Genomic DNA, 43,599 nt, shown 5'->3' with positions numbered 1-43,599 from the left:
GGCGGACACGCTCGAACGCGCGACCGATGGCGCCCGCAAACTGCAAGCGTCGATCCGCTACGAAGCCGCGACGCCGAACGCGGACTACCAGCGCGCGAAAGGCACGGCGTACCAGCCGGAAAAAATGATGGGCCGCCCGATCAACACGCAGCGCGGCGATGTTGCCGCCGGTCTCCGGCAAGGCCCGACCCGGCTCGACGTGGTCTACACCACGCCGTACGAGCATCACAATCCGATGGAGCCGCACGCGACACTTGCCCGCTGGGACGGTCCGAACCTGACCCTCTACGATGCAACCCAGGGCGTTTCCGGCGCCCGCAGCGCGGTGGCGAAAATCATGGGTCTCAGCGAGGACAACGTGCGCGTGATCTGCCCGTTCGTCGGCGGCGGGTTCGGATGCAAGGGCTCGGTGTGGTCGCATGTCGTGCTCGCCGCGATGGCCGCGAAGCAGACCGGCCGCCCCGTGCGGCTCGTGCTCGAACGTCCGCAGATGTTCGGCATGGTCGGCAACCGGCCGTTCACGGATCAGCATATCCAGATCTCGGCCCGCGACGACGGCACGCTCACCGGCATGCGTCACGACGTGATCTCGACCACATCGACATTCGAAGACTGGAACGAAACCTCGGCTATCGTCACGCGCATGCTGTATGCCGTGCCGAACCAGGCGACCACGCACAAGCTGGTGAAACTCGATGTCGGCACACCCACGTTCATGCGAGCGCCCGGTGAAACGAGCGGCTCGTTTGCGCTCGAATCCGCGATGGACGAAATGGCTTACCAGTCGAACATGGACCCGCTTGCGTTCCGGCTGAAGAACTATGCCGAGATGGAACCGCAGGAGAAGAAACCGTGGTCGGAGAACTCGCTGCGCGAGTGTTATCAAATTGGCGCCGATAAATTCGGCTGGTCGCGGCGTAATCCGAAACCGCGTTCCATGCGCGACGGCAACACGCTGATCGGTCTCGGCATGGCGACGGCAACGTATCCGGCGAACCGCAGCGAGGCATCGGCTATCGCACGCATCTTGCCGGATGGCACGGCGATGGCCGCATCTGGCACGCAGGATCTCGGTACCGGCACCTATACGGTGATGACGCAAGTGGCCGCCGATGCATTGGGTTTCCCGGTAGACAAGGTCGACTTCGCACTCGGCGATTCATCGTTGCCGCACGCGCCGGTCTCGGGCGGTTCGCAGTCGGTGGCGAGCGTGTCGCCGGCAGTGCGTGAAGCGGCGTCGCAAGCACGCGCCAAGTTGATTGCCATGGCAATAGCGGATTCGGGGTCGCCGCTAAGCGGGGGTTCCGTCGACGATGTCACCGTCAACAACGGCTGGGTCATCAGCCGCGCCGACCCATCGAAGCGCGATCCGGCTGCCGCAGTGATCGCGCGCAACGGCGGCAAACCGATCGAAGCCATGGCGACCACCAAGCCCGGCGATGAGAAACAGCAGTTTGCGTTCCACTCGTTCGGCGCGGTGTTCACGGAAGTTCACGTCGATGCAGACCTGGGTACGATCCGCGTGCCGCGCATTGTGGGCGTGTATGACGTCGGTAGTTTGCTGAATGAAAAGACCGCTCACAGTCAGTTGATGGGCGGACTTGTGTGGGGCATTGGCTCGGCGCTGACCGAGAAGAGCGAACTCGATGCTCGTTACGGCCGCTACACGAACGCCAACCTTGCCGAATATCACGTGCCGGTGAACGCTGATATCGGCTTGCTCGACATCACCTTGCTGGGCAAACCCGATCCGCATATCAACCCGCTCGGCGCGCGGGGGATCGGCGAGATCGGCATTACAGGGGTGGCGGGATCGATCGCCAATGCCGTGTATCACGCGACGGGCGTACGGGTGCGCGATTTGCCGATCACGCTCGACAAGGTGATGCCGAAAACAACGGTCTGACGTTTTTGCCGGGAATACCGTGCGGTTGCACTTCTGGTGCATGCCGTACGGCTTTTTTTCTTGCTTGCGACATACCTTGGTGCTTGTCAAAATCGACGCTTCTTACTTTCTTACTATCAGGAAGCCGGCCATGACTTATTCATCGAGTGCGACCGGCATTCTGCTTGCAGCCGGTTACGGTTCCCGCTTCGATCCGAGCGGTCTTCACAACAAACTTCTCGCTACGCTCCCCGACGGCACGCCGGTCGCGTTTCAGTCCGCGCGCCGGTTGCTGTCGGCGGTGTCGCGGGTGGTGGCCGTGGTGCGGCCGGGGTCGGAGAAACTGGCGGAGGTGTTGAACGAAGCGGGCTGCGACGTGATGTTTTCAATCGATGCCGAGCGTGGCATGGGCGCGACGCTTGCTGCTGCGGTGCGCGCGACGCAGAACGCGGAAGGCTGGCTGGTCACGCTTGGCGATATGCCGTGGATCGAGCCAGGGACGGTCGAGGCGGTGGCGCGGTCGCTGGACGCCGGGGCGTCGATTGTTGCGCCGTTTTATCGCGGACAGAGAGGCCATCCGGCGGGGTTTGGGGCTATGCATCTGGAAGCGCTAAGTGCCCTCGACGGCGATGCTGGCGCGCGGGCGCTGTTTATGTCGGAGGCGGTTGAGCGCATTGAAGTTGAGGACGCGAATATTTTGCGCGACGTGGATTTGCCGGGGGATTTGCGTCCCGATTGACATGTCCTAGCGCCGCTCTTCTGCTGCGTCGTGCACCTCGCCGCCTTCGCGCTTGCCAACGGCAATGACGACGACTATTACGATCTCGTCCTGTATCTGCTAAACAAGCCTGTATCCTCGGGTACGAAGCTTGATCTTGTAGCAATCCTTCATTCCGTGCAGCCATGAAGCTGGAACTTTCGGGTTCTCAAGCCTCTTATCCGGCTTCTTCGCAAACTGCCGTCGCGTCTCGGCGTCAAGCTTTCGCCACTCCTTCTCCGCGCTGAGTCTGAACCTCAGCTTGTACGTCATTTGTGGATGTCGACCTCAATCAGCGGTTCATTTTGCCTAGCCCGGACAATGTCGGCCAATTCATAGTCTTCCAACCGATCGAGCAACGCTTCGTACTGATCGGCTGGCAGCAAATACGCCACCGGCTTGTTGCGATTGAGGATGGCGACTGCGCCACCATCCGCGCCTTCGATGACGGCGGTCGGGTTGAGCTTCAGCTCCGAGATCCCCACTGATTGGGTGGCGTGAATAGCGTCCACGGTCTTCTCCGACGAAATGATCTTCAAGAAGACCTGGTAATAGCTCTTTTAATAGACCATTGCAAAGACACTCTCTCAACGACGGCTCATCTGCTCGAGGTCAAAACCCGGCATGCGCTCCAGCAAACCCCTCAAGCCGCCAACGCCCCGTCCTCGTCTGTCTTCGCCAAAAAACACCTTCTACTCACATCCACCAGCGTCGCACCAAACCCCTTCAGCGCGCGGAAATCCGTGCGCGCGCTCGTGACCACCCGCGGCATGGCGCTCCACGCAATCGTTGCTCCATCCGCAATCAACGCCTCCACCAGCGCCACATCCTCGCTGTGCTCGAGCGGCGCGAAGCCGCCCACGCGCACATAAGCCTCCGCCGATACCCCCATGTTCGCTCCGTGAATATGCCGATGACCGTCGGCATCGGTATAAGTGCGCGCGAAATGCTCTCGCACAGCCGCCAGATGCGGCGACCAGTCGTGGACGGCAATCACGCCGCATACCGCATCGGCGCGGCAATCGAGTTGCCGGACCAGCCAGTCATCGGCGACGACACTGTCTGCGTCGGTGAACGCCAGCCAGCGCGCACCCAGCGACAACGCGTGACGTGCTCCCTCCGCCCGCGCCACGCCCACATTTCGCGCGCTTACGCTGAGCACGTCGGCGCCTAGCGCGGCAGCGATGGCGGCAGTGTCGTCAATGCAATGATCGACGACCACGATCACTCGTACGTCTTCCCCCAGCAACTCATGATGATTCGCCGCGCGTTTTGCCGCGCTGACGCAAGCCCCGATATGTGCCGCTTCGTCGTGAGCGGGAATGATGATGCTTAGCATGTGGTTCTCTCCATTCGCATTTTCGGCGTCTGGATTACCCAGACACGGTTGCCGAAAGACACAGCAATGGCTATTCCCAGCGAATTGGAAGGTTTGCCTGCGCCCAGGTGAAATGTGGGCAAGCGAACATTTGAGATGACGATTCGAGCACGGACAATACTTGAACGGCGTCAGGAGCCTGGAGTAAACACGCACGCGGAGGGAGAAGCGGCGAGGTATAGGCTTTGTGTGTTCAGCGAGAAGGCCGCGTCACGCAAAAGACGCCCCAAGATGGCTTAATTGGCCATCAGTCGACAAAATTTGTTGGCAGCCCTTAGTTGGTGTTCCTGTCCAGCGTGGAACCTGAGCAGCGTGGAAGCATTCGAGCTTGGGCCTTTACCGGTTGGCTACTGCCGCCGGGATTCGCAGGCTTCGGGCTCAGCCGAAGTGCTTCGCGGCGTTCCCACTGAACCGGTCTTCCGGCGATCCGGAGCCATCCTTACCTTGGCGGGACTTGAGCAGACCCTGCACGGATATGTCGATGTTGTGATCTGTCAGGGTAAGAGCCGTACCAGCAAAGGACAGTGCAATCGACGAGAGCGCTTCAGCAGGGACGTTATCCAATTCCGATATCTGGCCCACCGGGATCACGACACTCTTTCCGCGCGGGAAATGAATCATGATCACCGCGTGTTCCGGAAGATATTTCACACCATCCGCAACACTAGGGAAGGTGCTGGAATGAGACCCATGCCAGACGCTCTGGATGGATTCGAAAGCAGTTTTGAGCTTGAACATTGCGCCAGCCGGGCGACGCTCCAGGACGAAAAGCGTCTCTCTTCCCTCGTCGAGGTCGACAGGTTTCTCGTCAGGCGCGTTGATGATTTCCATGACTTGATCCCTACTTGCGTGTGGTCTACCAAGTGCAACACGGTCAGGCGCTCAGCGGGATCATACGTTCCCGCCTGGATGTTCACCAGCGTCCTTCCCGCCAGATTCGGCTTCACAACATACTGTTTTGCTTCGTCCCACGCCTGATTTTCCAGGCATGTGTTTTTGGTAGCTTCCATCCAACTTTCCCTGGCCACGAACAAGCGTTCTTTGACAATGGCAATGACGTCATTTCTCACTTGAGACGACACCCAGGCTGTATCCGGAATGACATCCAACAGACTCACGCCATTGTGCCAAAACGAAAACTCAAACCGCGCGGACCAGTCGCCGCCGTCCAGATGCACATGCGGCGGACAATGCTCGTCTCTTGTGAACACAGCGATTCGCCTTCCCTTATATTGACCCACTTTCATTGGTTTTATTCTCCCTCGTTAATGCCGACGTTGCTTACAACTATCGGCGAGCACCCCTCTCGATGTGGTAAATATTACACACACGTACTCGACCTCTGATAGCTGTCCAAATGGCTGACGAGTAAAACCGCCCGAAACATTTTGAGACCCAACTGAAACAACACGTAACGTAAGTCAACTTTCCTGAAAGCTTGGCGTTAACCCGTGGACAGCGCCAATCCTGGCGACGATTTCTAAGGCAACCGACTCCATGGCCGCCCTTCCGCTTTCAGCACTTCAGCAACGTCGACAAAAACAAGGCCACGCGGCACTCGTTCCGAGATCAGCCGGGCAACTCAAGGCGGAACACGATCGGATCGTCGGCCGTGCGCAGTTTTTCCTCTACGCAACCATCGCGCTGGCTATCGCAGGCGTGATCGCCGTCGCGATGCTGCCGTTCTCATCCATTCCGGACGACTTCAGTTTGGGCGCTCAGGAAGTGATCGGCGTAGCCGTGTTCGCGGCGTGCCTGTTCTTGCTGCATGAGCGCACGGAACTCACGCTGCGCCTGTACAACTACGAGCCCGTAGAACAAACCACGCAGGGCGAGCTGCGCGCGCTACTGCATCGCGTACCGGAAGGCATTTCGTATCAAAACGCCCTCGCCGCCGACAACCGGACGTTCGTGACCGTGGAAGCGGAAGAAATTCGTCGTCGCGCCGATGCATTCAAACCGCAAGCCGAAGGTCTGGAGCCGGCAGAAAGCTGATCGTCGTGCCTTCCGTTGCATAGACCGTCGCGAAAGCCGACGTGAAAGGCATCGCACAAGGCAACGTAAAAAGTTGCCGTTCTCCGGATGAAAATCCCGGTGTGAATAAATCTGAAAGCCGCCGCCCCGTATCCACGGGCCGGCGGCTTTCATTTTTCCGCTCGTGGGTCGAGCCTGTTTTTTGCTGGATAAATTCCGCCGCGAACGCATTCTCGTCGTTCGCCTGTTCACCCGCGGAGCAAAACAGCCATGAGCAAACAACCTCGCATCGAGCAATATGACCATCCGGCTGGCGGCTGGGGCTCGGTCAAAGCCGTTTCATCGATACTCATGCAAGAGCACGTCGCCGTGAACGGCACGCGGGTGTTGTTCAAGCAGAACAAACCGGATGGTTTCGCGTGCGTCAGTTGCTCGTGGGCTAAACCAGCCGACCCGCATCTGTTCGAGTTTTGTGAAAACGGCGCAAAAGCGACCGCCTGGGAAATCACGACCAAACGCGCGACGCCCGAGTTCTTTGATCACCACACCCTGGCCGCGCTGGAAGCCTGGAGTGATTTCGAGCTCGAGTCGCAAGGCCGGCTGACGCACCCCATGCGCTACGATGCCGCGACCGATCGCTATCTGCCTATTCCATGGCAACAAGCCTTCGATGAAATCGGCGAAAAGCTCCGCAGCTTCGATCCGAAACGCGTGGTGTTCTACGCGTCGGGCCGCGCGTCGCTGGAAACCTCCTACATGTACGCGCTGCTTGCCCGTTCATACGGTTGCAACAACCTGCCGGACAGTTCGAACATGTGTCACGAGAGCACGTCGGTGGCGTTGCCCGACACCATCGGCGTGCCGGTCGGAACGGTGACGCTCGAGGACTTCGACCACACTGACTGCCTGTTTTTCTTCGGCCACAACACTGGCACGAACGCGCCTCGCATGCTGCATCCTCTGCAAGAAGCGAGAAAACGCAACGCGCAGATCATCACGTTCAATCCATTGCGCGAGCGCGGGCTAGTGAGTTTCGCGAATCCACAGTCGCCCAAGGAAATGCTCTCGACCGAGCAAACCTGCATCAGCACGCAATACCATCAGGTGAAGATCGGCGGAGACATTGCGGCGATCACGGGCATTTGCAAGTCGTTAATAGAAGCCGACGATCAAGCCCGGGCAAACAATGCACCACGTGTGCTGGATGCAGATTTCATCGCGGAACATACACACGGTTTCGAGGCCTTCGCCAACGCCATGCGCGCCGCCGACTGGAAAGAAATCGAGTCGATGTCGGCTCTCACACGCTCCGCGCTCGAGGCGGCCGCCACCGAATATGCCCGCGCGAAGGCGGTGATCATCCTGTACGGCATGGGGATCACGCAGCATCGGGAAGGCGTGCTTGCCATACAAATGCTGACGAACCTGATGCTGCTTGGCGGCAACATCGGCAAGAAGGGAGCCGGGATTTGCCCGATTCGTGGCCATTCGAACGTGCAGGGGCAGCGGACTGTGGGCATCACTGAAAAACCCGCGCTGGTTCCCATGGACAAGCTCAAGGAGCTGTATCAATTTGAGCCGCCACAGGAAACCGGCCTGTCCACCGTGGATACGTGCGAAGCCGTCAGGGACGGCAATCTCGATGCGTTTATTGGACTCGGCGGCAATTTCGCACGCGCGATTCCCGATCAGGGCGTGATGGACCCGGCGTGGAAGCAACTGCCGCTTACCGTGCAGATCGCGACCAAACTTAACCGCAGCCATATCGTGCACGGGCGCGCGGCGTATTTGCTGCCGTGTGTTGGCCGGATCGAGGTGGACCGGCAGGCGAGCGGCGAGCAGACGGTGACCGTGGAGGACAGCACGGCGTGCATTCACGCATCGAAGGGAATGACTGAGCCGGCGAGCGAACACTTGCTGTCGGAGCCGGCTATTGTTGCGGGGCTGGCGAAGGCGATGCTGCCGCCGAATCCGACTATCGACTGGGATGCGTGGGTAGGCGATTACGGGCTGGTTCGTGATGCCATCGAGCGCACCTACCCCGGGCAGTTCAAGGATTTCAACCAGCGCATGACGCTGCCTGGCGGTTTTCATCGGCCGCTGCCGGCCGCGAAACGCGAGTGGAAAACAAAAACCGGCAAGGCGAACTTCATCGTGCCGGATGGTTTCGGTGAAGATCCCGATATGGACTTCGACGGCGAACGCACGCTGCGCCTGATGACCACACGCGGCGACAGCCAGTTCAATACGACTGTGTACTCACTCGACGACCGTTTTCGCGGCGTGTATGACACACGTGACGTGCTGCTGATGAATCAGGACGATATGACCCGGCTGGGCTTCGCTGAAAACGATACGGTCACGGCAATCACGGTCGCGAAGGACCAGGTACTGCGTGAACTCGGCGGTCTGCGCGTGCATGCGTTCGATATCCCCGCCGGCTGCGTGATGGGCTATTACCCGGAGTGCAATCGTCTGATTCCCGTGTCGCATCACGCGAAACGCAGCAAGGTGCCGGCGGCCAAGGCGATTCCTGTACGGCTACGGAAAATGGCGGCTTGAGGGTCGTCTGGAGGGTGCCTGAAGGACGTGCGGACGTGCCGGGCATGAAAGCGGCACTCCTTTAATTGTCATCGGACGGAGGGACGCAAGCCAGCAGGCGTGAACCATTGCCCGCATGGTGCCCGGGGGTTTATGGTGCGCGGCCGGAGTTTGCGAGCCTGCCTTTCAGTCCGCATGCGCCTATGCTGGAGAAGACGACATTGACTGTCGGAGACAAAACAAACCGAGGCCACTCATGAACCCTATGAACATCCTGCAGCCCACGACATACAACATGCAGAGCAACCCGATTCCCGACCCGCTCGCCGATCCAAACCGCGACCCCGAGGCCGATCCGCTCTCGCCGCCCTCGCCCGGGCATCGGCCGGAGGAGCCGCAGCATCCCGATGCGCCGCCGGACGGGCACCCGGTCTAAATCGTCTCGTCAACAATACGTTATGACGCGGTTTCCGATCGCTCGCCAACGGCGACGACCGTGGTAACCGCGTTGCTCTCATCAACGGGTTCCAGCGTGGGATCGAAGAAAATCTTCGCACCTCGTTGATAGTTGAATATGAACAATACAACGGACGCAGTAGACGCCAGCAACACGCAAAACACGAACACCGCACGATACCCCCACGTCGCCGCCACGAATCCCGATGCCACGCCTGCCAGCACGGAGCCGGTGCGCATGGTGTTGAAAAACAGGGTGGTCGCCCGGGCCAGTGCGCCGGGCATCAACTCTTGAAAGTACGACATGCCAAGACACGACGTCACTGCGACCACGACGGCGTTCAGGATCTGCAGCGGCACGAGCACCCAGAGGTTTGGCGCGAGCGCGATGCCCGCGAAATATACGATATGCGACAGCGAGGCGAACGCGATCATGTTCGCCTTGTTGATGCGCCGGGAAGCGCCGCCGAGCAGGAGCATCATCGGAATCTCGGCGAACGCGCCGAGGCCGACCATCTGCGCGACGTGCGCGGTCGTGCCGTGCAACTGGTCGACAATCAGCACCGGCAGCATGATGGTCGCGATCGCCGAGCCCATGCCGATCAGCGTAAAGCTCACCAGCGCCGCATATACATGAGCGTTTTTGCCTTGGGGTGGAATTTCGCTGGTGGTTTTATCGGCGGCTTCGAAGGTGTCGTAGGCCTTGGGTTCGCGCATGCACAGCACGATGAAACCAGCCACCGCAAACGCGCCGGCCGCCGACAAAAACAGTCCGTTAAACCCCGATACACCCAGCACGATTGCGCCCACCGCCGGGCCAAACACCCATGCGCAGGAAAGCGTGGTGCGCAAAGTCGCCATCGGCAGTTCAGTATGTTCGATGCCTTCCGCGTGCAGCCTCGCCTTGCCGAACGTGAAAAGTTGCGGAAACACTGCCGCGCCGATGCTCAGGAAGACACAGCCGAAGATTGTCAGCAACACGTAGTTGCGCGTGACGCACAGCAATGCGTAACCCAGCGCCGACCCCGCGATGGACAGTAGCACGATGCGTTTTTTATCGGTCCGGCGATCGGCGATACGACCGAGATAGGTACTCACGATCACACTGCTCACCGCGGTCAGTGTCATGAAAATGCCTAGCGAACCGGCGTCATGTGCGCCTCGGTCGCGCCGAACAACGAGGTATAGGGCACCGCGAATGAGGATGCAATACCTGACAGGAACATCGCGAGGGAAATGCCGGGATAACCGGGAAGACGGATCAGCGCGAGAAAAGTCTTGAATACGGCGTTCATTGATATTCACGTTGGCGGCCAAGGTCCGTCGCGTGACGCTCGTGGCGAGCGAGAAATACGACGTTCAGCGGGCACTTAAACACGCGCTCACGTTTTTTTCAATGACGTTTTCTTTTAATTGCAGACTAACGAAACCTGCCTCGGGAAAAACGAAACGATCTGTCGAGGTGCAACGGAAGCAGATCATTCGCGGATCTGGATTGGGGATCAGGTGTCGTCGCGTTCTTGATAAAACCATTTGATGTCAAAAACGCAATCGTGCTGGTGACAGCACTGTCGTCGAATGCTGATATCCCTATAAAGGCCCTCATAAGGAACATAATCTTACTTTATAGCTCATACAAGGGCTTTTAAATCAATTAACCTGTCATATTGCCTTCACATTGCTATAATGGTCCGTATGGAGTCTACTAAATCCTTTAAGAGCCCTGCTGAAGGCCGTAAAGCCGGGAAACCGCTTCCCATCCCGGTGCAACGGACGCTCACGAAGCTTGGTGAAGACCTGAATCGCGCGCGCCGCCGCAGAGGGTTGACGCAGCAGGCGCTCGCCTCGCGCATTGGTGCTGGACTTAATACAGTCAAGCGCATGGAGAACGGCGATCCGCACGTGCAATTGCATTTCCTCGTGCGCGCACTTCATTTTTTCGGTGAACTGCAGCGGCTCAATGATCTTCTCGACAGCGGCCAGGACGATATCGGCCTCGCATTGATGGATGAAAAGCTGCCGCAGCGGGTGAGAGCCGCGAAGAAAACCACCAAAGCGTTCTAACGGCATAAGTGAATGAAAAGCAAACCTGCCAGGTCGGGAAAGCCCGGTATCAGTACCGCCCTGGAGGTTCACATCGGGGCCGCCGGTACGCTTGTCGGCCATCTGAACTACGTAAGCCAAGGGCGGCGCGAAGTGTCACAGTTCGCTTATGACGAGAACTGGCTGGCCAATCCGGAACGGTTCGAAATCTCTCCCGACCTGCCCCTAGAACCTGGCTATCAGCCGCGTCGGGCACCGAACCCCGTGGATTCAGTGTTTCACTTCGCATTGGCCGACACGGCCCCTGACGCATGGGGGCGTCGTGTCATCAACCGTATCCACGCCAAGGCACGCAAGGACAATCCCCGCCTGCTACCGCTGAACGAACTCGACTATCTGTGTGCAGTGGACGATTTCAGCCGCATCGGCGCGCTTCGCCTTTGCAACGAAGAAATCTATCTGAGGACGGTTGATGAAGGCCGGCGCACAACGCCGCCAATAATCGAACTTGAACGCATGTACAAGGCCACGCGCGCGGTCGAGACGACCCGGGAAACCGCCGAGGACCTGCGCTACTTGCAAGGCAAAGGCACCTCGCTCGGCGGGATGCGGCCCAAATGCACCGTACTCGATGAAAACGGCAAGCTCGCCATCGGCAAGTTTCCGAGCGTCAATGACACGATCAATGTCACCCGGGCCGAAGTGCTGGCGCTCAAGCTCGCGCGCCAAGCGGGCATAACGACCGCCAACGCCCGGTGCGTCACGCTCAACGACACGCCGGTCGCCATCATCGAACGGTTTGACCGGGAGGACGGCGACCTGCGCATCCCTTATCTTTCGGCTGCATCCATGCTTCAGGCCTCGCGGCAGAATGTCCACGCCTACACCGAGATCGTCGATGTCATGCAGCAAAAGTGCTCGCATCCGGACGACGACGCGCGAGAGTTATGGCGCCGCCTGGTTTTCAACCTGCTCATCACCAACACCGACGACCATCTGCAGAACCTCGGTTTTCTATATGACGGCAACGGCCTGTGGCGCATTTCGCCGGCGTTCGACGTGAACCCGATGCCCGGCAAAGTACGAGAGTCCAAGACCTGGCTCACTGAAGATGCGGGTCCTATCGAATCGGTCCAGATGCTTCTGGATACGTGCGCCTATTTTTCACTATCCGACGCACAGGCCCGGATGATCCTTGGGGAAGTCCTGAACGCGGTGATGGACTGGCGGCGAATGGCCGTTATGCCGGATGTCGGACTTGGCGCTCACGAGCTGGATGACTTCGAGGATGCTTTTGAGCATGTCCAGACGGATCAGGCCCGCAAGCTATTGGGCCGCGTCATGCTGCGACCTGAGCTCGCCGAAGATGCCGGGTAACCAGTTTGTCCATTCCCGAGCAGTGCATTCGTCCGGCTCGCCGGATATTTACTCGTGTTTCGTTATGTATTTCCGTCTACTCTTGTCATAGCGGCCGTACACAGGCGTCATCATGGACGATGGGATCGTTCAATGTTTTGCATGGCTATTTCTCCTGTTTATACCGCTTGGCGTGCAAGGGTGGCCGCGTCGTTATCTTCTTCGACTCGCGCAACGCTTTGCATCAAACGCGTGGTCCGGGAGTCCATCATGAAACAGCTTATGTCCGTGGTCATCGCCACTTCGGTCCTGATCCTGCCCGCCGTTTCGTTTGCCGCTCAAGCCGATGGTCCAAGGGCGCTGGACCGCGTGGTTCAACAGAACGAGAAATACGAACGGGACCACCCGCGGCAATCGCCGGACGCCAATAGCGAGTGCAAGGCGTCGAACTCGGCCCAGTAAACTGAACGTCGCAGCGAATACGTTTCTTCCCGGTGGTTGGAAACGGCTTTTGCAAGCATCGCTGCGACGGTTTAATACTCTTTTATTACCCAGTAAACGACTCTCCCGCAGGCAACCTTCACGCGAACAAGCGCCTGATTCTTTGCCAGAACGCGAGCCGGCGCGGGGGCGCAACTTCCGTCGACACCTCTTCGTCCGGATGATAGTGGACTTCCCGAACCTGCCGAACCTGTGAGACAAGCAGCCCGATGTACATGGTGACTCTCCCAACGTTGGACTTTTAAGTTCACGGAAAGTCGGCAGCTTGGGGGTCAAACGCGCACTCGCGCGGCGACATGGGCTTATCCGCTTCCGCTAAATAAGGGGGTTGGCGTATAAAGATGTTGTTGTTTCTGGCATAACCCTCCTTTTTTCCACTTATCAGCTTGTCGCGTTATGAACCGCCGCCGTCCGGTGGTCACTGATTTAACACAAACAGGTCAACGAAATAAGCATCCCGAACTATTGGCGCGTCCATCAAAACGTATAAAACGCCGGTCAATGTTCGGTGAAACGTCCCATCATCATATTAGGTCGATCCACCGCCGGGGGAAATACGCACCAGCAGCCGTCGTCATGTCGGAAGAAAAGCAGCGCGCGAGATCCGAGCGGCAACGCGGTTTCTACACACACATATCGTCTTCCGCCTAAACGCGTGCGGCTGAACTCGGTGACCCGAACCTGTGTCGAGAGACCGGGAGCCAACCATTTGTCGACTTGTGTCCGTAGGGAATATTCATGCGTGGATTTCATGTGCTGCTCCGGCAAATGACGCCTGCTCGACTTCGTCTCGCGCGGGCTTGCTGCTGTCCGCGGTCCGCCCCGTTTCTTTATCCGAGCTTTGAGTTATGGTCCTGCTGACCGCCGCCGCCCTCAGTGCGCTACACCGCGCGAGATGATTTAAATCTGCCAGTTGAGCAACAAGTTGCCTAGCTGTCCTGCGCTTCATCACACACCTCCCGCACCGCAACCTGAACTTGATAAAACACTTTAACTGTATGCCTGGATCGCCCGTTTGGGAGGGTTGTCGGCAAAATCGCAACACTTTGTCGCAACGGGAATAGCGCCAGATTGATCACCACTGATTTGCAGCGGCTGCTTAAATCAGTTGCCGCCCGCCATGTTTGTTTATCGGCACAGGGAGATTCGGACTTGAGCGTCGAGGGTCAATGCCGCAGACGTTTTTTCAGATGGGTGAGATCGTCGGGCAGGCAACCGTCAGTTGCTATTGGCTAAGCCGCGTGGCTCGCGTGGAATTACGCTGTGACGGAAGCAGCGGGCGTCGTTAAAACGGTCTTCCAATACGCAAATGGCTCCCGCCGGAATACTCGGGATCCATTGCCTTCGCCTTTGCCTTCACCTTTACCTTTACGCACCCGGCACATGCCGCTCAAAGATGCGTCCTCGCGGCAGCAGGATTCACAGCGGGTGAACGCTACGGCCTCGGGCCCGTTCGTTAGCGTCCAACCGCCTGCGCCGGCACCGCGTCCAGCTCGCGGATGGTCGGACGACACCCCCCGCGTCGCCGTCGGCGTCACGTCGTACTCGACGCACGCGCAGAAATCGCGCGGTTATATGAAGGTCAATGATGAAGGCCAAAGGCGTGTCCGGCGCGGTGCTGCCAAGCGCGAATTTTTAACTGTTGCCGTGGGTCTTGTCGTTCGAAGAGACGGGCCTTGTCCTGGCTCATAACTCGTTGGCGTCGGCGCAACGTATCATCAAGCAGAACGATCCGCACATGACTGGCTTGTCGCGCTTTCTCGGCACCGATCAAACCGTGCACGCTTTCGGCGCGATGGAAAAACCGCCGGTCGCTCCGGCCATGGAAAACAAGGAACTGGTCATGCCGGTATCCATGGACTACCTGCCGGTCGCGGGTGACATCGAGGACATTGCGACCAATGCGCCGCGCGTGGCGGAGCGGGTGCAACAGCAGATCGACAACAGCTTCGCGCTGCTGGATATCACGCTGATTCGAGCTGATTCACGCGGGCCAGACCGTCGATTTTCGCAAGCAACAACAGCAGGACTTCACGCTCTCGCCAGTTATCGCGGGTCGGGTCTTTACACTGCGTTGCGCGACAAGGTTGCGTTCTTCGATCGCGACCGGCCGCTGACGCCGGATTTCCGGGCGGCAGAGACCTACTGCACAGCTACCCCGGCTGATTTTTGTTAATTTTTGGAGTACACGATGACGCCATGCGTTGAAGCATTCCCGGACCCGGCGACCTCAACCATCACCTACGTGGTGTATGAGGCAGCGGGATCACCCTGTGCGATCATCGACGCGGTGCTTGACTATGAACCTCAGTCCGGCCGCACCTCGACGCATTCGGCGGATCGCGTGATCCGCTTCGTGAACGAGCAGAACTTGCGGGTGCAGTGGCTGCTCGAGACGCACGCTCATGCCGACCACATCTCGGCTGCGGCGTATCTCCGGAAACAACTGGGCGGCGCGATTGCAATCGGCGAACACATCCGGTCGGTGCAGTCGGTGTTCGAGCGGCTCTTCAATCTTGAACCCGTGATGTCCTCACTGTCGCCCGCCCCTTTCGACCACTTGTTCGCCGACGGCGACACGTTCCAGATCGGCGCGCTCACCGGCCGTGTCATGCATGTTCCCGGTCACACGCCAGCCGATGTCGCCTATGTGTTCGACGGCATGGCATTCATGGGCGACACCTTGTTCATGCCCGACGTTGGCACGGCGCGCTGCGATTTCCCCGGCGGCGACGCCAGCACGTTATACGCATCGATCGGAAAACTGCTTGACCTGCCGCCGCAAACGCGTCTGTTTGCGTGCCACGACTATCCGCCCGATGGCCGCGAAACCCGCTGGGAAACCACGGTCACTGCACAGCGCGCAGCAAACATCCATGTCCGCGATGGCATCACGGTCAGCGAATTCGTCGCCATGCGCACGGCACGCGACGCGACGCTGGGTCCACCGGCGCTGATCATCCCCTCAATTCAACTGAACATCCGCGCGGGCAATTTTCCGCCGGCCGAATCCAACGGCGTGAGTTATCTGAAGCTGCCGTTGAACACGTTTTAAAGCACGTTTTAAGCAGTCAGGCAGGGGAAGAAAATGAACTTCGAAGCAGGGGTAGCGCGATGAGCACGAATGGAGCATCTTCAGGCAATACAGAGGCCTTCGACGTGGTCGTCATTGGCGGCGGCGCTGCGGGTATTGGCGTGGCAGCAAGCTTGCTGCGCCGGCGGCCCGATCTTCGCATCGCGATCATCGAGCCGAGTGAGCGGCATTTCTATCAGCCCGCGTGGACGCTGGTAGGCGGCGGTGCTTTCAACATAGACGACACCACGCGGCCCATGTCGTCGGTCATGCCGAAACGAGCGCATTGGCTGTGTACGAGTGCGAGCGCGATTGAGCCCGAGCAGCATCTCGTCCGGCTCGACGATGGGCATGCCGTTGGGTATCGCCACCTGATTGTCTGTCCCGGACTGCGGCTTGCATGGGAAAAAATCGAAGGTCTGGAAGATACGCTGGGTGAGAACGGCGTGACGTCGAATTATCGATTCGATCTTGCGCCGTACACGTGGAAGCTCGTCAACGAACTCAAGCGCGGCAAGGCAATCTTTACGCAACCAGCCATGCCGATCAAATGCGCCGGCGCCCCGCAAAAAGCGCTGTACCTGTCTTGCGATCACTGGCTCAGGCAAGGCGTACTCGATGGACTCGACGTCGAATTCAATCTGGCCGGCGATGTGCTTTTCGGAGTGCCCGCGTTCGTGCCGTCGTTGATGAAGTATGTCGAGCGTTATCACGCGTCGCTTGCGTTCGGATCGAACCTGGTGAGCGTGGACGGTGCTCGCCGGATCGCTTCGTTCAGCGTGAAAGACAGCGCAGGCGGCGTAGTGCGTGTAGACAAACCATTCGACATGCTGCATGCCGTCCCGCCTCAACTGCCGCCGGACGTCATCAGCAAAAGCATGCTCGCCGACAAGGCCGGCTGGTGCGAAGTCGATCACGCCACGCTCGTGCACCCGCGTTATCCGGACATCTTTGCACTCGGCGATGCGTGCTCAGCACCCAACGCAAAAACGGCCGCAGCCGTTCGCAAGCAGATTGTGGTGGTGGCGGAAAACCTGCTGGCCGCGCGTGAGAAAAAACCTCTATCCGCACGCTACGACGGCTACGGCGCCTGTCCGCTGACCGTTGAGAAAGGCAAGGTCGTACTGGCGGAATTCGGCTATGGCGGCAAGCTGCTGCCAACCTTCCCGCTCGACCCGACGGTGCCGCGCGCCCTCGCGTGGCATCTCAAGACAACAGTCCTTCCGTGGCTGTACTGGAACGGCATGCTGAAGGGCCGCGAATGGCTCGCCGGGCCGATGAAACCTCAAGCATGAGCGTCCTGCCACTTGGCGCATTCGTAACATCCGTCACGATGACCAGCACCGCACTCGGCGCCTGCGTTGGCGCGACTCTCGCGTTGACCGGTGCGGGCGCGCGTCCGCAAAGCGCTTGAGCGGGTCCGGGACCGCAACAGGGTTTTGCCGTGATCGCAGGATTGATCGCGTTTGGCCTGGTGATAAGGGTGGTGATGGAGCACGTTTGATCGTTCACAGAGGAACGTTTTACAGAAGATCGTCTAGCGGAAAATCAGACTTCTCTCAAACCTTAACGCATAGTTATCCGAAATAAATTATCGCGATCGTAACCGATCCGTCACAGATAACACTTCAATTGCCGAGCGGACGAAATTTGACATCTCAATCGCTCGCTTTTTTACCTTTGTTGTACTAAGTGTATGTCCTCAAAATCAATCCATCCCCTGATCTTCTAAAACCGAGCGTATATGTTAAAAAAACTAGCAGCGATTATCCCGATCATGGCCACCGCTTCCCTCGCGCATGCACAGAGTTCGGTCACCTTGTATGGAATCGTGGAAGACGGTGTCGACATGGTCAACAATGTGCAGGGGAACCGCTTGGTCCAGCTTGCATCCGGCGTGACCGCGGGCAGCCGCTGGGGCGTAAGCGGCACCGAGGTTCTGGGCGGCGGTCTCTCAACCATCTTCCGCCTCGAGAGTGGCTTCAATATCAACTCGGGAAACCTGGGCAGCGGGCTCGCGTTCTCACGCAACGCTTACGTGGGCCTTCAGAGTGTTCAGGCCGGTACGGTGACGCTCGGCCGTCAGTGGGACTCGGTTGTGGACTTCGTCGAGCCTTATACGCTTAATGGCAACGTTGGCGGCTATTATTTCGCCCATCCGAATGACATGGACAACACCGACAACGGCTTCCCCATTGCGAATGCGATCAAATATCGAAGCCCCACCTTTGCCGGCTTCACCTTCGGCGGACTGTATTCACTGGGCGGCATCACCGGGCAGTTCTCGAACAACGCCACGTTCAGCGCGGGCGCGACTTACGCTGCAGGGCCGATCAGCGCGGGCGTGGGGTATCTGCGCATCAACGATCCGGGTGTCTCGACGCAGGGGTACCAAAACTATCCGGGCTTCACGAACGCGATCTATGGCGACTTCCTCGCCGCCGCTCGTGCGCAAAAAGTGCTGGGCGTGGGCGCTTCGTATCAAGTGCTCGCGTCGTTGCGTGTGCTGGCGGACTTCACGAATACGATCTTCCAGCAAGGCAGCGCGGGTCATGATGCAACGTTCCAGAACTACGAGTTGTCGACGCTGTTTAATCCAACACCCGCAGTGACAATTGGCGCGGGTTACACCTACACCACCGGCCGCGACCATGCGACCAGCGCACAGCCCAAATACAACCAGTTCAACCTGACGGCCGAATATTCGCTGTCGAAGCGGACATCGGTGTATGTGCTGGGCGTATTCCAGAAAGCCGCCGGCGACGCGCAGGTCGCCCAGATAGCAGGCTTTAATCCTTCAAGCAATCAGAAGCAGGCGGTTGGACGCGTTGGTATCCGCAGCACTTTTTGATTCGATGATCTAACCACTGACTGTAAAGCGACATGTCCGGTTGCGCTATGAAGCTGTGCAACCGGACGAACAGCTATAGGCACATGCATATCATCAGATGAATAGAGCGACGTGCTTATTTCTTTGATACGGGTTATCCCACCCCTACATTCCGCCACCGCTTTGCCGTAAAGAAGCTACGCATAGCGTTCGGCAACGCCCGACGCCGCACATTCAATCATACGGTTCAACATTAGGCGACGGCGGAAACATGAAGAAGATGACATTGAATCAGAAGCTCGGATCGATGATCGCCGTGCTATGGCTCGGACTGGTCGCGATCGGATTCATAGGCGCGTGGCAAAACCGTTCATCGACGATGGACGATCGCCGTGAGCAATTGAAAGCGCTGGTTGCCGAAGGCGTGACCGCCACCGCTCATTTCCAGAGTCTCGCCGCGAACAAGACAATCTCCGAAGACGAAGCGAAAAAGCGTGCGCTGGAAGTGCTTGCTTCGATGCGCTACGGCACCGACGGCTACATCTCGGTCAACGACTCGCAGTCCAGGATGATCATGCATCCGATCAAGCCTGCCATGAACGGGCAAAGCCTCGCCAATTTCACGGACCCGGCGGGTAACAAGCTCTTCGTCAATATTGTCAACGCCGGCAGTTCGTCGCCCGAGGGTGGTTTTGTCAACTATTTGTGGTCGAAGCCCGGCAGCGACGTCCCCGTGCCGAAGATGAGTTTCGCGAAACACTTCGTGCCGTGGGATTGGTTCATCGTGACTGGCATGTACATGGACGACATCAACGCTGCGTTCTACGCGAGCGCATGGCGCTGGTTCGCGATCACCGCTGTACTCGGCATCTTTGCTTCGCTGGTCATGCTGCTGGTGTTACGCAGCATCAAGCGTGAACTCGGCGGCGATCCGTCGATTGCTGTGAGCGCGGCGCAGCGCATCGCGCGCGGCGACCTCACCACGCACGTGCCGCTTGCAGACGGTGACTCGCATAGCCTGATGTTCGCGTTGAGCGAGATGCAAAGTGGCCTGGTGGAAACCGTCACGCGTGTTCGCACCGGGACCGAGAACATTAACGTGGGGGCATCGGAGATTGCAGCGGGGAATACCGACCTGTCACAACGCACCGAACAACAAGCCGCCGCATTGGTACAGACTGCGTCGAGCATGGACGAGATGACGGCTAACGTGAAGCAGAACGCCGACAGCGCGACGCAAGCCGCGAAGCTGGCCGGCGAAGCCGCCGATGTAGCCCAGCGCGGCAGCGGCGTGGTCGAGCAGGTTATTCACACCATGACGCGCATTACGGAGAGCTCGAAGCAGATTGGCGACATCATCGGCGTGATCGATGGCATTGCGTTCCAGACCAACATCCTGGCGCTGAACGCGGCCGTGGAAGCAGCGCGGGCCGGCGAACAAGGCCGCGGGTTCGCGGTGGTGGCGGCGGAAGTGCGTAGCCTTGCACAACGCTCGGCGACGGCGGCGAAGGAGATCAAGGCACTGATCGGGACATCGACGGAGACGGTGAAAGAAGGCGCGTCGCTCGTGTCGAACGCCGGCGCGACGATGGGTGAAATCGTGAGTTCGGTGCGCCGCGTGAACGAGATCCTCGATGAAATCAGCCACGCGTCGAACGAGCAAAGCGCGGGAATTGAGCAGGTGAACCGCGCAGTGGGTGAAATGGATCAGGTGACGCAGCAGAACGCGGCGCTGGTGGAAGAAGCGGCAGCGGCGGCGCATTCGCTGAAGGATCAGGTCGATGTGCTGCGTGAAGCGATTGGGAGCTTTTCGCTGCCGGCTTGAGAGGGTGTGACAGGCGCACGATGAACAAAAGGGCCATTCGTTTGGCCCTTTTGTCTTGAATCCCCACACACTATGTACCGCGCGTTATTCACGCGTCCAAAAGCCCGCATGCACGACTGCCGCTTCGTCTTCAATTAGCGGTCCGACCACGCTCACCGTCCGTTGCCCCCGCGCAAACACATCGCGGCACGGTAAAGAGAACGTCGGGTTTTCCGGGTGATCGCCGGTAATCTCCAGCAAACGCCGCTCCGACATGGCATACACCACGCGACCGATGTTGCACCAGTAGATCGCGCCCGAGCACATGCAGCATGGCTCGGCATTGGTATAAAGCGTGCACTTCAGCAATTGCTCCGGCGTCAGGTCTTTCGCCGCCTGAGCCGCGGCGCGCAGTTCGGCGTGCTGGGTCGGGTCCCCGAGCGGCGGCATCGAATTGTTTCCGGCGCTTGCGATTACGCGGCCGTTTTCATCGGCGATAAGCGCGGCGAACGGATGCCTTCCCTCTCGTTTCGACTTCCCCGACAACGCGATAACCTCGCGCAACAGCGCCATATCGCGTTCGCTTGCGTGTTCGTGCATTGTCTTCGCTCCCTGTTCAAAGGTGTTATTGGTCAGCCCTGCAACGGATGATCAAGGAAAAAGCGCATCATGACCGTACTGGCATCAGGACCCGTTGCGTCGGTGTACGAACCATTCGTGCTACCGCCCGCCCAGGCATGCGGAGCGCCATGGATGAGCCACAACTCCGCATCAACGCCGTCCGCTGATTTCAGCCGTTCCACCGTGCTTTTACGCTTGCCCGCTTCTCCACGAGAAGTCTCATCGAAAACAACCGCCTGAGCGCCGAAACCGCGCAACAACTCAGCCGCGTTCGACGGATGCACGGTTGCGTCGGCATCGCCGTGAAACACGATCAGCGGTCGCTTCGGTGCCGCCGCGCGACGAACGCCCGGCGACTTCCCACCTCGCATGGCCGCCAGCGCCGATTGCAAATCGTGTGCCGCCCCTACTGCCAGCCCCGAATGCACGCATGCAGCGGCATATAGATCCGGATACGCCTGGACCATGATGGCGGCCATCGCCCCGCCCGCCGATAAACCGGCCACGAATACGCATGCCGGGTCAACTGCGTGCTTTGACATCACTTCTCGCGTAATGCCGGCAATCAACGCCGGCTCGCCGCTGTCGCGCTGCTGATCGGCGGGCTTGAACCAGTTCCAGCACTTCGATGCGTTCGCCCCCTGCGGCTGCACTGGATACACCACGATGCATCCGTCCCGCTCCGCCAGCGCGTTCATTTGCGTGCCTGCGGCGAAGTCATCAGCGTCCTGGGTGCAACCATGCAGCATCACCACCAGCGGCAGCGGCCGGCCGCCGTGCTGCGCCGGCACGTAGACCTTGTAGTTCCGATGTCCGGCGGCATTGGTGAACGTATGCGTCGTGAAAGTGCCTGGATACGTGACAGACGGAGCGTCTGGTTTCGCTTGATGCGTTAGCGGGGCGTGCGCTCCAAGCGCACGCTGCAGCGCCGCCGTCGCTTCCTTCGGTCCGCGTGCGCGCAGCAGCTTCATTGCATCCTGCATTGAATGCAGGAATCCTTCGTTGATTTTCATTATCTTTCCCATTGTTTGCTGCCATTGCTTGCTGATATTGCTTACCTACCGGCATCACTACGCAATCCGGCCAGCCAGCGCCGCTTTCACCGCAGGCGAGGCGTGAAAAGCGCCAAGCACTACGATCGATGCGATCGTCTCGAGCGCCAGTTCGGCGGACACGTCAGCAGCAATGCTCGCGAGTCCCAGCACCTGAATGTCAAACCGCTCACCGGCCGCTCGCGCCGCTTCAAGATCGCGCTTCGAAAAGTGCTGCATGCCCAGCACCAGTGCGCGGCGCGTCACTGTTTCGTTCACGACCTGCGAGTGCGTGGCCAGTTGATTCCTGATGGCCGTGCGAATCAGGTCGGTGCGGTTCGAATAAAAACCCTCTTCCACCAGCAGGTCGATTTGCCCCAGGTCCACGGGACCCAGGTTGATCGTGATCTTCTCCGTCTCACCACCTTTCGGCCTGAGTACTTCAACTTTTTGAATCATCCAAACCATCCCTTTACCATCCAATGAGATGGTTATAGGCTGGTTTTTGCAGTGCGTCAAGATTTTTTGCTGATTCACCGCGGTTCGCAGGCGCTGAAAATGGGGGTGCTGCGCCTCGGGAACGGCCCCTGCTGAAGTGGTCATCGCAGTCCTTTTTTCTTCGCGGCGAAGTTGCCGCTTGTACGCCAGAGCATTTCGCCGCTCTGAGACCCGGACGCCCAGGGTTGGGTGCGACACGGTTTGCCATCGCGTTGCCGTCCGGAGCAATTCGCCACCTTCGTTCTGTTTTTTCATCGCGACGATTTCGCGTGCTTCTGCACGCCTCTCAAGTGCTCTGAAGAAAGCCGAGCGGTTAATTATCCTAGGAGTACTACGTATGTTTATCCATAACAAACGCCTGCAATACACCGTCCGCGTCGCGGCTCCCAATCCTGGTCTTGCCAACCTGCTGCTCGAGCAGTTCGGCGGCCCGCAGGGCGAACTTGCCGCAGCCTGTCGCTACTTCACCCAGGCCGTAGGAGAGGACGATCCGGGCCGCAAGGACCTGCTGTTCGATATCGCCACGGAGGAGCTGAGCCATCTGGAAATCATCGGTTCAATCGTCGCGATGCTGAACAAAGGCGCGAAGGGCCAACTAGCCGAAGCCGTTGAGCAGGAAGCCGAGTTGTACCGGTCGATGACTTCCGGCGGCAACGACTCGCACACCACGGCCCTTCTCTACGGCGGCGGTCCGGCCCTTACGAATTCCGCGGGTGTGCCATGGTCGGCGGCGTATATCGACACTATTGGCGAGCCGACTGCCGATCTGCGCTCGAATATTGCGGCTGAGGCGCGTGCCAAGATCGTGTATGAGCGCCTGATCAATGTCACCGATGACCCCGGCATCCAGGAAGCACTCGGTTTCCTCATGACGCGCGAAATTGCGCATCAGAAGTCTTTCGAGAAGGCGCTGCATTCGATCCAGCCGAATTTCCCGCAAGGCAAGTTACCGGGTGTGCCGGAATTTACAAGCGTCTACTACAACATGTCGCAAGGCAGCGAGCCGGCGGTGCGCGGCCCGTGGAATGAAGGCGGCGACTGGAAGTTCGTGGAAGATCCGCAACCGGCCGTGGATGGTGGTGATGGACTCGCGACCGTGGGGGTATCGGCGGAAGAAGTGGACGTGTTGCAGGCCATGGCCGCACGCACGGCATCGGACAAGAGTTCCGATCCGATGACAGGCGCCGATCTTGGATCGGGGCAAGCGACGGCGGTTTGAGCGTTCAAAAAGCGTGGCGCTCGCAATTGGAAAAGCGCGCCACGCCGTGGACCTCGTTGGCTTCCATCTAAGCCGTTGCAAGTGGGCGAGATCAAGTCTTTCCCGCTTGCAACGCGCGCTTGAGCCCGATGCATGAAGGGGGGCGGTTTCAATCTGCGTCGGCGCCGCCCTCTACATGATCAATTCCTTTGAAGACCAAACAGCTCGTCGGAGTAACGCGTTCAGTGAGGCATAATCGACAGAAGACCAAATTTAGTCTATATTTAGTCTCGATCGAAATTATTGAGACCAATCATGAAGCTTTCGAATATCAAACCCATCAGCTACCTCAAAAGTGACGCGGCGAGGATTGTGACGGAACTCATGGAAACACATGAGCCCTTGATTATTACTCAAAATGGGGAAGCGAAACTTGTAGTCCAGGACATTCATACATTCGAGCGACAACGGCAAACAAACGCTTTGCTTCGCATCCTGGCATTGGGCCAAAAAGAGATTGCCGAGGGTAAGTTTTCATCCGCAACCGACGTTTTTGCTGAACTTGATCGCCTTGATGAAAAGGATATGGAGTGAGTCTAATCATCCTTGACTCGGCCAAACGAGACTTGGCTGATCTGCGGGATTACGTCACCAGGCACAAGCCACAGGGAACCTGGAGCGAGATCAAAACACAACTGAAACACAAAATTTTCCAGATAGAAGATTTTCCCTTATCGGGCTCGCGTCCTCCGGAATTGTTCGGCTATCCCGATCGATACAGACAAGTCTTGACCAATCAGCAACGCATCATTTATGAAATTGCAGGCGACCAAATATTTATCCATTTGATCTGCGGACAAACCCAGGACCTGGAAGAAATCCTCAACCGGAGATTACTCAGCATCTGAATCTATGCCGAGACATGGGCGACCGCGATTTTCCGAGTACTTGCAGACAGAAGACGCGGCCACACCACTAAACAACCACCTCCCGCTCCGGCACCACTCGCCGCACCATGAACCAGTAAAACAGCGCGGAACATCCTGCAATCAACCCGCCCGAAATCAATGCGATCGAATATGAGCCGGTCTTATCGACGATAAACCCCGCCACCACCGGTGAAAACGCGCCGCCGAAATACCCGCCGAAATTCTGAATTGCGCTCACGGAGGCGACCATCGACTTGGGCGCAACGTCGGATGCCAGCGCCCAAGCGGCGCCAATAATCGCCGCAAGGAACGCAAGGCCCAGCGTCATCAGCGTAATGGTGACGCCCAGTGAATCGACGAAAGGAATTGCGACCGCAGAAACCGCTGCACCGATCGCGCAGATCACGATCCACATGCGCTTGGCATCGATAGGCGTCGCCATTCCGCGATCAACCATCTTCTTCGTCAGATACCCCACGATAATCTCGCCCACCGCTCCGCCGATCCACGGAATGCTCGCGTAAATACCGAGTTGTACGAACGATATGTGAAAGCGATCAAGCAAATACAGTGGCAAGAACACGAGGAACAAGTTCCATAGCCAGATCGCGCAGAAGTACCCGAGGATCATGCCCCATACGCTGCGGTGAGTGAAGAGTCCACGCCACTCGTGGGTTGAGTTGCTGATCGACCGCTCACGGCCACCGCCGCCCGCTTCTATATAAGCAAACTCTTGCTTCGAAAGCCGCTTGCTCTGCTCGGGATTTCGATAAAGGAAGAGAAATACAATGGCGAACGCGATGCCGACAAACCCCGCCACATGGAACAGCGAGCGCCATCCAAACGCGACCATCAACGCAACGAGCACAGCGGGTGCAAGCGCGGGTCCCCATTTCGATGACGAATCCCAAATGCCCGTGGCAAACCCTCGCTCCTTCATCGGGAACCACGCGGCTGTGATCTTCGCCGAGGTTGGCCAGCACGGCGCTTCGCCCACTGCCAGTAACGCGCGCATCACGAGCAGCGCGCTGACCGACCCAACCACGCCGGTCATGTAGGTCGCAACACTCCACCAGATCATCGCCACCGCATAGGCCTTCTTCGCGCCAAAGCGGTCGATCACCCAGCCCGCCGGCAATTGCATCACCGCATAGGTCCACGCGAACACAGTGCCGAGCAAACCGATCTGCGTGCGCGACAATCCGAGTTCGCGGATCATTTCCGGCGCCGCAATGGAAAGACTGGCGCGGTCGATGTAATTGATGATGCCGCCCGCCACCAGCCATATCAGCACGGTCCAGCGAAAATTCATGCCGGCGCCGGTTCCAACTCCGGCGGGGGCTACGAGCTTGTCGGCCACATCCGTCTCCTCGTCTACGCCAATGGACGCTCTTTGCGGGGCTACAAATAGTCACACTATATTTCGCAGCGAACCGCAGAGGCAACGGAGTAAACCCGCCTTGGCCATAAAATAGTCTTACTATATTTCCACTAATTGGAGACTGAAACGACCACTAAGCGCGGCGTGCATTGCCTTCTTCAAGCACGCTGTCCGCGTCTACTCGCGCGCTTTCGAGTTGCACCAGACTCGCCTGCCGCGCGCCCAGCGGATCGCGGCTTTGAATGGCCGTGAGAATCGCCTTGTGCCGCGGCAAGGACAGCGCGTGAGTATCGGGATGACGGCTGGTCAGGCGAATGGATTCGGACAGTGCGAGCGACAACATATTGCCGATGTACGCCAGCATGTCGTTATGGGTAGCCGCCATGATCGCGCGATGGAACTCCAGGTCGGGCTCGAGCAATTCGGGCGCGGTTGCAGCCGCTTCCATGCGCGTATAAGCAGCCTCGATCCGGGCGAGGTCCTCGCTGCTGCCGCTCGTGGCCGCGAGCGCCGCAGCAGCCGGTTCAATAATGCGCCGCACGGTGAGCAGCGAACGGAAGAACTCGCCTTCGGGCACGCTGTTGAGCGTCCAGTAGAGCACGTCGGGATCGAGCATATGCCAGTCGGCGCGCGGTCTGACGACACTGCCCACCCGCGGCTTGGACACCACCAGTCCCTTGGCCACAAGCACACGCGTTGCCTCCCTCAAGACCGGGCGGCTTACGCCATAGGTCTCGCAAAGCAGCACCTCGGCGGGCAGCCGTTCGCCGGGTGCAACCTTGCCGCCGACGATATCCATGCCGAGATCCTGCACGATGCGCCCGTGCATGCTTTTGCCCTGCTGGAGATGTCGATAGTCCATGTGCAGTGAAAGAAAAGCCTCGGTTCTAATCAACTAACCGACGTAAGCACAGCATAAGTAGGGTAATCAGAAATTCCAAATAGTATGACTAAATTGAGGGTAAACGCGCTTGTGTGGTCGCTTGGCGAAACGAACCTTCAGGTTGCTGATGATCTGGCTCATCAAGTTTGCCGCTTTGCCCGACGTGCTCGCCGGCTTCGTCTGGCTCAAATGCGATAATCCCGGGCTGTCACCCTGTTTCCGGAGAACCATCCCATGAGCCGCCTCGACAACCCGTTTCATGATCAGGAGGCCGGCCGTGCCGACTCGACGCAAGATACGACCCGCATCGACGATGTCCGCATTGGCGCCGTCCGCCCGCTGATTTCCCCCGCGCTGCTGCAAGATGACCTGCCCGTGCCGCTCGCGGTGCAGACGCTGGTTGAAAAAAGCCGCGTTGAAATAGCTGACGTTCTTCAAGGCCGCGACGACCGGCTGGTCATTGTCGTCGGACCGTGCTCGATTCACGACCACGACCAGGCACTTGAATACGCTCATCTCCTGAAGGCCACCGCTGACGAACTGCGAGACGACCTGTTGATCGTGATGCGCGTGTACTTTGAAAAACCACGTACCACCGTTGGCTGGAAGGGTTACATCAACGACCCGCTTCTGGACGGCACGTTTCGTATTAATGAAGGCCTGCGCCGCGCACGCCAGTTGCTGCTCGACATCAGCAGCATCGGCTTGCCGACGGGCACCGAGTTTCTCGACCTGCTCAGCCCGCAATACATTGCGGACCTGATTGCCTGGGGCGCTATTGGCGCGCGAACGACGGAGAGCCAGAGCCATCGGCAACTGGCTTCGGGACTGAGCTGCCCGATCGGTTTCAAGAACGGCACCGACGGCGGCGTGCAGATCGCAGCGGACGCAATCGTCACGGCGCAAGCAAGCCACGCATTCATGGGCATGACCAAGATGGGCATGGCCGCCATCTTCGAAACCCGTGGCAACGCGGACGCGCATGTGATCCTGCGAGGCGGCAAGAAAGGGCCGAACTACGATAGCGAAGGCGTAGCGGCAGCCTGTGCTGCACTCAAGGAAGTGGGACTTCGCGAGCAGGTGATGATCGACTGTTCGCATGCGAATTCGGGCAAGTCGCATCTGCGCCAGATCGACGTGGGGCAGGACATCGCGCGGCAACTGAACGGCGGCGACCGGCGCATTATTGGCGTGATGATCGAAAGCCATCTGGAAGAAGGCCGGCAAGATCTGAAGCCGGGTGTACCGCTGCGCCGCGGCGTCTCCATTACCGATGCATGCCTCGCCTGGACGCAAACCGAACCGGTTTTGCAGGCACTTGCTGCTGCAGTACGTGAGCGCCGCAAGCACTGATATTGACTCAACACGAGGCTCCGCAAGCCTCGTTTGACGTTGCATTGCCGCAACCACATCGCGTGCTCACGCGATGACCGACTCTCCCCGTAGCACTGCGCATGCCATGCCTATCTTGCACCCAAAGCGATGCAAGATAGGGTTATTGCCTCGCTTCCCATTAAATTTCATTAGGCATAGACTTAAACCGTCAGCGTCATTCACTCAATGCAGTGAGTCGTCGTGAGCCGTCTTGCATCAAGCGTTTTTCGTAGTGATCCGCAAGTTGATCCGGGCATTGCGTCCCGTTCAATTCGTGTCCACCAACGTACGACCGAGGCGACACATCATGGCTGATACGAGTTACATGGCGCGCAAATCCGTTGCCGATATCGTCAAGAGTGCTGACGGCGGCGAGCGCCCGCTAGCTAAGACACTGGGCGCACTCAGCATCACGGCAATGGGCATTGGCGCCATCATTGGCGCCGGCATCTTCGTGCTGACAGGCACGGCCGCCGCGCAGTTCGCGGGACCGGCCATCATCCTGTCGTTCATATTGGGCGGTATCGCTTGCGCGTTTGTCGGGCTATGTTATTCCGAACTCGCGGCCATGCTCCCCGTCTGCGGCAGCAGTTATACCTACACGTATGCCACGCTGGGCGAGGTGTTTGCGTGGATCATCGGCTGGGACCTGATCCTCGAGTACGCCATGGGCGCGGCCACGGTTGCGGTCGGTTGGTCGGGTTATATCGTCAGCCTGCTACGTAACGTGGGGATTGCCTTTCCACCCCAAATGGCGGCTGCACCCGGCACCATGGTGAAGCTTGCCGACGGCACGTCGGTGGCAGGAATCGTTAATCTGCCAGCGGTCTTCATCGTCGCCGCCCTGACGCTCATGCTGGTGATGGGCACCAAGGAGTCGGCCCGGCTCAACAACGTCATGGTCGCGATCAAGCTGTTTGTCGTGGTGGCGTTTCTTGCGCTGGGCGTGTTCTTCGTGCATCCCGGGAACTGGCATCCGTTCATCCCGGCTAACACCGGCGAGTTCGGCAACTTCGGCATGAGCGGAATCCTGCGCGGCTCCGCGGTCGTGTTCTTTGCGTTCATCGGATTCGATGCAGTATCGACCTGTGCCCAGGAAGCCAAAAAGCCGCAACGCGACATGCCGGTCGGCATTCTCGGCTCACTGGTGATCTGCACGATCCTCTACATCGCGGTGGCGGGGGTGCTCACCGGACTCGTGCCTTATGGCGAATTGAACGTGCCCGATCCGATTGCGAAGGGCGTGGACGTGATTGGCCTCACCTGGTTCTCCATCCTCATCAAGATCGGCGCGCTGACCGGTTTGACGACCGTGATCCTGGTGCTGTTGTACGGACAGAGCCGCATCTTCTTCACGATGTCGCAGGATGGCTTGTTGCCGGGATTGTTCGCGCGGGTCCATCCGCGTCTGAAGACGCCCCACCTCAGCCAGACCATGATCGGCGTGGTCGTTGCTATCGTCGCGGCCTTTACGCCAATCAGCGTGCTGGGCGAGATGGTGAGTATCGGCACGCTATTCGCCTTTGTCCTGGTGTGCGGCGCGGTGATCTATCTGCGGCGCAGCGACTCCGGTGCGAGCCGGCCATTTCGCGTACCGGGTGTGCCGGTGGTGCCCATTCTCGGCATCCTGTTTTGCGTGCTGCTGATGACCGGCCTGCCACTCGTCACGTGGATGCGGCTCGTGGTCTGGCTGGTGATCGGACTCGTGATCTACATCTCGTTTGGACGCAATCACTCGCGGCTGCGGCATCCGGAGCGGCACGTGGAGTGACCCCGTAGCTCGCCAAGGCAGCGCGTCGTGCAGCGGCAGTTGTTGAGTCTCACAAGTCTCACAAGTCTCACGAGTCTCACGTCCCGCACGACGCTGGCCAGCCGCGCCGCCCTGCGGACTCATAGGGCACCCACTGGCGATTCAGGCAGGGTGGATATTCGACGCCTGTTTGCCCTTGGGGCCCTGGCCCACATCGAAGCTCACCTTCTGGTTCTCAAGCAAGGACTTGAATCCTTCAGTCTTGATCTCTGAGAAATGGGCGAACAGCTCTTCGCTGCCGTCGTCCGGGGTGATGAAACCAAAACCCTTTGCATCGCTGAACCACTTTACTCGTCCGAACGGCATGGCCGTCTCCTGGCTGGAAAAAGGGGAACGGTATCACGCTCGGCAGTTTTCGTTGACGCCGCTTTTTGCCCGTATCAGTTGAACCTCCGTCCTCGTCCACTGGCGTGGGCAAAAAACCTCCCTCAGCCCGTCCCAGCGCGTCTCCGCGTTTACCTTCACTTATAAAAATTCTTTTCATATGTGAAAATCTGACGCGGAACCCTATGGGGACTCATGCGGGGAACCGCATCGACGAGACCAACCACCAAAAAGGAGCATCAATGGTCAAGCGTGTCGAAGGCAAAAACATCGTGGTGACAGCCGCAGGCAAAGGCATCGGACGGGCTTCCGCGCTCATGCTCGCGGCCGAAGGCGCTCACGTCTGGGCAACCGATATCGACGAAAACGCCCTCGCCGAACTCGCCCGCGACGCAGGCGCTGGCTCTACCTTGCGCACCGCGCGCCTGAACGTGCTGGATTCCGCCGATGTCGACGCGTTCGCCGCGACAACCGGCCCGCTCGACGTACTGTTCAACTGCGCCGGCTACGTCCACGACGGCAACATCCTCAAGTGCACGGACAAGGATTGGGACTTCAGCTTCGACCTGAACGTCAAGGCCATGTACCGGACCATTCGCGCATTCCTTCCCGCCATGATCGACGCAGGCAAAGGGGCGTCGATCATCAACATGGCCTCGGCGGCATCGAGCGTGAAAGGCGTGCCGAACCGCTTCGTTTATGGCGCGTCGAAAGCGGCCGTGATCGGTTTGACGAAGTCCGTGGCTGCCGATTTCGTTGGCCAGGCTATTCGTTGCAACGCGATCTGCCCTGGCACGATCGAGTCACCGTCGCTGCGTGGGCGAATCGCGAGTCAGGCGGCAGCATCGCATCTGGACGAAGCACAGGTTCGTGCCGCGTTCGTCGCGCGTCAGCCTATTGGACGGGTCGGGCGTGCAGAAGAAGTCGCGGCACTGGTGACCTACCTCGCCTCCGATGAATCCGGGTTCACCACCGGCGCGATTCACATGATCGACGGCGGCTGGTCGAATTAAGTCTGATTGATTAAGCCTGATTGCTTCGTATAGCTGATGAATATAAAAACCGGGGGAACCCAAATGTCAGGATCGATGCCGCTAGCGGCGAGTCCGGAAGCCGCCGCTGCACTTGAAGAAACCGCTTATCGCAAGGCCGTGTGGCGGATCGTGCCGTTGCTGATCGTCTGCTTTATCTTCGCCTACTTCGATCGCGTCAACATCAGCTTCGCCAAGCTGCAGATGCAGGGCGACCTGGGCCTCTCGAACGCTGCGTATGGTTTTGGCGCCAGCATCTTCTTCGTGGGCTATTTCATCTTCGAAATTCCCAGCAACCTGATCCTGAGCCGTGTGGGCGCGCGTATCTGGATCGCGCGCATCATGATCTCGTGGGGCATTGCCTCGGCCGCGATGATGTTCGTCACATCGGAAACGTGGTTCTACGTGCTGCGTTTCGTGATTGGCGCGACAGAAGCAGGGTTTCTGCCGGGCATCATCCTGTACTTCACTTACTGGTTCCCCGCCAAGCGGCGCGCGCGCATCAATGCACTCTTCATGACGTCGATCTCAATCTCAGGCGTGATCGGCGGCCCGCTGTCGGGCTTCATCATGACGCGTTTCGCCGGTCTGGGCGGATTGGCAGGCTGGCAGTGGCTGTTCCTGCTCGAAGGGTTGCCGACCGCTCTGCTCGGCTTGCTGGTGCTGGCCATTCTCGATGACCGCATTGCCAGCGCGAAGTGGCTGAGCGCCGAAGAGAAGGCTGTGCTGCAAGCCAACCTGGATCGCGAGGACCACGGCACGTCGCACAAATTCATCGACGCCATGCGCCAGCCCGGCACGCTGCTGCTCTCGCTGATCTATCTTTTCATGCTGATGGGACTTTATGGGCTGACGTTCTGGATGCCGCAACTGATCAAGAACACCGGCATCACCAGTCCGATGACCATCGGCCTCCTCACCGCCATTCCGTATGCGGCAGCGGGGATTGGCATGGTGGCGCTCGGCAAGAGTTCGGACCGGCACGGTGAGCGCCGCTGGCACCTTGGGCTGGCGGTCGGCGTGGGCGGCATCGGTTATATGCTGAGCGCGTATTTCGCCCACGACACCACGCTTGCGATGATCTCGCTTGTGATTGCTGCGGTGGGTGCAATCGGCTGCCTGCCGGTGTTCTGGACCTTGCCGCCTGCGTTCCTGAGCGGCACGGCGGCGGCCGGCGGGATTGCGCTGATCAACTCCATCGGCAATCTGGGCGGCATCATCAGCCCGTATCTGGTCGGCAAGGTCGTGGATATGACCGGTGTGCCGTCAGGCGGCCTGTACGCTATCGCGGCAGTCCTGATCCTCGCGGCCCTGCTGATCCTGTTCGGCTTGCCCGCTCGTATTGCCAACCGCGATCAAGCGCTTTGACGATGCGCTCCCTTTCGCTCAAGACATTGCCATGAATACAGTTCTAAAACCGTCCCGGAACGCGTCCGACGAGAACGCCGAGAGCCCGCGCTACGCTGCGCCCGCTCTCGAAAAAGGTCTCGATATTCTCGACGTGCTCGTGGACACGGCCGAGGGTTACACGCTCAACGAACTGTCGGTGAAACTCGGCCGTACCGTGAGCGAAATCTTTCGCATGGTCGTGACGCTCGAGCGCCGCGGTTATGTGCAAGGCGATCATAACGACCGCTATACGTTGACGCTCAAGCTGTTCGAAATGGCGCACCGGCAACAGCCCATTCGATCGTTGACCGCCATGGCCCTGCCGCTGTTGCGCGATCTTGCCAACGTCACGCGGCAGTCGTGCCATTTGTCGATTTATCACAGCGGCCGCGTCGCGGTAATTGCGCAAGTCGATAGTCCCGAGCGATGGTCCTTCGGACTGAAAGTCGGCGCGGTGATGGGCCTGACCGATACCTCGTCAGGCCACGTGCTGCTCGCTTTCCGCGATCTCGCCGAGCGGGAGCGAATGCTTGCCGCGCACACACGCGTGGAAGGCGAGAACGACGTGGAACCGGCGGCTCTGCTGGCGTTGCTCGACGAGATTCGCGCGACCGGACATGAGATCGTGCCCAGCCGGCAAATGCGCGGCGTAACCAACGTGGCATTTCCGGTGATTGGGAGCACCGGTGACGCCGTGGCGGCGGTCAACGTACCGTATCTCGAACGTATCGATAAAAAGGTCAATCCCGAGTTCGACGAGGTCTGCAAGATGGTCGGCGAAATGACCGCGCGCTTGTCGGCGCTCATGGGGTTCAGCGGTTACAACCTGGAAGGCGAATAAGCGCTCATTGGTTCCGTGCGGGCGCTCGAATGCCATCATTCGAGCGCCCGATCACGCATTGAGAATCAATCCATCAATTAAGCGTTTGCAGAGTAAAAAATAGAAAATAAATCAGCGTTGGTTTTAGCGCCATTTAATCGCGTTGACGAAATAAATGCGCAACCGTATAAAACCAGCAACGCCTCCCGTCCTTACGCAGCTTTCAATTATCCGACGCCGCTATTCCTGGTTTAGCCCGAATGCGCCCGGTCGATCCAACCATTCAGCCCACGGTGAAGACATCATGCGACAGACCAAAATCTCTATTTGCCTGCCAACGTGCAACCGCCCCGAACTGCTGATGGAGTCGCTGACCTCGTGTCTTGCCCAAACCCATGCCGACATTGAAATAGTCATTGGTGACGATTCCAGCGATAGCCGCACGCGTAACCTGATCGACACCACGTATTTGCACGAAACGCGCATTTCCTACGTCAAGAATGAACCGCCTCTCGGGCAGGCGGACAATATCGCCAGTCTTTTCGACCGTGCCACCGGCGATAAGATTCTCCTGATTCACGACGACGATGCGCTCAAACCAGACTGCATAGAACGCCTGCTCTCCGTGTGGAATCTTTACCCGGACCTGGAAATCGCATTCGGCGACCAATATCAAATGGACGATACCGGCCGTGTCGACCTGGAAGCCAGCCAGAAGCTCAATACGGCTTACCACCGCACAGAAGCCGTGGTCGGAATGCAAGAGAATCCCGGACGCACTGGCCTGATCCAGATGATGCCGAACAATGGCTGGCTCGCCAACGCGGATCTGGTCAAGAAAATCAGCTATAGAAAGCAATACGGCATTGGCTGCGAATTCGTGTTCGGCGCGCAGATTTGCATTGCAGCCCGGAAGGTGTATTACCTCAAGGAATATGTATCGTTTTATCGGAAGACCGACGTTTCGATGTCCAAAACCACGGCGCGTTCGACCACCGCCGCGGCCGTGTTGGCCTACGACTTTCTCAAGTCGCTGAAGCTTGACCGCAGCCTTGAGCCGGCGCGTGAACTGGCGCTCAAACGGATCGTGCCCATAGTCGTGTCGGTGTACGCACGCAATCATCAACCCATGCAGGGCCTGAGCATCGCGCTCGGGCATCTGTACGCGTACAACTATGGGCTCAGCAAACGGCTCTACTTCCACCTGATGCTGATCCTCAAGGGATTCGCCAGCGCGGGTAGCTACAAAAGCAGCACGCAGAACGGCTGAAACAGCGCGGTTTCAAGCTCGGGCCCGCTGCGGGTCCGGGCTGAAATCGAGCGTACCTTGCTTCACCATCAACCTCCGCAATATCGATTGACGCACCGCTGCGTCATCGTAAAACCTTCCCCGCGCAAAACACTTTGCAGTACATTCGACAAGCGCCGTAATAGTCGAATAGAGACCGCATATTCGTCTGACAATTGCGCGCCTTAGCAACTTCTTGTCTGCCTGCGCCGTACGAACACCGAAACCGCGTCAAAGCATTAGAGCGTCCGAGCCACGAAAGTTTTTCGGGAAAAATCCGCCATGCTGAAGCTCATCGCCTGTTTGTTCGGCCTCCGCCTGCTCGCCACGCGCGGAGCACGGTTCACATCGACACCCGCCGCAGCCAGCGGCGAAGACCATTCGTCCTCCACGTTGCCCTCGGACTTCATCGGCGTTGAGATTGCGCAAGCGCGGCGCCATCGGCGAGCGGTCGGGCTCGACCCCTTCCCTGGCGACCAGCCTGACAACACGCACGATGCCGCCGGCATTCCCGGCATCGCCATCTCGGGCGGCGGTATTCGCAGCGCTGTATTCTCGCTCGGCGTCCTTCAAGCCATGGCGGATCACCAGGCACTGAAGCACTTCGGCTATGTATCGACCGTATCGGGCGGCAGCTATATTGGCGCGTTCTATGGCAGCCTCTTTGTCCCCGATACCTTGCGTACAGGCGGCGCGCAAACACCTGCGGGCGAGTTCAAAACACGCGCGCAGAGTGCTGCCACGGCACTCGGCCCAAAGACAAGCGCGGCCACGCCCTCCTCGGTCACGCCGATTTCATACCTCCGCGATAACTGCAATTACCTCGTGCCGAACGGCATGAGCGACGTGCTGCAATCCATCGCGTTCTCGCTGCGGAACTGGTTCGCGTTGCAATACGTCATTGGCGTGTCGCTGCTGACTATCTTGCTGTGGATCAGCCTCGCGAACACCACGATCTTTCATTTCGCCCGCTTCGCCGACCATTGGCATCCGTTGCTCAAGTCCGTTCCGGGCCTGCTGGCAATAGCCATTTCAATCTTGCTCATTTCGCCGTTGAGCCGTGCATACTGGCTCACGCAAAATCTCGCCCAGGGAACACGCTCGGTCTACAAAGTATTGCCTGCCGTCTCGCTCATCCTCGTGACCTCGATCGCGTTGATCAGCGTGGAAATCAATCGGCCCGGGACCATTCTTCCGCTGCATTCCGCGACCGCCACATCGTCCTTGATCAATTACTCGTTCGTGGGAATTGGCTCATGGTTCGTTATCCTGACCGAAATTCTTGCCGTCTTTGCATTCGCCATTGCGTGGAGCTTCGTGAACCGCAATGCCTCGCCGGGCAAGTCGGGCATAGCATGGCGCGCCGGTCCGAGAGCGAAACCGGCATCCCGCCTCGATAGCCGCGCGTTCGCGGACCGCTTGCGCAACGCACTGACGAACGCGTACACCACGCCGCTTCGCATCGGCCGGCATCGTTTGTTCTCCGGCCCTGTCCAGGTCATGATCTGGGCTGCCGCCATAGCCGCCATTGATGCGCTCGGTCAAATAGGCTACGCATGCGCGCCCTACCTCACCGGCCATTTGTCCGGTTCGGGCGGCGCTTCGCACATGTGCGTGTTCGCGGTATCGAGCGGGGCTGCAACGACCACCGTCTCCGCAGCAGCCGAATCCTCGTCCGTACCCGCTTCGCTCGGCGTGTTGGCGGGTTCGGGCGCGGCGATCTGGGCAGCGGCCAAGTTCCTTTTGTCCGAGGGGAGCACGGTCACGAATCAGATCATGAAGGTGCCGAAGATCGTACTCGCCTCGGTGGCCGCCCTGCTCGCCGCATTAATCACGTTGACGTTCTGGTCGATCGCCGCCCGCGCTGCCGATGTCGCGTTAAGACACTATGCGGGCAAGACCGCGCTCCTCGACGGCTTTTCGGACGCCTGGCGGGATGCCAATCACAACGGCCTGCTGTTCCTCGGCCTCACCTGCTTAGTCATCCTGATGCTCGCGATCATCGACGGTCTTTGCATCCAGTTTCTCAACCTCTCGACCTACCAGCGTTTCTATAGCACGCGCCTGACACGTGCGTTTATTGGCGCGACGAACCGCGTCCGTCTCGATCAGGCGAACCGCCGCGACGTCACATCACTCGTCCCCGGCGACAGCATTGCGATGGGTCAGTATTACCACGAACAGAGTTGTGCACCAGTGCATCTGATCAACACAACGATCAACAAGACCATCGACTGGAATTCGTCGCTGGTGCAGCGCGGTGCGCGCGGCATGATCATGAGCATCGGCCCCGCTGGCATGACCGTGGGCGCGAAGCTGGGCGTGCTGAAATGCGACTGGAGTTGCGCGAACGACATCTCCACGCCCGCTTCGCACACCTTGTCCGGCCAAACAACGCAGGACATCTGGCTCGAATCGCTGACGCTAGGCGACTGGATCGCGATCTCGGGCGCGGCGGTGAGCACCGGCCTCGGGCAACTGACGCGTCCGGGTTATTCGCTGTTGCTGGGCATTGCCAATATTCGCCTTGGTTACTGGTGGGACACGTACTCCGCGCCATTTCGCCATGGTGCGAAGAGCAACCCGCGTACACGCGTACCGCTTCCGGACGACAAAGCCCCCAAGCGCATTTTTCGTGAGAAGGTGTTCGGCACGCAGTTCTGCCTGACGAGTGAACTACTCGGGCAGTTCGACGGGCCGCGAGGCCGGCGCTGGTATCTGACGGACGGCGGACACTTCGAGAACACCGGCGCGTACGAATTGCTGCGTCGCCAGTTGGCGTTCATTGTCATCTTCGACAACGGTTGCGATCCGCTCTATACGTTCGATGACCTCGCCAACCTGATGCGGCGCGTTCGCGTGGACTTCGGCATCGAAATTTTCGAATCGCCGTGCAAGGTCACGTCGCCCGACGGCTTGCGGCTGAACACAAGCGTGATTGCCCAATCCTTCGATGCTTTTGCAAAAGGTCATGAGTATCTGGCGATCCGCCTGATGGTTGCATTTCCGGACGGCCGCATCGGCCAGATCCTCGCGATCAAACCCCGCTTGACCGCAGCGGCGCCTCACGACGTACGTCAATACAAGAACACGAGTCCCGATTTCCCGAATGAAACAACCGCCAACCAGTTCTTCGACGATGTCCAATGGGAATCGCATCGCGCGCTTGGATATTCGCAAGCGCGCGCGTTGTTCGGCTGACCTGGCGCGAGCATAACCAGCGTCAGTGCGATCTTCAGCGCCGGCTAAGCACCCTTGAGCCCTGAAAGCGTGTCGCGTTTGATCTTCTTGGCAATCGACCACTTGTGGACTTCCGTGGGGCCATCGTAGATACGAAACGCGCGAATCTCACGGAACACTTGCTCGACCACCGTGTCACGGGATACCCCCGTGCCACCCATGACCTGCACGCAGCGATCGGCCACGCGGAATAGCGCGTCGGCCACGGCAACCTTTGTCATCGAACTTTCCGATGTGCCCAGCGAGCCGCTATCGAGTACGGCCGCGCACCAGTCGATCATGAGTTCCGCTTGCTGCAAATCAATCACGTTCTCCGCAAGCATGAACCCCACGCCTTCGTGGTCGATCAGCAATTTCCCGAATGCCCGGCGAGTGCAGGCGTACTGTGTCGCGATCTCATGTGCTCGCGTGGTCGCACCGTGCCACCTCATGCAATGCGACAGCCGCGCGGGCGACAACCGGATCTGAGCGTATTTGAAGCCTTCGTGCACCTCACCCAGCACCTGGCTTTCGGGCACGCGCAATCCATTGATACGCACCACCGCGTGACCGCCGGGCATTGAACTGTCGATGGTGTCGAGAATTCGCTCAAGGTGAATGGCGGGATGCGGCAAGTCGACAAGGAACATGGTCGCCCTGACCTTGGCGTTGCTGTGGTCCTTTGGGTCTCCGTCTTCACCCGTGTTGCTGCGCGCCATCACAATGCCGACCGATGCCCCTTCAGCGCCGGTAATGAAGGCCTTTGTGCCGTCGATGACCCAGTGCTCGCCGTCGAGTCTGGCCGTGGTCTGAAGCATGGAAGGATCGGACCCAGCGCCGCCGTCGGACGCGGGTTCGGTCATGAAGAAAGCCGAGCGCGCATCGCCCGCTACGAGCGGCGCGAGAAATCGCTCCTTCTGCGCGGCGGTGCCGATCTTGCCGATCAGGTACATGTTGCCTTCGTCCGGCGCGGCGGTATTGACGGCGACCGGGCCAAGCGGCGACAAGCCTGAACGCTTCAGGACGGTCGCGGTTTCGAGCTGCGTGAGATGGCCGCCACCGGCCAGGACATGTGGAGTAAGAACGCCCGCGGCGCGCGCCTTGCCGCGCAGTTCACGCACCAGTTCCTCACTCGGGCCGTGACTACCGCAACGCGGATCGCGTTCGTATGGAACCACCACCGTGCGCACGAACTCTTCCACACGCCTGGCAATTTCGCTCGCGCGCTCTGTCTGTACAACATCCATGCTGCTCATGCAGGGTCTCCTTTTTTGCGCCACGCAACGCGCGGACGCCGTCTTCGGGCTGATCGGTCAAACGGCAGCGGTACCACGACGTTGCCTGTCACCGCCATGATAACGATGCGCCGGACTGGCGAGTAACACGCCGGGCAGGCTATAGGAGAACAATCATAGCCTTGTTCGGGTGCTCGTTCGCCAGGCACGGTAATGGCGTTGAATGCCGCCAAAATAACGCTGTGGTCCGCCAATTGTGCGGTGTGAGCGCTCCCGGACATTGCTCCCGCCCACGCGGTGATAACCTGCCGAAGCCATAAAACAGCGGGAAAACGGGGGCACATAGTGCATGCGCAGACAAGCCAGTCTGGTGGTTCTCTACCGGCGTTGACCAGCGTCCGCTTTCTTGCGGCAATCACGGTAGTTGTTTCGCATTACTCAGAACTTGGCTTACTCCGTCTCCCGAAGCAGATCTTCGATTTCGTCGATGGGGGTCGGCCCGCCGTCTCCCTGTTCTTCGTGCTGTCCGGATTCATCCTCACCTTCACCTACCGCGATCAACTACCGGTCAAAGGCCCTCGGCCCTTCTATCAGGCACGGTTTGCACGCATCTATCCAGGCATATTGCTTGGCTTGGCATTGTGCGTGCCGACCACGCTGTACCTGCTGCACGGCAACGATCCGGCATTGCTCACGCAGTGGTATGCGCTCAAAAATCACATATACCTGTCGCTGGCCGTGAGTCTGGTCTGCCAGTTGCTCTTACTTAATGCATGGTTCCCGTTTGCTGCCGTGAACCAGCCCTGGAACGGACCCTCCGACAGCGTTTCGTGCGAAGCATTTTTCTATCTGATGTTTCCGCTCATGCTGCGAAAAATGATGTCCATGCGGTTGGTGTGGCTGACATTCGCTTGCATCGGTTTCTTCCTGATGCAGGGTCTCTGGATCGTATTCCTGCAAACTTTCCTGCCGGCTTCGCGCAGCGGCTTTCTTGTCGTCGGCCTGCCGCTAACCCGTCTGTTCGAATTCGTCGCCGGCATCTATGCCGCCATCCTGTTTCATCAATTGCGCGAACGAGGCGTGAGCCGGCACGCACTGGGCATCAAGCTCGTCAGCATTGCGTTGATCGCCCTGACGGTTCTTGGGCTCTGGCGGCCGGTTGATCCTGCGTTCTATCTCGCCTCGCCGTGGTTCGCCGCGTTGATCCTGGGACTCGCACTACTCGAACGCCCGGTGATCAACGTCCTGAATCGGCGCACATTCATCAAGCTGGGTGAGGCAAGTTACTCGCTGTATCTGATCCACGTGCCGATTGCTTACCTCGCGTATATAGCGGGATTCAGGCAATCGAATGGTTGGATCGCGATGGTGTTCGCCGTCGTGGCGAGTCTCGTGATCTTCACGTTCTACGAAGAGCCTCTGCGCAAGCGCATCCGGACGCGCTTCTCGGCCACTGCAAGACGAGTCGACAACAATGACCGCCTGAGTGCTGTGTTCGCCGCGCCAACGTCCAAAGAAAACTAAGCGGAGCCCGCATTACGTGGGCAGCCCACTGACGGTGCCCCCGCCGCTGACCTCTCCACAGTTTCTTATGCGATTAATGACACGCTAGCGCGCTCGCCCGAGCGCGGCGTATAGTTTGCTGCTCGTGCAGTCAAGCAAACTGGCGCGTCTACTCCCGCAGTCCGCGCCCCGGATTCCACCTTCTCAGGAGAGTCGCGATGATGTCGGTGTTGTTTCGTAATGGCGCGCTGCTGGACCCGTTGCAACCAGAATTAATCCCCGGCCACGAGGTCCTGGTCGAAGACGGGCGAATCAAGGAAGTGTCAGACCGTCCGATCAAAGCCGCCAGTGCCCGTGTGATCAATTTGAAAGGCAAGACCCTGATGCCCGGCCTGATCGATCTTCACGTGCATGTCATCGCTGTCGAATTCAACCTGCCACGTGTCATGACCTTGCCCAACGTGCTCGTCACGCTGCGCGCCGTGCCGTTGATGCGCGCGATGCTGCGGCGAGGGTTCACCACCATCCGGGACGCAGGAGGCGCCGGTTACCCGTTCAAGCAGGCCGTGGAAGCCGGACTGGCCGAGGGGCCGCGCATGTTCGTCTCCGGCCGCGCGCTGAGCCAGACCGGCGGTCATGGCGACATGCGCACGCGCAGCGACTACATGCCGCCGGACGCACCCTGCGGATGCTGCGTACGCGTCGGTGCGCTCACACGGGTGGCGGATGGCGTGGACGAAGTGCGACGCGCGGTGCGCGAAGAACTCCAGATGGGCGCGGACCAGATCAAGATCATGGCATCCGGCGGTGTTGCCTCGCCGACCGACCCCGTCGGTGCATGGGGATACTCCGAGGACGAGATCCGCGCGATCGTTGCCGAGGCGCGCGGCCGTCAGACCTATGTGCTCGCCCACGCCTACACGCCCGACGCCATCGCCCGCGCGGTGCGCTGCGGCGTGCGTACGATCGAGCACGGCAATCTCATCGACGACGCGACTGCGCATCTGGTTGCGGAACACAATGCCTTCGTGGTTCCCACGCTGGTGACCTACGAAGCGCTCGCCAGTGAGGGCAGCAAATACGGCTTGCCCGAAGCGAGCCTCGCGAAGGTGGCAGACGTACACGAAGCCGGCCTCAAGTCCCTGGAGATCATGAAACGCGCGGGCGTGCGCATGGGCTTCGGCACGGATCTGCTGGGTGAAGCGCAGCGCCTGCAAAGTGATGAATTCCGGCTGCGCACCGAGGTTTTATCGCCGGCAGAAGCCATAGCCAGCGCAACGGTGGTGGGCGCCGACGTGCTCGGCATGACCGGCAAACTCGGCCGTCTCGTGCCGGGCGCATTCGCCGATGTGCTGGTTGTAGACGGCAATCCGCTGCGATCCATCGACTGCCTGCTCGGTCAGGGCGAGCATATTCCGTTCGTGATGAAAGGCGGCCACATCCACTTCGACGAACTCGATCACGCTTAAACCCCAAGCCGAATCCAAGGCCGAATCCGCTCATTCCTGACAGCGAGGCGCATTACCCATGTCGACGATTTCCGCCCGTATCGAACGCATGCCGTTTTCATCCTTTCATCGACGGCTACTGCTGATGGGCGGTCTCGGCTACACCTTCGACGCCATGGACGCCGCCGTGCTCGCGTTCCTGCTGCCGGTGCTGCGCACGCAGTGGGGGTTGACGAGCGTGCAGACCGGCGTGCTCGGCAGCGGCACGTTTATCGGCTATTTCGTTGGGGCGATGCTCGCAGGCATTCTCGGCGACCTGATCGGGCGCAAGCGCGTGATGATGTACGCGCTGGTGATCTACTGCGTTGCATCGCTGGCCAGCGCGACGGCCCACGACTGGGCGTTCTTTCTCGCGACACGCATTGTTGCCGGACTCGGCACGGGAGCTGAAAGCGCGATCGTTGCACCGTTCTTGTCGGAGTTCGTGGCGCGGCGGTATCGCGGCGCATTCACTGGCAGCCTCGCCGGCTTCTTCTCATTCGGCTTCGTGGCGGCTGCGCTGCTCGGCTACTTCGTGATCCCGCTTGCACCGAACGCGTGGCGCGTAGTCATGGTGATCACCGCTCTGCCGATCGTGATGTTGCTGTGGTGGCGGCGCGCATTGCCCGAATCACCGCGCTGGCTGGTCGCACGCGGACGGCACGCGGAAGCCGAGGCAATCGTCGCTCGCGCGGAGGCGGAGTTGACGGCAGCGGGCGTGAAACTTGAACCCTTGCCTGAGACCGACGCTGCGGCCGCAGCGGAGGTTCCTGTCGCGGCTGAACGTGCGTCGGCAATTGCAAACGTGAAGGCCCTCTGGTCACGCAAGCTCGCGCGCATCACCACCATGACATGGCTCATGTGGTTGTCGATCACCTTCAGCTACTACGCCTTCTTCACGTGGATTCCGAGCCTGCTGGTACAGAACGGCATGACGATCACGCGCAGCTTTTCTTACTCGCTCGTGATCTATATCGCTC

At 59.3% G+C, this 43,599-nt stretch carries 40 protein-coding genes and 1 pseudogene; 26 read left to right on the top strand and 15 right to left on the bottom strand.

The window, feature by feature from the left end; translation table 11 throughout:
* Positions 1-1,906: xanthine dehydrogenase family protein molybdopterin-binding subunit (locus JWR14_RS06275; RefSeq protein WP_299703188.1), on the top strand; the 1,906-nt coding region annotated here is incomplete at its 5' end.
* Between the two features lie 130 nt (positions 1,907-2,036).
* Complete coding sequence (locus JWR14_RS06270; protein WP_299703185.1) at positions 2,037-2,624, top strand: nucleotidyltransferase family protein; 588 nt, start codon at positions 2,037-2,039, stop codon at positions 2,622-2,624.
* Positions 2,625-2,630: 6 nt separating this feature from the next.
* Here the strand turns inward: JWR14_RS06270 and JWR14_RS06265 are convergent.
* From JWR14_RS06265 to JWR14_RS06250, 4 genes and pseudogenes are all read right to left on the bottom strand, one after another.
* Positions 2,631-2,915: pseudogene (locus JWR14_RS06265) on the bottom strand (type II toxin-antitoxin system RelE/ParE family toxin).
* Positions 2,912-3,154 (bottom strand): type II toxin-antitoxin system Phd/YefM family antitoxin, encoded by a 243-nt coding sequence (locus JWR14_RS06260; RefSeq protein ID WP_299703182.1) that lies wholly within the window; start codon positions 3,152-3,154, stop codon positions 2,912-2,914. Before JWR14_RS06260 ends, JWR14_RS06265 begins: the two are co-directional and overlap by 4 nt.
* Positions 3,155-3,285: 131 nt before the next feature.
* Positions 3,286-3,981 carry a glycosyltransferase gene (locus JWR14_RS06255; protein ID WP_299703179.1) on the bottom strand — a complete coding sequence of 232 codons (696 nt, stop codon included), beginning with the start codon at positions 3,979-3,981 and terminating at the stop codon, positions 3,286-3,288.
* Between the two features lie 417 nt (positions 3,982-4,398).
* Positions 4,399-4,851, bottom strand: a complete 453-nt coding sequence (locus JWR14_RS06250) for a DUF2442 domain-containing protein (protein ID WP_299703175.1) — start codon at positions 4,849-4,851, stop codon at positions 4,399-4,401.
* A gap of 666 nt (positions 4,852-5,517) precedes the next feature.
* Between JWR14_RS06250 and JWR14_RS06245 the strand changes: the two genes are divergently transcribed.
* The 3 genes from JWR14_RS06245 to JWR14_RS06235 all read left to right on the top strand — a co-directional run bounded on the left by JWR14_RS06245 (position 5,518) and on the right by JWR14_RS06235 (position 8,971).
* Entirely contained in the window at positions 5,518-6,015 is a 498-nt protein-coding gene (locus JWR14_RS06245) for a hypothetical protein (RefSeq protein ID WP_299703172.1), read from the top strand.
* Between the two features lie 249 nt (positions 6,016-6,264).
* Entirely contained in the window at positions 6,265-8,556 is a 2,292-nt protein-coding gene (locus JWR14_RS06240; RefSeq protein ID WP_299703169.1) for an FdhF/YdeP family oxidoreductase, read from the top strand.
* Between the two features lie 235 nt (positions 8,557-8,791).
* Positions 8,792-8,971, top strand: coding sequence for a hypothetical protein (locus JWR14_RS06235; protein ID WP_299703200.1), 180 nt, complete (start codon positions 8,792-8,794; stop codon positions 8,969-8,971).
* A 20-nt stretch (positions 8,972-8,991) separates the two neighbouring features.
* Here JWR14_RS06235 and JWR14_RS06230 read toward each other — a convergent pair whose 3' ends face one another.
* Positions 8,992-10,119: a sugar efflux transporter gene (locus tag JWR14_RS06230; RefSeq protein ID WP_299703167.1), complete on the bottom strand. Its 1,128-nt coding sequence runs from the start codon at positions 10,117-10,119 to the stop codon at positions 8,992-8,994.
* A gap of 8 nt (positions 10,120-10,127) precedes the next feature.
* Positions 10,128-10,286, bottom strand: a complete 159-nt coding sequence (locus JWR14_RS06225) for a hypothetical protein (RefSeq protein WP_299703165.1) — start codon at positions 10,284-10,286, stop codon at positions 10,128-10,130.
* 391 nt (positions 10,287-10,677) lie between these two features.
* Between JWR14_RS06225 and JWR14_RS06220 the strand changes: the two genes are divergently transcribed.
* The 3 genes from JWR14_RS06220 to JWR14_RS06210 all read left to right on the top strand — a co-directional run bounded on the left by JWR14_RS06220 (position 10,678) and on the right by JWR14_RS06210 (position 12,852).
* Entirely contained in the window at positions 10,678-11,055 is a 378-nt protein-coding gene (locus JWR14_RS06220) for a helix-turn-helix domain-containing protein (protein WP_366144507.1), read from the top strand.
* 12 nt (positions 11,056-11,067) lie between these two features.
* Positions 11,068-12,411 (top strand): type II toxin-antitoxin system HipA family toxin, encoded by a 1,344-nt coding sequence (locus tag JWR14_RS06215; RefSeq protein ID WP_299703161.1) that lies wholly within the window; start codon positions 11,068-11,070, stop codon positions 12,409-12,411.
* Positions 12,412-12,660: 249 nt separating this feature from the next.
* The gene (locus JWR14_RS06210; protein WP_299703159.1) at positions 12,661-12,852 is read left to right on the top strand and encodes a hypothetical protein; all 192 of its coding nucleotides are present in this window, start codon (positions 12,661-12,663) and stop codon (positions 12,850-12,852) included.
* Between the two features lie 118 nt (positions 12,853-12,970).
* Here the strand turns inward: JWR14_RS06210 and JWR14_RS06205 are convergent, their stop codons facing one another.
* Together JWR14_RS06205 and JWR14_RS06200 are read right to left on the bottom strand one after the other, a co-directional pair.
* The gene (locus JWR14_RS06205) at positions 12,971-13,108 is read right to left on the bottom strand and encodes a hypothetical protein (protein ID WP_299703157.1); all 138 of its coding nucleotides are present in this window, start codon (positions 13,106-13,108) and stop codon (positions 12,971-12,973) included.
* Between the two features lie 281 nt (positions 13,109-13,389).
* On the bottom strand, positions 13,390-13,644 hold the full coding sequence (locus JWR14_RS06200; protein ID WP_299703154.1) for a hypothetical protein: 255 nt from the start codon (positions 13,642-13,644) through the stop codon (positions 13,390-13,392).
* A 901-nt stretch (positions 13,645-14,545) separates the two neighbouring features.
* On the opposite strand from JWR14_RS06200, the gene JWR14_RS06195 reads away from it, so the two are divergent.
* The 5 genes from JWR14_RS06195 to JWR14_RS06175 all read left to right on the top strand — a co-directional run bounded on the left by JWR14_RS06195 (position 14,546) and on the right by JWR14_RS06175 (position 20,619).
* Complete coding sequence (locus JWR14_RS06195) at positions 14,546-15,067, top strand: aromatic amino acid lyase (RefSeq protein ID WP_299703151.1); 522 nt, start codon at positions 14,546-14,548, stop codon at positions 15,065-15,067.
* Positions 15,068-15,082: 15 nt separating this feature from the next.
* Positions 15,083-15,946 carry an MBL fold metallo-hydrolase gene (locus JWR14_RS06190; RefSeq protein ID WP_299703148.1) on the top strand — a complete coding sequence of 288 codons (864 nt, stop codon included), beginning with the start codon at positions 15,083-15,085 and terminating at the stop codon, positions 15,944-15,946.
* Positions 15,947-16,005: 59 nt separating this feature from the next.
* Positions 16,006-17,259 carry an FAD/NAD(P)-binding oxidoreductase gene (locus JWR14_RS06185; protein WP_299703145.1) on the top strand — a complete coding sequence of 418 codons (1,254 nt, stop codon included), beginning with the start codon at positions 16,006-16,008 and terminating at the stop codon, positions 17,257-17,259.
* 449 nt (positions 17,260-17,708) lie between these two features.
* A complete protein-coding gene (locus tag JWR14_RS06180) occupies positions 17,709-18,815 on the top strand; it encodes a porin (RefSeq protein WP_299703141.1) in 1,107 nt (368 codons plus the stop codon).
* A 259-nt stretch (positions 18,816-19,074) separates the two neighbouring features.
* Positions 19,075-20,619 (top strand): methyl-accepting chemotaxis protein, encoded by a 1,545-nt coding sequence (locus JWR14_RS06175; protein WP_299703197.1) that lies wholly within the window; start codon positions 19,075-19,077, stop codon positions 20,617-20,619.
* An 84-nt stretch (positions 20,620-20,703) separates the two neighbouring features.
* On the opposite strand, the gene JWR14_RS06170 is transcribed toward JWR14_RS06175, so the two are convergent.
* From JWR14_RS06170 to JWR14_RS06160, 3 genes are read right to left on the bottom strand one after another with little or no spacing between them, the layout of a single operon-like run.
* Positions 20,704-21,198 (bottom strand): nucleoside deaminase, encoded by a 495-nt coding sequence (locus JWR14_RS06170; protein WP_299703138.1) that lies wholly within the window; start codon positions 21,196-21,198, stop codon positions 20,704-20,706.
* Between the two features lie 32 nt (positions 21,199-21,230).
* Positions 21,231-22,232, bottom strand: coding sequence for a PHB depolymerase family esterase (locus JWR14_RS06165; protein WP_299703135.1), 1,002 nt, complete (start codon positions 22,230-22,232; stop codon positions 21,231-21,233).
* 57 nt (positions 22,233-22,289) lie between these two features.
* Positions 22,290-22,709, bottom strand: coding sequence for a CopG family transcriptional regulator (locus tag JWR14_RS06160; protein WP_299703194.1), 420 nt, complete (start codon positions 22,707-22,709; stop codon positions 22,290-22,292).
* A 376-nt stretch (positions 22,710-23,085) separates the two neighbouring features.
* On the opposite strand from JWR14_RS06160, the gene JWR14_RS06155 reads away from it, so the two are divergent.
* The 3 genes from JWR14_RS06155 (at position 23,086) to JWR14_RS06145 (ending at position 24,854) form a co-directional block, all read left to right on the top strand.
* Positions 23,086-23,967 carry a manganese catalase family protein gene (locus JWR14_RS06155; RefSeq protein WP_299703134.1) on the top strand — a complete coding sequence of 294 codons (882 nt, stop codon included), beginning with the start codon at positions 23,086-23,088 and terminating at the stop codon, positions 23,965-23,967.
* Between the two features lie 294 nt (positions 23,968-24,261).
* On the top strand, positions 24,262-24,540 hold the full coding sequence (locus tag JWR14_RS06150) for a type II toxin-antitoxin system Phd/YefM family antitoxin (protein ID WP_299703131.1): 279 nt from the start codon (positions 24,262-24,264) through the stop codon (positions 24,538-24,540).
* Positions 24,537-24,854 carry a type II toxin-antitoxin system RelE/ParE family toxin gene (locus JWR14_RS06145; protein ID WP_299703128.1) on the top strand — a complete coding sequence of 106 codons (318 nt, stop codon included), beginning with the start codon at positions 24,537-24,539 and terminating at the stop codon, positions 24,852-24,854. The genes JWR14_RS06150 and JWR14_RS06145 overlap by 4 nt, the downstream gene beginning before the upstream one ends.
* A 67-nt stretch (positions 24,855-24,921) precedes the next feature.
* Here the strand turns inward: JWR14_RS06145 and JWR14_RS06140 are convergent, their stop codons facing one another.
* Both JWR14_RS06140 and JWR14_RS06135 read right to left on the bottom strand, forming a co-directional pair.
* Positions 24,922-26,235, bottom strand: a complete 1,314-nt coding sequence (locus tag JWR14_RS06140; protein ID WP_299703125.1) for an MFS transporter — start codon at positions 26,233-26,235, stop codon at positions 24,922-24,924.
* Between the two features lie 154 nt (positions 26,236-26,389).
* A complete protein-coding gene (locus JWR14_RS06135; RefSeq protein WP_299703122.1) occupies positions 26,390-27,118 on the bottom strand; it encodes a FadR/GntR family transcriptional regulator in 729 nt (242 codons plus the stop codon).
* Positions 27,119-27,373: 255 nt separating this feature from the next.
* Here JWR14_RS06135 and JWR14_RS06130 point away from each other — a divergent pair, with 255 nt between their 5' ends.
* Positions 27,374-28,492: a 3-deoxy-7-phosphoheptulonate synthase gene (locus tag JWR14_RS06130; protein WP_299703120.1), complete on the top strand. Its 1,119-nt coding sequence runs from the start codon at positions 27,374-27,376 to the stop codon at positions 28,490-28,492.
* A 328-nt stretch (positions 28,493-28,820) separates the two neighbouring features.
* The gene (locus JWR14_RS06125; protein WP_299703117.1) at positions 28,821-30,284 is read left to right on the top strand and encodes an amino acid permease; all 1,464 of its coding nucleotides are present in this window, start codon (positions 28,821-28,823) and stop codon (positions 30,282-30,284) included.
* A 141-nt stretch (positions 30,285-30,425) separates the two neighbouring features.
* Here JWR14_RS06125 and JWR14_RS06120 read toward each other — a convergent pair whose 3' ends face one another.
* A complete protein-coding gene (locus JWR14_RS06120; RefSeq protein WP_299703114.1) occupies positions 30,426-30,629 on the bottom strand; it encodes a cold-shock protein in 204 nt (67 codons plus the stop codon).
* A gap of 260 nt (positions 30,630-30,889) precedes the next feature.
* On the opposite strand from JWR14_RS06120, the gene JWR14_RS06115 reads away from it, so the two are divergent.
* From JWR14_RS06115 to JWR14_RS06095, 5 genes are all read left to right on the top strand, one after another.
* Entirely contained in the window at positions 30,890-31,660 is a 771-nt protein-coding gene (locus tag JWR14_RS06115; RefSeq protein WP_299703111.1) for an SDR family oxidoreductase, read from the top strand.
* Between the two features lie 63 nt (positions 31,661-31,723).
* Entirely contained in the window at positions 31,724-33,046 is a 1,323-nt protein-coding gene (locus tag JWR14_RS06110) for an MFS transporter (protein WP_299703108.1), read from the top strand.
* 31 nt (positions 33,047-33,077) lie between these two features.
* On the top strand, positions 33,078-33,908 hold the full coding sequence (locus tag JWR14_RS06105; protein ID WP_299703105.1) for an IclR family transcriptional regulator: 831 nt from the start codon (positions 33,078-33,080) through the stop codon (positions 33,906-33,908).
* A 283-nt stretch (positions 33,909-34,191) separates the two neighbouring features.
* On the top strand, positions 34,192-35,157 hold the full coding sequence (locus tag JWR14_RS06100; RefSeq protein WP_299703102.1) for a glycosyltransferase family 2 protein: 966 nt from the start codon (positions 34,192-34,194) through the stop codon (positions 35,155-35,157).
* A 300-nt stretch (positions 35,158-35,457) separates the two neighbouring features.
* On the top strand, positions 35,458-38,376 hold the full coding sequence (locus JWR14_RS06095; RefSeq protein WP_299703099.1) for a patatin-like phospholipase family protein: 2,919 nt from the start codon (positions 35,458-35,460) through the stop codon (positions 38,374-38,376).
* Between the two features lie 44 nt (positions 38,377-38,420).
* On the opposite strand, the gene JWR14_RS06090 is transcribed toward JWR14_RS06095, so the two are convergent.
* Entirely contained in the window at positions 38,421-39,641 is a 1,221-nt protein-coding gene (locus JWR14_RS06090) for an acyl-CoA dehydrogenase (RefSeq protein WP_299703191.1), read from the bottom strand.
* A 333-nt stretch (positions 39,642-39,974) separates the two neighbouring features.
* Here JWR14_RS06090 and JWR14_RS06085 point away from each other — a divergent pair, with 333 nt between their 5' ends.
* The 3 genes from JWR14_RS06085 to JWR14_RS06075 form a co-directional block, all read left to right on the top strand.
* Positions 39,975-41,153, top strand: coding sequence for an acyltransferase (locus JWR14_RS06085; protein WP_299703096.1), 1,179 nt, complete (start codon positions 39,975-39,977; stop codon positions 41,151-41,153).
* 197 nt (positions 41,154-41,350) lie between these two features.
* Positions 41,351-42,601, top strand: coding sequence for an amidohydrolase family protein (locus tag JWR14_RS06080; RefSeq protein ID WP_299703093.1), 1,251 nt, complete (start codon positions 41,351-41,353; stop codon positions 42,599-42,601).
* A gap of 58 nt (positions 42,602-42,659) precedes the next feature.
* Positions 42,660-43,599 (top strand): MFS transporter (locus JWR14_RS06075; RefSeq protein ID WP_299703090.1); only part of this gene is annotated, 940 nt, incomplete at its 3' end.

Source organism: Caballeronia sp., from assembly GCF_028292365.1.
Taxonomy (GTDB): Bacteria; Pseudomonadota; Gammaproteobacteria; order Burkholderiales; family Burkholderiaceae; genus Caballeronia.
The sequence above is the reverse complement of the archived record's forward strand: the minus strand, read 5'-3'. Positions and strand labels throughout refer to the sequence as shown.

Bases quoted from the DNA above. Each gene is read 5' to 3' on its own strand.
- JWR14_RS06135 (WP_299703122.1), bottom strand. From the start codon at position 27,118: ATGGACTATCGACATCTCCAGCAGGGCAAAAGCATGCACGGGCGCATC.
- JWR14_RS06090 (WP_299703191.1), bottom strand. From the start codon at position 39,641: ATGGATGTTGTACAGACAGAGCGCGCGAGCGAAATTGCCAGGCGTGTG.
- JWR14_RS06170 (WP_299703138.1), bottom strand. From the start codon at position 21,198: ATGCACGAACACGCAAGCGAACGCGATATGGCGCTGTTGCGCGAGGTT.
- JWR14_RS06175 (WP_299703197.1), top strand. From the start codon at position 19,075: ATGACATTGAATCAGAAGCTCGGATCGATGATCGCCGTGCTATGGCTC.
- JWR14_RS06165 (WP_299703135.1), bottom strand. From the start codon at position 22,232: ATGAAAATCAACGAAGGATTCCTGCATTCAATGCAGGATGCAATGAAG.
- JWR14_RS06125 (WP_299703117.1), top strand. From the start codon at position 28,821: ATGGCTGATACGAGTTACATGGCGCGCAAATCCGTTGCCGATATCGTC.
- JWR14_RS06095 (WP_299703099.1), top strand. From the start codon at position 35,458: ATGCTGAAGCTCATCGCCTGTTTGTTCGGCCTCCGCCTGCTCGCCACG.
- JWR14_RS06100 (WP_299703102.1), top strand. From the start codon at position 34,192: ATGCGACAGACCAAAATCTCTATTTGCCTGCCAACGTGCAACCGCCCC.
- JWR14_RS06210 (WP_299703159.1), top strand. From the start codon at position 12,661: ATGAAACAGCTTATGTCCGTGGTCATCGCCACTTCGGTCCTGATCCTG.
- JWR14_RS06250 (WP_299703175.1), bottom strand. From the start codon at position 4,851: ATGGAAATCATCAACGCGCCTGACGAGAAACCTGTCGACCTCGACGAG.
- JWR14_RS06225 (WP_299703165.1), bottom strand. From the start codon at position 10,286: ATGAACGCCGTATTCAAGACTTTTCTCGCGCTGATCCGTCTTCCCGGT.
- JWR14_RS06160 (WP_299703194.1), bottom strand. From the start codon at position 22,709: ATGATTCAAAAAGTTGAAGTACTCAGGCCGAAAGGTGGTGAGACGGAG.
- JWR14_RS06230 (WP_299703167.1), bottom strand. From the start codon at position 10,119: ATGACACTGACCGCGGTGAGCAGTGTGATCGTGAGTACCTATCTCGGT.
- JWR14_RS06120 (WP_299703114.1), bottom strand. From the start codon at position 30,629: ATGCCGTTCGGACGAGTAAAGTGGTTCAGCGATGCAAAGGGTTTTGGT.
- JWR14_RS06205 (WP_299703157.1), bottom strand. From the start codon at position 13,108: ATGTACATCGGGCTGCTTGTCTCACAGGTTCGGCAGGTTCGGGAAGTC.
- JWR14_RS06110 (WP_299703108.1), top strand. From the start codon at position 31,724: ATGTCAGGATCGATGCCGCTAGCGGCGAGTCCGGAAGCCGCCGCTGCA.
- JWR14_RS06115 (WP_299703111.1), top strand. From the start codon at position 30,890: ATGGTCAAGCGTGTCGAAGGCAAAAACATCGTGGTGACAGCCGCAGGC.
- JWR14_RS06240 (WP_299703169.1), top strand. From the start codon at position 6,265: ATGAGCAAACAACCTCGCATCGAGCAATATGACCATCCGGCTGGCGGC.
- JWR14_RS06080 (WP_299703093.1), top strand. From the start codon at position 41,351: ATGATGTCGGTGTTGTTTCGTAATGGCGCGCTGCTGGACCCGTTGCAA.
- JWR14_RS06180 (WP_299703141.1), top strand. From the start codon at position 17,709: ATGTTAAAAAAACTAGCAGCGATTATCCCGATCATGGCCACCGCTTCC.
- JWR14_RS06105 (WP_299703105.1), top strand. From the start codon at position 33,078: ATGAATACAGTTCTAAAACCGTCCCGGAACGCGTCCGACGAGAACGCC.
- JWR14_RS06220 (WP_366144507.1), top strand. From the start codon at position 10,678: ATGGTCCGTATGGAGTCTACTAAATCCTTTAAGAGCCCTGCTGAAGGC.
- JWR14_RS06185 (WP_299703145.1), top strand. From the start codon at position 16,006: ATGAGCACGAATGGAGCATCTTCAGGCAATACAGAGGCCTTCGACGTG.
- JWR14_RS06270 (WP_299703185.1), top strand. From the start codon at position 2,037: ATGACTTATTCATCGAGTGCGACCGGCATTCTGCTTGCAGCCGGTTAC.
- JWR14_RS06215 (WP_299703161.1), top strand. From the start codon at position 11,068: ATGAAAAGCAAACCTGCCAGGTCGGGAAAGCCCGGTATCAGTACCGCC.
- JWR14_RS06200 (WP_299703154.1), bottom strand. From the start codon at position 13,644: ATGAAATCCACGCATGAATATTCCCTACGGACACAAGTCGACAAATGG.
- JWR14_RS06190 (WP_299703148.1), top strand. From the start codon at position 15,083: ATGACGCCATGCGTTGAAGCATTCCCGGACCCGGCGACCTCAACCATC.
- JWR14_RS06245 (WP_299703172.1), top strand. From the start codon at position 5,518: ATGGCCGCCCTTCCGCTTTCAGCACTTCAGCAACGTCGACAAAAACAA.
- JWR14_RS06130 (WP_299703120.1), top strand. From the start codon at position 27,374: ATGAGCCGCCTCGACAACCCGTTTCATGATCAGGAGGCCGGCCGTGCC.
- JWR14_RS06235 (WP_299703200.1), top strand. From the start codon at position 8,792: ATGAACCCTATGAACATCCTGCAGCCCACGACATACAACATGCAGAGC.
- JWR14_RS06150 (WP_299703131.1), top strand. From the start codon at position 24,262: ATGAAGCTTTCGAATATCAAACCCATCAGCTACCTCAAAAGTGACGCG.
- JWR14_RS06155 (WP_299703134.1), top strand. From the start codon at position 23,086: ATGTTTATCCATAACAAACGCCTGCAATACACCGTCCGCGTCGCGGCT.
- JWR14_RS06255 (WP_299703179.1), bottom strand. From the start codon at position 3,981: ATGCTAAGCATCATCATTCCCGCTCACGACGAAGCGGCACATATCGGG.